The 54,810-nt window shown below is 60.3% G+C and carries 54 protein-coding genes and 1 tRNA gene (2 of these 55 only partly in view); 38 read left to right on the forward strand and 17 right to left on the reverse strand.

The annotated features are described in order from the left end of the window. From RSF91_RS02325 to RSF91_RS02420, 20 genes are all read left to right on the forward strand, one after another. Positions 1-1,365 carry the 3' portion of a glycerol-3-phosphate dehydrogenase/oxidase gene (locus tag RSF91_RS02325; protein WP_332566901.1) on the forward strand. The gene continues 231 nt to the left of window position 1, outside the view, so only the last 1,365 of its 1,596 coding nucleotides appear in the window; its start codon lies beyond the left edge, outside the window; it ends in the stop codon at positions 1,363-1,365. A 423-nt stretch (positions 1,366-1,788) separates the two neighbouring features. After that, on the forward strand, positions 1,789-2,157 hold the full coding sequence (gene rplN, locus RSF91_RS02330; RefSeq protein WP_099735453.1) for a 50S ribosomal protein L14: 369 nt from the start codon (positions 1,789-1,791) through the stop codon (positions 2,155-2,157). 11 nt (positions 2,158-2,168) lie between these two features. Then, positions 2,169-2,489 carry a 50S ribosomal protein L24 gene (gene rplX, locus RSF91_RS02335; protein ID WP_332566902.1) on the forward strand — a complete coding sequence of 107 codons (321 nt, stop codon included), beginning with the start codon at positions 2,169-2,171 and terminating at the stop codon, positions 2,487-2,489. A gap of 10 nt (positions 2,490-2,499) precedes the next feature. Beyond that, positions 2,500-3,039 (forward strand): 50S ribosomal protein L5, encoded by a 540-nt coding sequence (rplE, locus tag RSF91_RS02340; protein ID WP_191722409.1) that lies wholly within the window; start codon positions 2,500-2,502, stop codon positions 3,037-3,039. An 8-nt stretch (positions 3,040-3,047) separates the two neighbouring features. After that, a complete protein-coding gene (rpsN, locus tag RSF91_RS02345; protein WP_332566903.1) occupies positions 3,048-3,353 on the forward strand; it encodes a 30S ribosomal protein S14 in 306 nt (101 codons plus the stop codon). A 20-nt stretch (positions 3,354-3,373) separates the two neighbouring features. Next, positions 3,374-3,769, forward strand: coding sequence for a 30S ribosomal protein S8 (gene rpsH, locus RSF91_RS02350; RefSeq protein ID WP_332566904.1), 396 nt, complete (start codon positions 3,374-3,376; stop codon positions 3,767-3,769). Between the two features lie 24 nt (positions 3,770-3,793). Beyond that, positions 3,794-4,327 carry a 50S ribosomal protein L6 gene (rplF, locus tag RSF91_RS02355; RefSeq protein ID WP_332566905.1) on the forward strand — a complete coding sequence of 178 codons (534 nt, stop codon included), beginning with the start codon at positions 3,794-3,796 and terminating at the stop codon, positions 4,325-4,327. A gap of 11 nt (positions 4,328-4,338) precedes the next feature. Next, positions 4,339-4,704 carry a 50S ribosomal protein L18 gene (gene rplR / locus RSF91_RS02360; RefSeq protein ID WP_099735459.1) on the forward strand — a complete coding sequence of 122 codons (366 nt, stop codon included), beginning with the start codon at positions 4,339-4,341 and terminating at the stop codon, positions 4,702-4,704. Positions 4,705-4,720: 16 nt separating this feature from the next. Then, on the forward strand, positions 4,721-5,242 hold the full coding sequence (gene rpsE, locus RSF91_RS02365) for a 30S ribosomal protein S5 (RefSeq protein ID WP_099735460.1): 522 nt from the start codon (positions 4,721-4,723) through the stop codon (positions 5,240-5,242). A gap of 14 nt (positions 5,243-5,256) precedes the next feature. Continuing rightward, on the forward strand, positions 5,257-5,439 hold the full coding sequence (rpmD, locus tag RSF91_RS02370) for a 50S ribosomal protein L30 (RefSeq protein ID WP_218241411.1): 183 nt from the start codon (positions 5,257-5,259) through the stop codon (positions 5,437-5,439). An 11-nt stretch (positions 5,440-5,450) separates the two neighbouring features. Beyond that, the gene (rplO, locus tag RSF91_RS02375) at positions 5,451-5,882 is read left to right on the forward strand and encodes a 50S ribosomal protein L15 (protein ID WP_332566906.1); all 432 of its coding nucleotides are present in this window, start codon (positions 5,451-5,453) and stop codon (positions 5,880-5,882) included. 24 nt (positions 5,883-5,906) lie between these two features. Beyond that, a complete protein-coding gene (gene secY / locus RSF91_RS02380; RefSeq protein WP_099735462.1) occupies positions 5,907-7,220 on the forward strand; it encodes a preprotein translocase subunit SecY in 1,314 nt (437 codons plus the stop codon). A gap of 117 nt (positions 7,221-7,337) precedes the next feature. After that, positions 7,338-7,451, forward strand: a complete 114-nt coding sequence (gene rpmJ, locus RSF91_RS02385; RefSeq protein WP_003050535.1) for a 50S ribosomal protein L36 — start codon at positions 7,338-7,340, stop codon at positions 7,449-7,451. A 21-nt stretch (positions 7,452-7,472) separates the two neighbouring features. Further along, on the forward strand, positions 7,473-7,838 hold the full coding sequence (gene rpsM / locus RSF91_RS02390; RefSeq protein ID WP_099735463.1) for a 30S ribosomal protein S13: 366 nt from the start codon (positions 7,473-7,475) through the stop codon (positions 7,836-7,838). A 17-nt stretch (positions 7,839-7,855) separates the two neighbouring features. After that, on the forward strand, positions 7,856-8,260 hold the full coding sequence (gene rpsK, locus RSF91_RS02395) for a 30S ribosomal protein S11 (RefSeq protein WP_120971756.1): 405 nt from the start codon (positions 7,856-7,858) through the stop codon (positions 8,258-8,260). Between the two features lie 88 nt (positions 8,261-8,348). Continuing rightward, complete coding sequence (gene rpsD, locus RSF91_RS02400; RefSeq protein WP_332566907.1) at positions 8,349-8,972, forward strand: 30S ribosomal protein S4; 624 nt, start codon at positions 8,349-8,351, stop codon at positions 8,970-8,972. Between the two features lie 112 nt (positions 8,973-9,084). Next, the gene (locus tag RSF91_RS02405; RefSeq protein ID WP_003050542.1) at positions 9,085-10,083 is read left to right on the forward strand and encodes a DNA-directed RNA polymerase subunit alpha; all 999 of its coding nucleotides are present in this window, start codon (positions 9,085-9,087) and stop codon (positions 10,081-10,083) included. Positions 10,084-10,215: 132 nt separating this feature from the next. Then, entirely contained in the window at positions 10,216-10,599 is a 384-nt protein-coding gene (rplQ, locus tag RSF91_RS02410) for a 50S ribosomal protein L17 (RefSeq protein WP_099735465.1), read from the forward strand. Between the two features lie 41 nt (positions 10,600-10,640). Then, positions 10,641-10,717, forward strand: a tRNA-Met gene (locus tag RSF91_RS02415). A gap of 189 nt (positions 10,718-10,906) precedes the next feature. Further along, entirely contained in the window at positions 10,907-12,160 is a 1,254-nt protein-coding gene (locus tag RSF91_RS02420; protein ID WP_332566908.1) for an Hsp70 family protein, read from the forward strand. Between the two features lie 57 nt (positions 12,161-12,217). Here the strand turns inward: RSF91_RS02420 and rsmI are convergent, their stop codons facing one another. Beyond that, positions 12,218-13,150, reverse strand: coding sequence for a 16S rRNA (cytidine(1402)-2'-O)-methyltransferase (rsmI, locus tag RSF91_RS02425; RefSeq protein ID WP_332566909.1), 933 nt, complete (start codon positions 13,148-13,150; stop codon positions 12,218-12,220). On the opposite strand from rsmI, the gene RSF91_RS02430 reads away from it, so the two are divergent. From RSF91_RS02430 to RSF91_RS02440, 3 genes are all read left to right on the forward strand, one after another. Next, positions 13,150-13,566, forward strand: a complete 417-nt coding sequence (locus tag RSF91_RS02430) for a YraN family protein (protein WP_332566910.1) — start codon at positions 13,150-13,152, stop codon at positions 13,564-13,566. The genes rsmI and RSF91_RS02430 overlap by 1 nt on opposite strands. Positions 13,567-13,652: 86 nt before the next feature. Further along, complete coding sequence (locus RSF91_RS02435; RefSeq protein WP_099735469.1) at positions 13,653-14,261, forward strand: SIS domain-containing protein; 609 nt, start codon at positions 13,653-13,655, stop codon at positions 14,259-14,261. Then, positions 14,258-14,911, forward strand: a complete 654-nt coding sequence (locus RSF91_RS02440) for a BON domain-containing protein (protein WP_332566911.1) — start codon at positions 14,258-14,260, stop codon at positions 14,909-14,911. Before RSF91_RS02435 ends, RSF91_RS02440 begins: the two co-directional genes overlap by 4 nt. 64 nt (positions 14,912-14,975) lie before the next feature. Here RSF91_RS02440 and RSF91_RS02445 read toward each other — a convergent pair whose 3' ends face one another. From RSF91_RS02445 to RSF91_RS02455, 3 genes are all read right to left on the reverse strand, one after another. Further along, complete coding sequence (locus RSF91_RS02445; RefSeq protein ID WP_332566912.1) at positions 14,976-15,884, reverse strand: NAD(P)-dependent oxidoreductase; 909 nt, start codon at positions 15,882-15,884, stop codon at positions 14,976-14,978. 137 nt (positions 15,885-16,021) lie between these two features. Then, positions 16,022-17,158: a PilT/PilU family type 4a pilus ATPase gene (locus RSF91_RS02450; RefSeq protein WP_332566913.1), complete on the reverse strand. Its 1,137-nt coding sequence runs from the start codon at positions 17,156-17,158 to the stop codon at positions 16,022-16,024. Positions 17,159-17,283: 125 nt separating this feature from the next. Next, positions 17,284-18,327 carry a type IV pilus twitching motility protein PilT gene (locus tag RSF91_RS02455; protein ID WP_099735472.1) on the reverse strand — a complete coding sequence of 348 codons (1,044 nt, stop codon included), beginning with the start codon at positions 18,325-18,327 and terminating at the stop codon, positions 17,284-17,286. Between the two features lie 37 nt (positions 18,328-18,364). Between RSF91_RS02455 and RSF91_RS02460 the strand changes: the two genes are divergently transcribed. Beyond that, the gene (locus tag RSF91_RS02460; protein ID WP_332566914.1) at positions 18,365-19,087 is read left to right on the forward strand and encodes a YggS family pyridoxal phosphate-dependent enzyme; all 723 of its coding nucleotides are present in this window, start codon (positions 18,365-18,367) and stop codon (positions 19,085-19,087) included. Positions 19,088-19,241: 154 nt separating this feature from the next. Here the strand turns inward: RSF91_RS02460 and RSF91_RS02465 are convergent, their stop codons facing one another. Beyond that, positions 19,242-20,489, reverse strand: coding sequence for a branched-chain amino acid ABC transporter substrate-binding protein (locus RSF91_RS02465; RefSeq protein WP_332566915.1), 1,248 nt, complete (start codon positions 20,487-20,489; stop codon positions 19,242-19,244). A 43-nt stretch (positions 20,490-20,532) separates the two neighbouring features. Further along, positions 20,533-21,321 carry a TetR/AcrR family transcriptional regulator gene (locus RSF91_RS02470; RefSeq protein WP_332566916.1) on the reverse strand — a complete coding sequence of 263 codons (789 nt, stop codon included), beginning with the start codon at positions 21,319-21,321 and terminating at the stop codon, positions 20,533-20,535. Positions 21,322-21,486: 165 nt separating this feature from the next. Between RSF91_RS02470 and RSF91_RS02475 the strand changes: the two genes are divergently transcribed. The 4 genes from RSF91_RS02475 (at position 21,487) to RSF91_RS02490 (ending at position 28,314) form a co-directional block, all read left to right on the forward strand. After that, entirely contained in the window at positions 21,487-23,085 is a 1,599-nt protein-coding gene (locus RSF91_RS02475; RefSeq protein WP_332566917.1) for an AMP-binding protein, read from the forward strand. 68 nt (positions 23,086-23,153) lie between these two features. Beyond that, positions 23,154-26,453, forward strand: a complete 3,300-nt coding sequence (locus RSF91_RS02480) for an acetyl-CoA carboxylase family protein (RefSeq protein WP_332566918.1) — start codon at positions 23,154-23,156, stop codon at positions 26,451-26,453. Positions 26,454-26,676: 223 nt separating this feature from the next. Beyond that, positions 26,677-27,825, forward strand: a complete 1,149-nt coding sequence (locus RSF91_RS02485; RefSeq protein WP_332566919.1) for an aminotransferase class V-fold PLP-dependent enzyme — start codon at positions 26,677-26,679, stop codon at positions 27,823-27,825. A 78-nt stretch (positions 27,826-27,903) separates the two neighbouring features. Then, a complete protein-coding gene (locus RSF91_RS02490; RefSeq protein WP_099735479.1) occupies positions 27,904-28,314 on the forward strand; it encodes an FKBP-type peptidyl-prolyl cis-trans isomerase in 411 nt (136 codons plus the stop codon). A 15-nt stretch (positions 28,315-28,329) separates the two neighbouring features. Here RSF91_RS02490 and norR read toward each other — a convergent pair whose 3' ends face one another. Next, the gene (gene norR / locus RSF91_RS02495) at positions 28,330-29,913 is read right to left on the reverse strand and encodes a nitric oxide reductase transcriptional regulator NorR (RefSeq protein ID WP_332566920.1); all 1,584 of its coding nucleotides are present in this window, start codon (positions 29,911-29,913) and stop codon (positions 28,330-28,332) included. Positions 29,914-30,072: 159 nt separating this feature from the next. Between norR and hmpA the strand changes: the two genes are divergently transcribed. Beyond that, positions 30,073-31,251, forward strand: coding sequence for an NO-inducible flavohemoprotein (hmpA, locus tag RSF91_RS02500; protein ID WP_332566921.1), 1,179 nt, complete (start codon positions 30,073-30,075; stop codon positions 31,249-31,251). A gap of 246 nt (positions 31,252-31,497) precedes the next feature. Here hmpA and RSF91_RS02505 read toward each other — a convergent pair whose 3' ends face one another. Further along, positions 31,498-31,743, reverse strand: coding sequence for a DUF3297 family protein (locus tag RSF91_RS02505; RefSeq protein WP_332566922.1), 246 nt, complete (start codon positions 31,741-31,743; stop codon positions 31,498-31,500). 153 nt (positions 31,744-31,896) lie between these two features. Here RSF91_RS02505 and RSF91_RS02510 point away from each other — a divergent pair, with 153 nt between their 5' ends. Beyond that, positions 31,897-33,222, forward strand: a complete 1,326-nt coding sequence (locus RSF91_RS02510; RefSeq protein ID WP_332566923.1) for a DUF445 domain-containing protein — start codon at positions 31,897-31,899, stop codon at positions 33,220-33,222. Between the two features lie 104 nt (positions 33,223-33,326). Here the strand turns inward: RSF91_RS02510 and RSF91_RS02515 are convergent, their stop codons facing one another. Both RSF91_RS02515 and RSF91_RS02520 read right to left on the reverse strand, forming a co-directional pair. After that, positions 33,327-33,758, reverse strand: a complete 432-nt coding sequence (locus RSF91_RS02515; RefSeq protein ID WP_332566924.1) for a hypothetical protein — start codon at positions 33,756-33,758, stop codon at positions 33,327-33,329. 40 nt (positions 33,759-33,798) lie between these two features. Continuing rightward, on the reverse strand, positions 33,799-35,157 hold the full coding sequence (locus RSF91_RS02520; RefSeq protein ID WP_442878787.1) for a heavy metal sensor histidine kinase: 1,359 nt from the start codon (positions 35,155-35,157) through the stop codon (positions 33,799-33,801). Positions 35,158-35,235: 78 nt separating this feature from the next. On the opposite strand from RSF91_RS02520, the gene RSF91_RS02525 reads away from it, so the two are divergent. Then, positions 35,236-35,577, forward strand: coding sequence for a DUF5713 family protein (locus tag RSF91_RS02525; protein ID WP_332566926.1), 342 nt, complete (start codon positions 35,236-35,238; stop codon positions 35,575-35,577). An 8-nt stretch (positions 35,578-35,585) separates the two neighbouring features. Here RSF91_RS02525 and RSF91_RS02530 read toward each other — a convergent pair whose 3' ends face one another. Further along, positions 35,586-36,275, reverse strand: coding sequence for a heavy metal response regulator transcription factor (locus RSF91_RS02530; protein ID WP_332566927.1), 690 nt, complete (start codon positions 36,273-36,275; stop codon positions 35,586-35,588). Positions 36,276-36,423: 148 nt separating this feature from the next. Between RSF91_RS02530 and RSF91_RS02535 the strand changes: the two genes are divergently transcribed. From RSF91_RS02535 to RSF91_RS02555, 5 genes are read left to right on the forward strand one after another with little or no spacing between them, the layout of a single operon-like run. Beyond that, positions 36,424-37,695 (forward strand): TolC family protein, encoded by a 1,272-nt coding sequence (locus RSF91_RS02535; protein WP_332566928.1) that lies wholly within the window; start codon positions 36,424-36,426, stop codon positions 37,693-37,695. Between the two features lie 12 nt (positions 37,696-37,707). Then, positions 37,708-39,060 (forward strand): efflux RND transporter periplasmic adaptor subunit, encoded by a 1,353-nt coding sequence (locus RSF91_RS02540; protein WP_332566929.1) that lies wholly within the window; start codon positions 37,708-37,710, stop codon positions 39,058-39,060. A gap of 14 nt (positions 39,061-39,074) precedes the next feature. Continuing rightward, complete coding sequence (locus RSF91_RS02545) at positions 39,075-42,233, forward strand: efflux RND transporter permease subunit (RefSeq protein WP_332566930.1); 3,159 nt, start codon at positions 39,075-39,077, stop codon at positions 42,231-42,233. Between the two features lie 34 nt (positions 42,234-42,267). After that, positions 42,268-43,608 (forward strand): D-serine ammonia-lyase, encoded by a 1,341-nt coding sequence (locus tag RSF91_RS02550; RefSeq protein ID WP_332566931.1) that lies wholly within the window; start codon positions 42,268-42,270, stop codon positions 43,606-43,608. After that, positions 43,605-44,003, forward strand: coding sequence for a hypothetical protein (locus tag RSF91_RS02555; protein ID WP_332566932.1), 399 nt, complete (start codon positions 43,605-43,607; stop codon positions 44,001-44,003). Before RSF91_RS02550 ends, RSF91_RS02555 begins: the two co-directional genes overlap by 4 nt. Positions 44,004-44,007: 4 nt before the next feature. Here the strand turns inward: RSF91_RS02555 and RSF91_RS02560 are convergent, their stop codons facing one another. The 5 genes from RSF91_RS02560 to purU form a co-directional block, all read right to left on the reverse strand. Continuing rightward, on the reverse strand, positions 44,008-45,555 hold the full coding sequence (locus RSF91_RS02560) for an FAD-linked oxidase C-terminal domain-containing protein (RefSeq protein WP_332566933.1): 1,548 nt from the start codon (positions 45,553-45,555) through the stop codon (positions 44,008-44,010). A gap of 139 nt (positions 45,556-45,694) precedes the next feature. Next, a complete protein-coding gene (locus RSF91_RS02565; RefSeq protein WP_332566934.1) occupies positions 45,695-46,813 on the reverse strand; it encodes an ABC transporter substrate-binding protein in 1,119 nt (372 codons plus the stop codon). A 135-nt stretch (positions 46,814-46,948) separates the two neighbouring features. Then, complete coding sequence (locus RSF91_RS02570; protein WP_332566935.1) at positions 46,949-48,868, reverse strand: ATP-dependent helicase; 1,920 nt, start codon at positions 48,866-48,868, stop codon at positions 46,949-46,951. 68 nt (positions 48,869-48,936) lie between these two features. Continuing rightward, positions 48,937-49,839, reverse strand: coding sequence for a LysR substrate-binding domain-containing protein (locus RSF91_RS02575; RefSeq protein ID WP_332566936.1), 903 nt, complete (start codon positions 49,837-49,839; stop codon positions 48,937-48,939). A gap of 23 nt (positions 49,840-49,862) precedes the next feature. Beyond that, on the reverse strand, positions 49,863-50,711 hold the full coding sequence (purU, locus tag RSF91_RS02580; protein WP_332566937.1) for a formyltetrahydrofolate deformylase: 849 nt from the start codon (positions 50,709-50,711) through the stop codon (positions 49,863-49,865). A gap of 51 nt (positions 50,712-50,762) precedes the next feature. Here purU and RSF91_RS02585 point away from each other — a divergent pair, with 51 nt between their 5' ends. Continuing rightward, positions 50,763-53,480 carry a sensor domain-containing protein gene (locus RSF91_RS02585; protein WP_332566938.1) on the forward strand — a complete coding sequence of 906 codons (2,718 nt, stop codon included), beginning with the start codon at positions 50,763-50,765 and terminating at the stop codon, positions 53,478-53,480. 31 nt (positions 53,481-53,511) lie between these two features. On the opposite strand, the gene RSF91_RS02590 is transcribed toward RSF91_RS02585, so the two are convergent. Next, on the reverse strand, positions 53,512-54,405 hold the full coding sequence (locus RSF91_RS02590; RefSeq protein ID WP_332566939.1) for a ChaN family lipoprotein: 894 nt from the start codon (positions 54,403-54,405) through the stop codon (positions 53,512-53,514). Between the two features lie 197 nt (positions 54,406-54,602). Here RSF91_RS02590 and RSF91_RS02595 point away from each other — a divergent pair, with 197 nt between their 5' ends. Beyond that, a protein-coding gene (locus tag RSF91_RS02595) for a hypothetical protein (protein ID WP_332566940.1) crosses the window boundary here: on the forward strand, positions 54,603-54,810 show its 5' portion. Its footprint extends 14 nt past the window's final position; only the first 208 of its 222 coding nucleotides appear in the window; the start codon lies at positions 54,603-54,605; the stop codon falls past the right edge of the window.

The following is a 54,810-nucleotide window of genomic DNA, read 5'->3' on the forward strand; positions in this document are numbered from 1 at the left end:
GCGCAGGGCAATATCTCGCTGGTGCGCGAGGCGCTGCATGAGCGCACCACGCTGCTGCACAACGCGCCGCATCTGGCCCAGCCGCTGGCCTTTGTCATGCCTTCCTACAAGCTGCTGGATACGCCGTTCTACGGCATCGGCCTCAAGATGTATGACGCGCTGGCTGGCAAGGCCGGTCTGGGTTCCACGGAATTCCTCTCGGCTGCCAAGACGGTAAAGTACCTGCCAACGGTGCAGCAGAAAAGACTCAAGGGCGGCGTCAAGTACTGGGATGGTCAGTTTGACGATGCCCGGCTGGCGCTGGCGCTGGCCCGCACCGCTGCGGCCAAGGGCGCTTTGCTCGTCAATTACTGTGCTGCTGAAAAGCTGATCTACGAAGACAAGCAAATTGCCGGTCTGGTCTGTCGCGATACCGAGTCTGGTCAGAGTTACACCGTGCGCGCCAAGTGCGTGGTCAATGCCACAGGCCCTTGGGTAGACTTGTTCCGCCAGCAAGACGCCGAGGCGCAGGGCAAGCCCGTCAAACCTATGGTTGCGCCTAGCCAGGGTGTTCACGTGGTGGTTGATCGTGAGTTTTTGCCTACCGACCATGCACTGCTGGTGCCCAAGACCGCCGATGGTCGCGTGCTGTTCGCCGTGCCATGGCTGGGTAAAGTTATTCTGGGGACAACAGACACCCCGCGTCACGATCTGGCTCGTGAGCCCTTGCCCTTCCCTGAAGAGCTGGACTTCATCCTGAGCGAAGCCGGTAAGTATCTGAACCGTCAGCCCACGCTGGCCGATGTGCGCAGCATGTGGGTGGGCTTGCGTCCCCTGGTCAAGCCTCAGGACGATGACGGCGAAAACACCAAGAAGATCAGCCGCGAGCACACCGTCATGTCGAGCAAGACCGGTCTGGTCACGGTCACGGGCGGTAAGTGGACAACTTACCGAGCCATGTCCGAAGATGTGCTGGCCGAATGTTTCCAGATTGGTCGCCTGCCCAGTCGACCTGCTGGAGTGACGGTGAATCTGCCCTTGGTTGGTGCGCCAGCGGAGGCGGCGGTGAAGCACAGCATGAACCAGGCGCAAGGCCTGCACTCCTACGGCACGGATGCAGAAGCGGTTGCTTCGCTGCCCGGTGCGCAGAACTGGCTGATGGATGGTTTGTCCGAAGCCATGGTGCGCTTTGCGGCTCGCTTTGAATATGCGCGCACGGTTGAAGACATGCTGGCACGCCGCAGCCGCCTGCTGTTCCTCGATGCACGCAAGGCTGCCGAGATCGCTCCGCGCGTTGCCGCCATTTTGGTCGAAGAGCTGGGGCGTGATGCGAACCTGAACGATTTCATGGTGCTGGCCAAGCAATATTTGCCAGCACAGGCCTGAGCGGTCTTTTGCCGATAAGGGTGTGTGGCTGAGCTGCAACAGCGGCTCCGTCCACAGAGCCTTGAAAAATATGAGCTGAAAGCGCTTGATTTCTAAAGATTTCAAGCGTTTTCTTTCATGAAATCAAATCATTGCAGGCGCTGCCTGCTATGGTTTTGATGATGATTGATGCAGAGGCGGCTGCCTGCATCAATTGTCGATGTGGTTGTTGCGGGTATTGCAGGCTAAGCGCTTGACGTACAAAGGAATTACTGCGACAATCTTCTGCTTCACATGTAAAAACGTGAAGTGTTCTGCCCAGTGGAAGCACTACGAAATGGTTCGTGGTGTGGACGACGGGCCCAAGACTGACTGGCTGCTTGATCAGCCCTTGAGAAGACTCTGGGGCTGTCTGGTTTGCTGGAGCAAGTTGGGAATATTGAAATGATCCAAACAGAATCTCGGTTAGAGGTTGCCGACAACACCGGCGCGAAGTCTGTCCAGTGCATTAAGGTGCTGGGTGGTTCTCATCGCCGCTACGCTAGTGTTGGCGACATCATCAAGGTGAGCATCAAGGAAGCAGCTCCTCGTGGTCGCGTCAAAAAAGGCGAGATCTACAGTGCTGTGGTGGTACGCACCGCAAAGGGCATCCGTCGTGCAGACGGTTCGCTCGTGAAGTTCGACGGCAATGCCGCCGTTCTTCTGAACGCGAAGCTGGAGCCTATCGGCACCCGCATCTTTGGCCCCGTGACTCGTGAACTGCGTACCGAAAAGTTCATGAAGATCGTGTCGCTGGCCCCTGAAGTTCTCTAAAGGAAAGCACCATGAACAAGATTCGCAAGGGCGACGAAGTTATCGTGCTGACCGGCCGTGACAAGGGCAAGCGTGGCGTTGTTTCTCTGCGCAAGGATGACTCCCACGTTATCGTGGACGGTATCAACCTGGTCAAGAAGCACACCAAGCCAAACCCCATGAAGGGCACCACCGGCGGTATCGTTGAAAAGGCTATGCCTATTCACCAGTCCAACGTGGCTATCTTCAATGCAGCGACTGGCAAGGCTGATCGCGTGGGCATCAAGGTCAACGCCGACGGCGCACGTGTTCGCGTGTTCAAGTCCAGCGGCGCCGAAATCAAGGCCGCTTGAGGAGTAACACATGGCACGACTGCAAAAACTCTATCGCGAAAAGATCGCGGCTGAACTGAAAGAAAAGTTCGGCTACACCTCCGCTATGGAAGTGCCCCGTCTGAGCAAGATCACCCTGAACATGGGTGTGAGCGAAGCCGTGGCCGACAAGAAGGTGATGGACAACGCCGTGGCTGACCTGACCAAAATTGCTGGTCAGAAGCCTGTGGTGACCAAGGCCAAGAAGGCTATCGCTGGTTTCAAGATCCGTGAAGGCCAAGCAATTGGCTGCATGGTGACCCTGCGTGGCGTTCAGATGTACGAATTCCTGGACCGTTTCGTGACCGTGGCTCTGCCCCGCGTGCGTGACTTCCGTGGTATTTCTGGCCGTTCGTTCGATGGTCGCGGCAACTACAACGTTGGCGTCAAAGAACAGATCATCTTCCCTGAAATCGAATACGACAAAGTGGATGCTCTGCGTGGTCTGAACATCAGCATCACGACAACGGCCAAGAACGACGAAGAGTGCAAGGCACTGCTCGCAGCGTTCAAATTCCCCTTCAAGAACTGAGGTGGCGCATGGCTAAAGTAGCAATGATTCAGCGCGAAATCAAGCGCGAAAAGCTGGCAGCCAAGTTTGCTGCCAAGTATGCAGAACTGAAGGCAATCGCCGGCGACGCAAAGCGTTCCGACGAAGAGCGCGATGCCGCTCGCCTGGGTCTGCAGAAGCTGCCCCGTAACTCGAACCCCACTCGTCAGCGTAACCGTTGCGAGATCACTGGCCGTCCACGTGGCACATTCCGTCAATTCGGTCTGGGCCGCGCCAAGGTGCGTGAATTGGCCTTTGCTGGTGATATCCCCGGTATCACCAAGGCCAGCTGGTAAGCAAGCAGGAGAGATTAAACATGAGCATGAGTGATCCCATCGCTGACTTGCTGACACGCATCCGCAACGCACAAATGGTCTCCAAGACCACCGTGTCGGCTCCTTCCTCCAAAGTGAAGGTTGCTATTGCACAGGTGCTGAAGGAAGAAGGCTATATCGACGGCTTCGAAGTGAAGTCCGAAGGTGGCAAGTCCGAACTCGAAATTACCCTGAAATACTACGCCGGTCAGCCTGTGATCGAACGTATTGAACGTGTGAGCCGTCCTGGCCTGCGCGTTTACAAGGGTCGTCACGCAATCCCTCAGGTCCAAAACGGCCTGGGTGTAGCCATCGTCACTACGCCCCAAGGCGTGATGACCGATCGCAAAGCACGTGCAGCCGGTGTCGGCGGCGAAGTGCTGTGCTATGTGGCCTAACGGACATTAAGGAGAAATACTGAAATGTCTCGCGTAGCAAAAGCTATTGTGACCATCCCCGCTGGCGTGGATGTGTCTATCAACGCTGACTCCATCAAGGTCAAGGGCAAGGGCGGCGATCTGTCGCTGGCTCTGAACGCCTTGGTGAACATCGGCAACAACGACGGCAAGCTGTCTTTCGCTCCCTCGAACGATTCCCGTGAAGCTGACGCTCTGGCCGGTACATTCCGCCAGTTGGTCAACAACATGGTCAAGGGCGTGACTGAAGGCTTCGAGAAGAAGCTGACGCTGATTGGCGTGGGCTACAAGGCTGCTGCATCCGGTTCCAAGCTGAACCTGGCAGTGGGCTTCTCGCACCCCGTCAACTTCGAGATGCCTGCCGGCATCACTATTGCTACCCCCACTCCGACTGAAATCGTGATCAAGGGTGCTGACCGCCAAGTGGTCGGTCAGCTGGCTGCTGAGATCCGCGCCGTTCGTCCTCCCGAGCCTTACAAGGGCAAGGGCATTCGCTATGCGAATGAGAAGGTCGTGATCAAAGAGACCAAGAAGAAGTAAGGAGCTGCATTATGTTGACCAAGAAAGAGCAGCGTCTGCGTCGCTCGCGTCAAACACGTATCCGCATTGCACAGCAAGGCGTTGCGCGTTTGAGCGTGAATCGCACGAACCTCCACATCTACGCTTCCGTGGTTTCGGAAGACGGCACCAAGGTGCTGGCTTCGGCCTCCACTGCAGAAGCCGAAGTGCGCGCCCAAATCGGCGCCGCTGGCAAGGGTGGCAACGTGGCTGCAGCCACACTGATCGGCAAGCGTATTGCTGAAAAGGCAAAGGCTGCTGGCGTTGAGAAAGTCGCTTTCGACCGCGCCGGTTTTGCATACCACGGCCGCGTGAAGGCTTTGGCAGAGGCCGCTCGCGAAGCGGGCCTGCAGTTCTAAGCGGAGCGGATTGAAAATGGCAAAGTTTTCCCCCAAAGTGCAAGACCAAGGCAATGACGACGGTCTGCGCGAAAAAATGATCGCGGTTAACCGCGTCACCAAGGTTGTGAAGGGTGGTCGTATTCTCGGCTTCGCTGCACTGACCGTGGTTGGCGACGGTGATGGCCGCGTTGGCATGGGTAAGGGCAAGTCCAAGGAAGTGCCTGCTGCCGTGCAAAAAGCGATGGAAGAATGCCGTCGCAACCTGATGAAGGTTGCACTGAAGAGCGGCACCATTCACCACTCGGTGAAGGGCCATCACGGCGCAGCCAAGGTTGAACTGCACCCAGCTCCTAAGGGTACCGGCATTATCGCTGGCGGCCCAATGCGCGCTGTTTTTGAAGTGGTGGGTATCACCGACATCGTGGCCAAGAGCCACGGTTCGTCGAACCCCTACAACATGGTTCGCGCAACTTTCGACGCTTTGAAGAACTCCACGACCCCTGCGAACGTGGCAGCAAAGCGCGGCAAGTCGGTTGAAGACATCTTCACCGCCTGATCGGAGACCAGCACATGACAACACAACAAACTGTCAAGGTTCAGCTGGTTCGTAGCCCCATTGGCACCAAAGAGTCGCACCGTGCGACTGTGCGTGGCCTGGGTCTGCGTAAGCTGAACAGCATCAGCGAACTGCAGGACACTCCTGAAGTGCGCGGCATGATTAACAAGATCGCCTACTTGGTGAAAGTTCTCTGAAAGGATTGATGATGGAACTCAATAGCATCAAGCCTGCAGATGGCTCCAAGCATGCGAAGCGTCGCGTGGGTCGCGGTATCGGTTCTGGTCTGGGTAAGACTGCCGGTCGTGGCCACAAGGGTCAAAAGTCGCGTTCGGGTGGCTACCACAAGGTAGGCTTCGAAGGCGGTCAAATGCCTCTGCAGCGTCGCCTGCCCAAGCGTGGCTTCAAGTCGCATCTGCTGAAGTTCAATGCAGAAGTGAGCCTGGCTGAGCTGGATAAGCTCGGTCTGGCTGAAGTCGATCTGGCTGCTCTGAAGCAAGCCGGTCTGGTTGGTTCTATCGCTAAGGTCGTCAAGATCATCAAGCGTGGTGAACTGACTAAGGCTGTCAAGCTCAACGGCATCGGCGCTACTGCCGGCGCCAAAGTCGCCATCGAAGCTGCCGGTGGCAGCATCGCCTGATTAAAGTTCTGAAAGAAGACATCCGTGGCTACTAGCGCAGCTCAAATTGCAAAGACTGGAAAATTCGGCGACCTACGTCGTCGTCTGGTTTTTCTGTTGCTTGCGCTGGTCGTATACCGAATCGGGGCTCATATCCCCGTTCCGGGCATCGATCCAGCGCAGCTGCAGCAGCTGTTCTCTGGCCAGCAGGGCGGCATTCTCAATCTGTTCAATATGTTCTCGGGTGGAGCGCTTTCGCGCTTCACAGTGTTTGCACTGGGGATCATGCCGTACATCTCGGCATCGATCATCATGCAGCTCATGACCTATGTGGTCCCTACATTCGAGCAGATGAAAAAGGAAGGTGAAGCGGGTCGTCGCAAGATTACCCAGTACACCCGCTACGGCACATTGGGCCTGGCGCTGTTTCAGTCCTTGGGAATTGCTGTTGCTCTGGAAAGCTCTGCAGGCTTGGTTCTGAACCCTGGTTTTGGCTTCCGCATGACTGCGGTAGTCAGTCTCACGGCTGGTACCTTGTTTCTGATGTGGCTCGGTGAACAGATCACGGAACGTGGTCTGGGCAACGGTATCTCGATACTGATCTTCGGCGGTATCGCTGCAGGTCTGCCAAGCTCCATTGGCGGTCTGCTGGAACTGGTGCGCACCGGTGCCATGAGCATTCTGGCGGCTATCTTCATTGTCCTCGTTGTGGCAGCCGTGACGTACTTCGTCGTGTATGTCGAACGAGGTCAACGCAAGATCTTGGTGAATTACGCACGCCGACAAGTCGGCAACAAGGTGTACGGTGGTCAGTCTTCGCACTTGCCACTGAAGTTGAACATGGCAGGTGTGATTCCTCCCATCTTCGCTTCGTCGATCATCTTGCTGCCTGCAACGGTGGTGAATTGGTTCAGTGCAGGGGAATCCATGCGCTGGCTGAAGGATATTTCGAGCACGTTGACCCCCGGTCAGCCAATCTATGTCATCCTTTATGCTGCCGCGATCATTTTCTTCTGCTTCTTCTATACGGCCCTGGTTTTCAACAGCCGGGAAACTGCCGACAACCTGAAGAAGAGTGGCGCTTTCATCCCCGGGATTCGTCCTGGCGAACAGACAGCCCGCTACATTGACAAGATTCTGGTTCGCCTGACCCTGGCTGGCGCGATCTACATTACCTTCGTGTGCTTGTTGCCCGAATTCATGATCCTGAAGTACAACGTTCCGTTCTACTTTGGTGGTACATCGCTGCTGATCATTGTGGTCGTGACGATGGATTTCATGGCGCAAGTGCAGAACTACGTGATGTCGCAGCAATACGAGTCGCTTCTTAAAAAGGCGAACTTTAAGGCTGGTATTTGATGATAGGGCTGCCCCAAGGGGCAGCCTGCCAAAAGTTAGTAGACGCCCATCGAGCTATCGCGGGCATTGTCCCCGGTCGATAGGCCGATAGTGGATGGATAGTTTTAGGAGAATAAAATGAGAGTTTCGGCTTCGGTCAAGAAAATCTGCCGCAACTGCAAGATCATCCGCCGCAAAGGTGTCGTGCGCGTGATCTGCACTGACCAGCGCCATAAGCAGCGCCAAGGTTGATTGAAAGCATAGAGGACTAATATGGCACGTATTGCTGGCATTAACATCCCGCCGCACAAGCATGCTGAAATCGGCCTGACCGCCATCTTCGGCATCGGTCGCACAACAGCTCGTAAAATTTGCGAAGCATGCGGTATTGAATATTCCAAGAAGATCAAGGATCTGACGGACGCTGATCTGGAAAAGATCCGTGATCTGCTGAACCCCATGACTCTGGAAGGCGACCTGCGTCGCGAAACCACGATGAACATCAAGCGATTGATGGACATCGGCTGCTACCGCGGTTTCCGTCATCGTCGCGGACTGCCTATGCGCGGTCAACGTACCCGTACGAATGCTCGCACTCGTAAGGGTCCGCGCAAGGGTGCAGCGGCTCTGAAGAAATAAGAGATTGAAAGATCATTATGGCTAAGTCTCCCGCAAATAACGCAGCTGCTCGCGTTCGCAAAAAAGTCCGTAAGAATATTTCTGACGGCATTGCACACGTGCACGCTTCGTTCAACAACACGATCATCACTATCACCGACCGTCAAGGCAACGCTCTGTCGTGGGCTTCGTCGGGTGGCCAGGGTTTCAAGGGTTCGCGCAAGTCGACTCCTTTTGCAGCTCAGGTCGCTTCGGAAGTGGCTGGTCGTGCTGCTATCGAACAGGGCATCAAGAACCTGGACGTCGAAATCAAGGGTCCCGGTCCTGGCCGTGAATCTTCGGTTCGCGCCCTGGGTGCTCTGGGCATCCGTATCACTTCCATTGCGGACGTGACACCGGTTCCCCACAACGGCTGCCGCCCTCAAAAGCGTCGTCGTATCTAATACTTATCAAGCCCACCGCCGCCCAGATGCTTTAGCATCGCGGGCGGCTCCCGTGTTTGCGCACGGTAGATGACACAAAGGAAATCAAGTGGCACGCTATATTGGCCCTAAGGCTAAACTCTCCCGCCGCGAAGGCACGGATCTGTTCCTGAAGAGCGCACGTCGCTCCATCGCTGACAAGGCTAAGTTTGACACTAAGCCTGGTCAGCATGGCCGCACTTCCGGTCAACGCACTTCCGACTACGGTCTGCAACTGCGTGAAAAGCAGAAGGTCAAGCGCATGTACGGCGTGCTGGAAAAGCAATTCCGCCGTTACTTCGAAGCTGCTGACCGCAAGCGTGGCAACACTGGTGCCAACCTGCTGTCGCTGCTGGAATGCCGTCTGGACAACGTCGTGTACCGCATGGGCTTCGGCTCCACTCGCGCTGAAGCACGTCAGCTGGTTTCGCACAAGGCTATCACCGTGAACGGCCAGTCCGTGAACATTCCTTCTTTCTCCGTGAAGGAAGGCGACGTGGTTGCTCTGCGTGAACAGTCCAAGAAGCAAGCTCGCGTTGTCGAAGCTCTGCAACTGGCTGCTCAAGTGGGCTTCCCCGCATGGGTTGAAGTGTCTGCTGACAAGGCAGAAGGTACTTTCAAGAAGTCTCCTGACCGCGATGAATTCGCAGCTGACATCAACGAATCTCTGATCGTTGAGTTGTACTCGCGTTAATTCTTAGCAGCGACATTTCTGTTAAACGTTCCCACGGCGCGAGGCATCGCGCCGTGGGTGCTTCACCAGCCTTACCGGTGTAACGAGCCGAGGGTATTGAGAGGAAGTCTGCATGCAAACGAATTTGCTGAAGCCCAAGACAATTAATGTCGAACAACTTGGCCACAACCGTGCCAAGGTGGTTCTGGAGCCGTTTGAGCGTGGCTACGGTCATACGCTGGGCAACGCCCTGCGCCGTGTTCTGCTCTCCTCCATGGTGGGTTACGCAGCGACTGAAGTGACGATTGCTGGAGTGCTGCATGAGTACTCCTCTATCGATGGCGTCCAGGAAGATGTGACCAACATCCTGCTGAATCTCAAGGGTGTGGTGTTCAAGCTGCACAACCGTGACGAAGTCACCTTGAGCCTGCGCAAGGATGGTGAAGGTGTTGTTACTGCACGTGACATCCAGACACCCCACGACGTAGAAATCGTCAACCCTGATCACGTGATCGCTCACCTGTCGCAAGGCGGTAAGCTGGACATGCAGATCAAGGTTGAAAAGGGCCGTGGCTATGTGCCCGGCAACGTGCGCCGCTACGGTGACGAATCGACTAAGTCGATCGGCCGTATCGTGCTCGACGCTTCGTTCTCGCCCGTCAAGCGCGTGAGCTACGCTGTCGAATCCGCACGTGTGGAACAGCGTACCGATCTGGACAAGCTGGTTCTGGAAATCGAAACCAACGGTGCTATCACCGCTGAAGATGCAGTGCGCGCATCCGCCAAGATCTTGGTGGAACAACTGGCTGTGTTCGCACAGCTGGACGGTGGCGATATCGCCAGCGTGTTTGACGCTCCTGCCGGTGGTCGTGGCGCTGCTACGTCCTTCGATCCAATCCTGCTGCGTCCTGTGGATGAGCTCGAACTCACCGTTCGTTCTGCTAACTGCCTGAAGGCAGAGAACATCTACTACATCGGCGACCTGATTCAGCGTACCGAAAACGAGCTGCTGAAGACTCCTAACCTGGGTCGTAAGTCGCTCAACGAGATCAAGGAAGTCCTGGCTTCCCGTGGTCTGACTCTGGGCATGAAGCTTGAAAACTGGCCACCAGCTGGCTTGGAAAAGCGTTAATTGCTACAATCATGGGATTTGCTGGAATTGATTTCGGCAAAAGCCCAAGTGCATCGGGCAGTACCTGATACGGCTGCCTGATTTAATTTAGAAATGATCTCCGGATAAAAACGGAGTAAAAGGAAAAGCACCATGCGTCACGGCAACGGACTCCGCAAACTGAACCGCACTTCTGCTCACCGCAAGGCGATGCTGCAGAACATGATGAACTCGCTGATCGAGCACGAAGCAATCAAGACCACGGTCCCCAAGGCCAAGGAACTGCGTCGCGTGATCGAGCCCATGATCACTCTGGCCAAGGTTGACACCGTGGCTAACCGCCGTCTGGCTTTTGACCGTCTGCGCGACCGCGACAGCGTGACCAAGCTGTTCAACGTGCTGGGTCCCCGCAACGCAACGCGTCCCGGTGGCTACACACGTATCCTGAAGATGGGCTTCCGCGTGGGCGACAACGCTCCTATGGCCTATGTTGAGCTGGTTGAGCGCGCTGAAGAAGCCGTCGCAGCTGCTGAATAAGCAAATGGCAGGCTGAAAAGTCTGCTATAATTTGGAAATACCGCGCGATGGAGCAGTCTGGTAGCTCGTTGGGCTCATAACCCAAAGGTCGGAGGTTCAAATCCTTCTCGCGCAACCAAATTAAAAACGCCCGCTGACATCAGCGGGCGTTTTTGTTTTTGGCTTTTCATTTTTAATTGCCAGCCTTTCCGAGCAAGGTGCTGGTAAAAATATGAGCAACCAGCGCTTGATGCTGATGACTTTGAAGATCAAAGTGATTCAAGGTTAAGTAATAGCAAGCGGTTGCTGCTTCAATTTTTGTACTCCCATGGCAAATGCATTGACTGTTCCCGGCACGCTGGGTATCGACTTTGGCACCTCGAACTCGGCTGCGGCCTACCGTGTGATGGGCGAGACAGCCCGCCTGCTTCCTCTGGAGTCGGCTGCTACCGGCATGCCAACGGCTTTGTTCTTCAACATCGAAGAGCGCAGCACGCACTTTGGCCGCGATGCCATGCAGCAATATCTGGCGGGCGAAGAAGGCCGTTTGATGCGTTCGCTCAAAAGCCTGCTGGGCAGCAGCCTGCTGCTGGAGAAGACGGCAGTACATGAGCAGCTGATGAGTTATCAGGATGTGATTGCCATCTTCCTCAAGCGTGTGGCCGATCAGGCGCGCGTGGCCTTGAATGGCGCGCTGCCAGAGCGTGTGGTGCTGGGCCGCCCAGTGCATTTTGTCGATGCCCATCCAGAGCGTGACCGTCAGGCGCAAGATGCATTGGCTGCCGCTGCGCGCACAGCAGGCCTGGGGGAAGTGAGCTTTCAGCTGGAGCCGATTGCGGCAGCGCTGGACTATGAGCAGCGCTTGAGCGAAGAACAACTGGTGCTGGTGGTCGATATCGGCGGCGGCACCTCGGACTTCACCGTGGTGCGCCTTGGCCCGCAGCAGGCCAAGCATGAGGATCGCAATCAGGACATTCTGGCTACGACGGGTGTGCACATTGGCGGTACCGATTTTGACCACCGCCTGAATGTGGCGCAGGTCATGCCGCTGCTGGGCTACAAGCACATTGGACCCAGCGGGCGCGAAGTGCCGAGTGGTGTGTTTTTTGACCTCTCGACCTGGCACCTGATTCAGTGGCTTTACACGGCAAAGTCTCTTGCTTCGGCACGCAATCTCAAGACCGATTACAGCGATTTGCAGATGCACCAGCGCCTGATGAAGGTACTGGATTGGCGTGAGGGCCATCGTCTGGCCGATGCCGTGGAGCAGGCCAAGATTGGCGCTTCACAAAGCCATGCTGCGGCTGAGATTGCGCTGGGTTGGCTGGAAGATGGCTTGCCTGCAGCAATCTCGCCCGAGGTGCTGCAGGAGCAACTGCAAGCCTTGCTGCAGCAAGTGGTGGAGTGTGCGCAGGACTGCGTGAAGCAAGCGGGTGTGGCGGAACCTGACGCCATCTACCTGACGGGCGGTTCTTCGGCCTTGCGCACTTTGCGCGATGCGCTGCGCGAGGCATTTCCCGATGTTCCGCAGGTTGAAGGTGATTTGTTTGGCGGCGTCGCCACAGGGTTGGCCTACGCCTGATATCAAAAAGTGAGCTGATAGCGTTTGATACACAAGCGCTATCGGCGTTTTTGATACTTATTCTTCTTCGGCGGCGCGCTTGAGTTCCAGCGCACGGTCATACAGCGTGTTGCGGCTGGCTCCGGTAATTTCGGTGGCCAGCTTGACGGCAGCTTTGGTGGGCAGCTCTGCCAGCAGTAGCTTGAGTACACGCTCGGCTTCAGAGTCCAGACCTTCGCCCTGCTGCAGGGCAACAGGGTGCAGCACGATGGCGAATTCACCCTTTACGCGCTGAGGCGAGGCCTGCAGCCAGCTGACCAGCTCGCTCGCTGGCATGGTGGCAATGTCTTCAAACTGCTTGGTGATCTCGCGCGCCAGTGTGACGGGGCGATCGCCCAGCAGCGACAGAGCCTGTGCCATGTCGATGATGCGGTGTGGTGCCTCTAGCAGCACCGTGCAGCGCGGCTCGTCCGCCAGTTTTTGCACGGCAGACAGACGCTCTGCATTCTTGGTGGGCAGAAAACCGGCAAACAGAAAACCGTTTTCACCTTGTCCAGGCGTCACCGCGCCAGCCACGCTGATAGCAGACGTCACGCTGCTGGCACCAGGCAGCGGAATGCTGCGCAGGCCGACGACCTGCAACGCTGCGCACAGGCGTGCGCCGGGGTCGCTAACGCCGGGTGTGCCGGCATCGCTGACATAGGCAACGCGCTGGCCCTGCTGCAGGCGGCTGATAACCTGCTGCGCTGCCTCTGCCTCGTTGTGCTGGTGCACGGCCAGCAGCTGGCTGCCGGGGCGATCGATGCCATAGCTGCGCAGCATGCCTTGTGTGTGGCGGGTGTCTTCGCAGGCAATGCAGTCCACCATTTGCAGCACATGCAGAGCGCGCAGGCTGATGTCTGCCAGATTGCCGATGGGCGTCGCCACCACATACAGGGCTCCCTGCGGATAATGCTGGGAAGCGGCCGCTTCATGTGCGGCAGTCAGTGCAGAGGCGAAAGAGGTAGTCAATGGATTTCCTTGGAAAGCGGCCACAAAGGCCTGCCGTCAAACCTGTGAATAACACCACCGCGCGTGGCCAGTTGGCCGAAGATGTGGCGCTGGCCTATTTGCAGGCGCAGGGCTTGAAGCTCGTTGATCGCAATTATCGGACGCCGGGCCGTGGCGGCGGTGAAATCGATCTGATCGTGCGTGACCGTGACGGGTCTTTGGTGTTTGTAGAGGTCAGAAGTCGCAATACCGACCGCTTTGGTGGCGCTGGTGCCAGCATTGGTCATGCCAAGCAGCAGCGCATTGTGCTGGCCGCCCAGCATTACCTGATGAGGCTGGCGGCACCACCTCCGTGTCGTTTTGATGTGGTGCTGGTAGACAGTTCGGGCCGCCCTGCAGCGATTGAATGGCTTAAGGCAGCCTTCGATGCGATGTAGTTCGTCACAATTTGCGCGCAACACTGGTGCGTAAATAACGGTTTGCTAGCAAAGAGATAACAGCTGGCAGGTATCATCGGGCCTCCATGCTAGAGCAACGAATCCAACAGCATTTCATCGACAGTGCCGACCTGAAGTACCAGGCCGCCCAAGCGCTGAGCCAACCTATCGCTTTTGCCGTACAGGCCATGCTGGCCTGCGTGACCGGCGGCGGCAAGGTTCTGGCTTGTGGCGCAGGCGTTTCGGCCAGCGATGCCCAATTATTTGCCTCCCTGTGTGTCACAGGGTTTGAGCGCGACCGCCCCGAGCTGGCTGCGCTGGCTTTGACGTCAGACGGAGGCCTGCTGGGCTCCGTGGGCACGACAGGCTCGGGCGGCAATGCCACCCAGTATCTGGCGCGCCAGGTGCGTGCGCTGGGCCAGCCCGGCGACCTGCTGCTGGTCATGTCCGTGACGGGCAACGACGTGGCAGTGCAGGACGCACTGGAGGCTGCCCATGAGCGCGACATGATGGCCGTGGTGCTGACAGGTCGCACAGGCGGCAATCTGGCAACGGTGGTGCGCGAGACCGATGTACTGATCTGCGTGCCCCATGACCGTGGTGCCCGCGTGCGTGAAGCCCATACTTTGATATTGCACTGTCTGGCTGATGGTGTGGACTCTCAATTGCTTGGTGACCAGGAGATGCCTTTATGAAGTTGCAGTGGACCCGTGTGGCATGTGCCGCCTTGACCGTAGCCGCACTGGGCGGCGCTTTGAGTGGCTGCGTTGCCTTGGTGGGTGGCGGTGCTGCCGTGGCTGGCATGTCGGCAGTTGATCGCCGCACAACAGGCACGCAAGTGGAAGATCAGGGTATCGAGCTGCGCGCAGGCAACCGGGTGAGTGAGGTGATGGGCGATAAGGCCCGTGTCAGCGTCACCAGCTACAATCGCATGGTGCTGCTGACGGGGCAGGCTGGCAACGCCACGGACAAGGCCACGATTGAAAAACTGGTGCGCGAGCAAGCCACCGTGCGTCAGGTCTATAACGAGATCGAAGTCGCTCCCTTCACGGCCACGCTGGGCCAGCGCTCCAAGGACACCATGATTACCGGCCAGGTCAAGGCCAGTCTGGTCAATGCCAAGGACATCACCTCATCGGCCATCAAGGTCGTGACTGAGAACAATGTGGTCTACCTTATGGGCATCGTCACCCCACGTGAATCCAAGCGTGCGGCCGAGATCGCGCGTGGTGTCAATGACGTCACCAAGGTGGTGCGACTGTTTGAAGTCATCTCTGAAGATGAACTGGCATCCATGACGCCCAAGGCGGCTCCCGTGACCGAGGACAAGGCCAGCTTCAACTGATGCGCTTTGGCCTTCAATAAAAAAGCCGGATCTGAGTCCGGCTTTTTTCATGGAGAAGAATGGCTTATCGCAGACGCTGAATCAGGCTCGATGTATCCCAGCGGCTTCCGCCCATGGCCTGCACATCGGCATAAAACTGGTCCACCAGCGCTGTGACGGGCAGGCGGGCGCCGTTGCGCTGGGCTTCTTGCAGTACAAGGCCCAGATCCTTGCGCATCCAGTCCACGGCAAAACCAAAGTCAAACTTGCCAACGGCCATGGTCTTGCCGCGGTTGTCGAGTTGCCAGCTCTGAGCGGCCCCCTTGCCGATGACATCGAGCACCTTCTCCACATCCAGATCGGCGCGCAGACCAAAGGCAATGGCTTCAGACAGTGCCTGCACCAGACCGGCCACGCAGATCTGGTTGACCATCTTGGTGAGCTGGCCGCTGCCGCATTCACCCATATAGGTAAAGGCGCGCGAGAACGCATCGGCCACGGGTGCGACCTGATCAAACACCGCCTGATCGCCGCCGCACATGACGGTGAGCTGGCCGTTGACGGCTCCAGCCTGACCACCCGAGACGGGTGCATCAATAAAGTGCAGGCCGCGCTTTTGCGCTTCGGTATAGAGCTCGCGTGCGATCTGCGCTGAGGCTGTGGTGTGGTCTACAAAGATGGCTCCGGGCTCCATGCCCGCAAAAGCGCCATCGTCGCCCAGCACAATGGCGCGCAGGTCATCGTCATTGCCCACGCAGCAGAACACCATGCGCGCGCCTTTGACGGCTTCGCGCGGCGTGGCAGCCTGATGGCCGCTGGGAAATTCCTCGGCCCACGCCTGAGCCTTGGTGGCTGTGCGGTTGTAGGCTGTGACTTGATGGCCCGCCATGGCCAGATGCCCTGCCATGGAGTAGCCCATGACGCCCAGGCCCAGAAATGCGACCTTGGTGGAGGGCGCTGGGTTGTAGCTGCGGGAGGTGATGGAGGCGGTCATGAGAAGTCCTTGAATACTTGGCGGCTGGGAGAACCAGTCGCCCATCGTACTGCGCGCAGGCTTGAAGTCAGGCTCGGCCCGTAACAAGGGCCGCCCCGAAGTAAAGGCTGTCCTGAGGCGCGCAGTGCCTCAGGGGGTTACACAATCGTCAAGTGCTCCGTACCAGCGGCCAGATCCAGCGTACGGGCGCGCTGGCTGTTCAGCTTGATCTGCAGGCGCAAATCGTTGACCGAGTCAGCATTGCGCAGCGCATCTTCGTAGGTGACGAGATTAGCCTCAAACAGGTCAAACAGCGCCTGGTCAAAGGTCTGCATGCCGATGTTGCGGCTCTTCTTCATGATTTCTTTGATCTCGGCGACCTCGCCCTTGAAGATCAGATCGGCAATCAGCGGCGAGTTGAGCATCACTTCAATCGCTGCCACGCGGCCCTTGCTGTCCTGCTTGGGGAGCAGGCGCTGGGAGACCAGTGCGCGAAGGTTCAGCGACAAATCCATCAGCAGCTGCGGGCGGCGCTCTTCAGGGAAGAAGTTGACGATACGGTCCAGCGCCTGGTTGGCGCTGTTGGCGTGCAGCGTGGCAAGGCACAAGTGACCGGTTTCGGCAAAGGCCACGGCATGCTCCATGGTCTCGCGGTCACGAATCTCGCCCATCAGAATCACGTCGGGGGCCTGGCGCAGCGTGTTCTTCAGCGCGGCTTCCCAGCTCTCGGTATCCAGCCCCACTTCGCGCTGGGTGACTACGCAGTTCTTGTGCGGGTGCACAAATTCCACGGGGTCTTCGATCGTGATGATGTGGCCAAAGGAGTTCTCATTGCGCCAGTCCACCATGGCGGCCAGCGTGGTGGATTTACCCGAGCCCGTCGCGCCGACCATGATGCACAGGCCGCGCTTGGTCATGGTCACTTCCTTGAGCACCTGCGGCACGCCCAGTCCATCAATCGTTGGCAGGGTCGTGGGAATGGTACGCAGCACCATGCCAACCTTGCCCTGCTGCACAAAGGCGTTGACCCGGAAGCGGCCCACGCCAGCGGGCGAGATGGCGAAGTTGCACTCCTTGGTGTGCTCGAAGTCCGCCACCTGCTTGTCACTCATGATGGAGCGTGCCAGAGCCAAAGTGTGCAGCTGCGTCAGTGGCTGAGGCGAGACCTTGGTGACCTTGCCATCAATCTTGATGGCCGGCGGAAACTCTGCCGTGATGAACAGGTCACTGCCGTTGCGGCTGACCATGAGCTTGAGCAGATCGTTGATGAATTTACTGGCCTGATCGCGTTCCATGAACACTCCTTGATTCGGCGTCAAATTGGCATGAGCCAAGTGAGAGACGCCGAGCAAGAGCCGCCTCGCGGCGAGGGCGTCGTCCCCCTTGGGGGAAGCGGCAAAGCCGCTCAGGGGGTAATGGGTTATCCAGGGAAGTTCTCAGGAATCTTGGCCTTGCTGCGTGCCTCGGCCGGGCTGATCAGGTTGCGGCGCACCAGGTCGGTCAGGTTCTGGTCCAGCGTCTGCATGCCCACGTTCTGGCTGGTCTGGATGGTGGAGTACATCTGCGCCACCTTGGCCTCGCGGATCAAGTTACGGATCGCGGGCGTGCCCAGCATGATCTCGTGCGCGGCTACGCGGCCCTGGCCGTCCTTGGTCTTGCACAGCGTCTGCGAGATCACGGCTTGCAGTGATTCGGACAGCATGGCGCGAACCATTTCTTTTTCTTCGGCGGGGAAGACGTCGATGATACGGTCGATGGTCTTGGCGGCAGACGAGGTGTGCAGCGTGCCAAACACCAGGTGACCGGTTTCGGCCGCCGTCATGGCCAGACGAATGGTTTCCAGGTCACGCATTTCACCGACCAGAATCGCGTCCGGATCTTCACGCAGCGCAGACTTGAGCGCTGCCGCGAAGGACAGCGTCATCGGGCCGACTTCACGCTGGTTGATCAGGCATTTCTTGGACTCATGGACAAATTCGATGGGGTCTTCCACCGTCAGAATGTGGCCGTACTCGGTTTCATTCAGAAAGTTAACCATGGCCGCCAGCGTGGTGGACTTGCCCGAACCTGTAGGGCCGGTCACCAGCACCAAGCCACGTGGCTTCAAGGCCAGGTCGCCAAAAATCTTGGGGGCGTTCAGCTGCTCCAGCGTCAGAATCTTGCTGGGAATGGTACGAAAGACGGCTGCGGAGCCTCGGTTCTGGTTGAACGCGTTCACACGGAAACGTGCCAGCCCTTCAATCTCGAAGGAAAAGTCCACCTCCAGAAACTCTTCGTACTGCTTGCGCTGCGCATCGCTCATGATGTCGTAGACCATGGCGTGCACGGTCTTGTGATCCAGCGGGTCGATGTTGATGCGGCGCACATCGCCGTGCACGCGAATCATGGGCGGCAAGCCTGCCGACAAATGCAAGTCCGAAGCTTTGTTCTTGACACTGAATGCCAGCAATTGCGTGATATCCACGGAGATCCCTCTCTTGTTTGATACTCTGGCGCCAATTATGACGACGATTGAAAACAATCTGGGGCAGATTCATGCCCGTATGGCTGCAGCTTGCGCTCAGGCAAACCGACCCGTGACATCGGTGCAGCTGCTGGCCGTTTCCAAAACTTTTGGCGCAGATGCCGTACGCGAGGCGGTGCTGGCCGGTCAGCGCAGCTTTGGTGAGAACTATATACAGGAGGCGGTCGAAAAGATTGCCGCTGTGCGCGCCATGCAACTGTCTGGCGCAGAAGCCTTGCAATGGCACTGCATTGGCCCCATGCAAAGCAATAAGACACGGCTGGTGGCTGAGAACTTCGACTGGGCCCAGACCGTGGACCGGCTCAAGATTGCCGAGCGCCTGTCGGCCCAGCGCCCCGAGGGCATGGCACCGCTCAATATCTGCATTCAGGTCAATGTGGATGGCGGGCCCACCAAGTCGGGCGTGATGGCTGGGGATGCGCTGGCGCTGGCTGAAGCCATTGTGAAACTGCCCAATCTGGTGCTGCGCGGCATTATGAGCATTCCTGATAACACTCCTGATTTTGAAGCGCAACGCGCTCTCCATCAAAGGGCTACAGCCATTTTTGATGCTGTCAAGGTCAGTGGTTTGCCGGGGCTGGAGCGCTTTGACACCCTGTCCATGGGTATGACGGGTGATCTGGAGGCAGCTGTGGCAGCGGGCAGTACGATGGTGCGGGTGGGGAGCGGAGTGTTTGGTGCGCGGAGCTACACCCCCTGAGCCGCGTAGCGGCTTCCCCCTCGCTCTACGCGCTTCGCGCTAGGGTAGGGGGACGACACCCTCGGTGCGGGGCGGCCCTTCCTCGGTGTCTCTGATTTGGTCCGCGCCGGTATCAGACCGCTGAGACCATGCCATAGCGCACAGGAGATTGTGGTTAAGGCCGCTTCATCTGGCACTCGGTCGGTAGATCAAGCTGCTGGGCGGAATAGACGGCGTCGGTTCTGAAGCCGTAGTTGGTTCCTTCCCAGCCGGTTTTGACCAGTTTCCCATCCACGGGCGCGATGGTGTTGACCACCTGAGGCAGCAGCAACTGGTGATCTTTGCCGCGCATCTTGACTGGCCCGAAGACGGTGTCCATCTGCATGTCTTCCAGGGCCTTGGCGATTTTGACGGACTCGGTGGACTGGGCTTTGGCCATGGCAGCGGCCAGCATGCGCGGCACCAGGTCCATGCGCGGGGCCAGAAAGTCCTGATTCATCTTGGCCTTGTATTCCTTGGCGCGGGCATCGGCCTGCGCGCGGTCAGCCATGCCGGGGTGCCATTCGGCGACCCAGGTCACCTGGCCGATCTTGGCCTGAGAGATGGAAGTCACGGTGCCCGGAAAGCCACCCGCGCTATGGTTGAAATAGCGCAGGTTGTAGCCGGAGTCGCCTGCGGACTTGAGCAGCAGCGTCATGTCCTGCCCCCAGTTGCCAGTGATGACGGAGTCGGTGCTGACCTCCTTCATCTTGGCCACATAGGGTGCGAAGTCCTTGATGCGGCCCATGGGGTGCAGGGTTTCGCCCACGAACCGAATCTCTGGCCTTGCCTTGCCCACCATGCTGCGGCCAAAGCTGGCCCATTGCTTGCCGTGGGCATAGTCCTGATTGAGCAGAAAAACTTTCTTTATCTCTGGCTGGGTCTTGATGTAGTTGGCAATCGCCTGCATGCGCATGGCCGTGTTGGCGTCAAACATGAAATGCCAGAAGCTGCAGGACTTGCCCGTCAGCTCCGGGTCAATTGATGAGTGGTTGAGGATCAGCACCTCCTTGCCCGGATTGCGCTGGTTGTAGCGCGATGCGGCCTGCACCAGTGCTGTGACGACGGGCGAGCCAGAGCCACCCGTCACCACCACGCGCGCGCCCTGATCAATGGCGGCTTGCAGCGCGCTCTGGCTTTCCTGAGCGGAGAGCTTGCTGTCGAACTGCAGCAGCTGAAATTTAGAGCCGTTGTAGAGCCCACCCTTGGCGTTGACATCGTCCACCGCATACAGCACATGGTTTCGCATCACTTCGCCCACGTTGGCAAACGGGCCAGAGAGCGGGTCGATAAAGGCAATTTTGAACGGCTCTGCCGTCTGGGCAGAAACGGCGCCAGCGCAAAGGCTGGCAGCCAGTGCAATGGCTGAAAAACGAACTGACATGGTGGTTGTCTCCAGAGAGTGGAATTGCGCCGTAGCCGTTCACTTATGCGGCGGTGCTGCTGGGGGATGGGGCGCTCTTGCGGCGCTTGGACGGGGGCTCTTTGGCGGCTGGCGATGGCTTGCTTGTGCTGCGTTTATGGGAAGAGGTCGGGGCAAGTGCTGCGCTGCTGCGCAGCCCCAGCACGCGTGATGCGAGATCGGTCAGTTCCACCACCATTTCGGCGGGGCCGAGTTTGCCGTTTGGCTGGTACCAGTTGTAGAGAAAGCCAGGTAGGCTGCAGGCGGCCTGCGCCGTGATGCGGGCATCGCGAAAATCAAAATGTCCGCTGGCGCGGCCCTCTTCAAGCAAGGTGCAAAACTGTTGGTAAAACTGCTGCGCCACATCGCGAGAAGCCTTGAGGTAGGCGGGGCTGAAGGCCTGTGGTTCGCGGTACGGAAAAAAGCCCGCCGGGTAATGCGCAATGGTGGCCGCAATCAGGCGTTGCAGGCCGTCAATCGCTTTTTCATGCGCTGGGCGCGGGTCGTCTGCCGCAAAGTCCAACACCGTAAAACAGGCCTCGGTCGGTGCCCAGCACAGGGTCTCAAAAATCTCCTGCTTGTTGCGAAAGTAATAGTACACAAAAGGCTTGGTCACGCCCAGCGCCTGCACGATCTGCTCAATGGTGGTGCTGGCGTAGCCGTAGCGGTCAAACAGCGCTTCGGCGGCTTTCAGAATGCGCTCGCGCTTCTCGTCAGAACCGGCGGTTTGAAGCTTCTGGCGACCCCTCGGAGCCACAGGTGCAGCGACGGCTGGAGCGAGCGATTTCTTTGTTTTTCTGGGGGCGGTAGCCATGCGGGTTTCCGTGTGTCACGTTCGTTATACCGATGGGTAGTATTGTTCTACCGGCAGGTATACATTGGCAAGACATCGGGGCGGGAATCGGCCTAAGGCTATCCCTGAGATGACGCGAAAAGCGCACCACGCCTCGGTTTTCACGAGACACCCAGGAGACAAACCATGGCTGAATCCGAGACCCTCATCCCCTTGCATGAGGCCCTGCGCCGCAATGCGCGCAAGCACCCCGAACGCGTTGCCTATATCTGGTACGGCCAGCACATCAGCTGGCGGCAGGTGGATGAGGCCAGCGATGCCGTGGCAGCGCACCTGCAGCAGCTGGGCGTGCAAAAAGGTGAACCGGTGGCGCTGTTCATGAACAACTGCCCGCAGTACATCGTCGCGCACTACGCTGTGCAGAAAATCGGGGCCATCGTCTGCCCCTGCGGGCCGCTGAACAAAGAGCATGAGCTGGAATACCAGCTCAACGATTTGCGGGCGCGCATCATCATCGCCGCGGATGGCTTGCTGCCCGTGGTCGACAAGGTGCGCAGCACCACGGCGATTGAGCATGTGCTGGCCGTGCGCTATGGCGACTGGCTACCTGCGCAAACCACGCTGCCCCTGCCGCCAGAGTTGCAAGTGCCTGCGCAGGAATTGCCCGCCCATGTGGAATCGTTCTGGGCGGTCATGCACAGCGGCGCAAAGCCCCAGCCTGTCGCCGTCAGCATGGATGACGTGGCGTTAATGACCTATACCTCGGGCACTACCGGCCTGCCCAAGGGCGCAATGCTGAGCTTTGGCGCGGCGGCGTACAAGACCGCCGGTGCATCGACGGTGACGGGTGTGAGCGATCAGGATGTGTTGCTGGCCGTGGCGCCGCTCTATCACATTGCCGGTATGTCCATGGGCGTCAACATGCCCGTGCACTCAGGCGCGCCCTGCGTGCTGCTGCACCGCTTTGATCCACTGGCTGTGGCGCAGGCGCTTGAGCGTTACCGGGTGACCTGGTGGTACAGCATTGCACCCATGAACGTGGCGCTGATGCAGGTGCCCGGCGTCGAGCAGATGGACTTCAATGCGCTGCGCCGCAACACCGTCACCAGCTTTGGCATTACTTATACACAGGCTCTGGCCGAGCAATGGAAGCGCTTTACGCCCAACGCCATCTCAAGCGAAGCGGCTTACGGCCTATCTGAAACGCACACCATGGACACTTTCATGCCCGGCGATGCCATTCGCTGGGGCACCCACGGCAAGCCTGCACCGGGCAATGAAATTCGCGTCATCGACCCCGAAACCAGCGCGCAACTGCCGCCCGGTGAAGTGGGGGAAATCATCATTCGCGGACCGGGCAATTTCAAGGGCTACTGGAACAAGCCCGAAGCCACGGCCAAGACGCTCAAGGACGGCTGGGTCTACACCGGCGACATGGGCAAGTTTGATGAAGACGGCTACCTCACCTTCATCGGCCGCTTCAAGGAAATGATCAAGGTCTCGGGCTACAGCGTCTTTCCAGAAGAGGTGGAAACCATTTTGATCAAGCACCCCGCCATTGCGCAGGCCGCTGTGCTTGGCGTGGCCGATGCGCAGAAGGGCGAAGTGGTGCGTGCCTTCATCGTGCGCAAGCCTGGCCAGAGTCTGGAAGCCGATGCGCTTCTGGCCTGGGCCAAAGAAAATATGGCGACTTACAAGGCTCCGCGTGAGGTGCGTTTTATTGAGGCGCTACCCGCCACAGGCGCGGGAAAAGTGCTGCGCCGCTTGCTGCGCGATATTCCTTGATGTTTCGAGTGAAAAATGCCTCAAGCCCTTGATGGGCATGCGCTAAAAGCTATTAAAACGAGAGTTCTATGTTTGAAAAAGTCCTGATCGCCAACCGCGGTGAAATCGCCTTGCGCATCATCCGCACCTTGCAGGAACTGGGAATGCCCAGCCTCGCGGTCTATGCGCAAGATGATGCGCAGGCTCCCCATGTGCAGGCCGCTGACGCTGCCGTTGCATTGGGCGCCAGCGGCCCATCGGCCTATCTGGATGGCGCACATCTGCTGCAGATAGCGCAGGCGCAGGGCTGCGATGCGCTGCACCCTGGCTACGGTTTTTTGAGCGAAAACGCAGACTTCGCGCTGGCTTGTGCTGCCGCCGGTGTGCGCTTTATCGGCCCCACACCAGAGCAACTGGCATTGCTGGGCGACAAGGCCAGAGCCCGCGCTCTGGCGCAGCAATGCGGCGTGCCTTTGATGCCGGGCAGCACCGAGGCGGTGACGCTTGCACAGGCCCAGCAGTTCTTTGCCCAGCAGCAGGCCGATGGGGCCAGCGGCATCATGATCAAAGCCATTGGCGGTGGCGGCGGGCGCGGTATGCGGGCGGTGAATCAGGCTGCTGATGTGGCCGCCGCCTATGAGCGCTGCCGCAGCGAGGCAAAAGCGGCGTTTGGTGTGGACGGTGTGTATGTAGAACGCCTGATGACGGGCGCACGCCATATCGAGATTCAGCTGCTGGGCGACGGCAGCGAATGGCCTATGGCGCTGGGCGAGCGAGAATGCACGCTGCAGCGCCGCTTTCAAAAGCTGGTGGAGATTGCGCCCAGCCCCAGCCTGCCGCAGCCGCTGCGTGAACGCATCACGCAAGATGCGCTGCGCATGGCGGCGCAGCTGCGCTACGAGAGCCTCGGAACCTTCGAATTTCTGGTCGATCTGCAGTCGCAGACCTTGCCCTATGTGTTCATCGAGGCCAACCCGCGCCTGCAGGTGGAGCACACCATTACCGAAGAGGTCTTTGGTGTCGACTTGGTTCAGGCGCAGATTCGAATTGCTGCGGATGATCACTTTGCTGATCTGGGTCTGAACGTGAATCAGCCACCGCAGCCACGCGGCTACGCCATGCAGTGGCGCATTAATGCCGAAACGCTGGACGCGCAAGGCAACGCCCACCCCGGCAGCGGCCGCATTGCTGAGCTGCACTGGCCGCAAGGGCCGGGCATTCGCATCGACAGCCATGCGCAGCAGGGCGCCAGCCCATCGCCGCATTACGACACCTTGCTGGCCAAGCTCATCGTGCACAGCAATGCCCCGCGCTTTGCGGATGTGCTGCGTCGCTCGCAGCGTGCGCTTGCCGAGTGCCGCATTGCCGGTTTTGACACCAACCTGCCGCTGTTGCAGGCGCTGGCAGAGCGGCCCGAAATGCACAGCCAGTCCGTGCATACGCGCTGGCTGGAAGAAGTCTTGCCGCAGCTGGTAGATGCTTCTGAAAAAATAGCTGCTAGTGTCAATCCTCAAAAGAATTCAGTGCTGAAAGCGGCTGAAGCCCAATCAAATCAAGCGCAAGAAGCTCCTGAAAATGCAGTGCTGGCACCCATGCCTGCCAGAGTCGTGCAATGGGCTGTAGCCGCTGGTGATGTGGTGGCCAAGGGCGCAGAGCTAGGCATTCTGGAAGCCATGAAGATGCAGCATGTGCTGTTTGCACAGACTGCAGGTGTGGTGAAGGAATTGCTGGCAGAGCCCGGCAGCTATGTGGTGCAGGGTCAGGCGCTGCTGGTGCAGGGCGATGCGCAGGGCGATGCCGCCCACGCTGAGGTGCAGCAGCAGGTGCTGGACCCTGATGACATTCGTGCCGACCTGCAGCGCGTGAAAGATCGCCATGCCTTCACGCTGGATGCCGCGCGGCCCGATGCCATGGCCAAGCGCCACGCACAGGGCAGCCGCAGCGCCCGCGAGAATATTGCAGACCTGTGTGATGAAGGCAGTTTTATCGAATACGGCGCGCTGGCCATTGCTGCGCAAACACGCCGCCGCAGCATTGACGATCTGGTCGCCAACACGCCCGCAGACGGCATGGTGACAGGCATTGGTTCCATCAATGGCCAGCAGTTTGGCGAAGAGAAATCGCTAGCCGTTGTCATGTCGTATGACGCTACGGTGCTGGCCGGCACGCAGGGTGCGCGCAATCACGCCAAGACCGATCGCATGCTGGGCATTGCCCTGCAGCAAAAATTGCCCGTAGTGCTGTTTGCCGAAGGCGGCGGTGGCCGCCCTGGCGATACCGATACGCCCGTGGTGGCGGGCCTGCATGTCCACACGTTTGCGGCCTATGCAGCCCTCTCGGGGCAGGTGCCGGTGATTGGCATTACGCATGGCCGCTGCTTTGCGGGTAACGCGGCGCTGCTGGGTTGCAGCGATGTGATTATTGCCACGCGTTCCAGCACCATCGGCATGGGCGGGCCAGCCATGATCGAGGGTGGAGGGCTGGGCGTTTTCAAGCCCGAAGAAGTCGGCCCCAGCAGCGTGCAGCATGCCAATGGCGTGATCGATATTCTGGTGGAAGACGAAGTGCAGGCCGTGGCCGCAGCGCGCCACTATCTGTCATTTTTTCAGGGCCGCAGCAGCGCGCAATGGTCAGCGCCTGATCAGCGCCATTTACGCCATGTGGTGCCCGAAAATCGCTTGCGCGCTTACGACACACGCGCCGCCATGGTTGGGCTGGTGGATGAGGGCAGTCTGCTCATGCTGCGCACCGGCTTTGGCCTGGGCATTCACACCGCCTTGGCGCGTATTGAAGGGCGGCCCGTTGCGTTGATGGCCAACAACCCCGGCCACCTGGGCGGCGCGATTGATGCCGATGCCGCAGACAAGGCCGCGCGCTTTATGCAGCTGTGCAATGCGCATGGCCTTCCCATCATCAGTCTGGTGGATACGCCCGGCTTCATGGTGGGGCCTGAGATTGAAAAGACGGCCCAGGTGCGCCATGTCAGCCGCTTGTTCGTGACGGCTGCCAAGCTGCGCGTGCCCTACTTCAGCGTGGTGCTGCGCAAGGGTTATGGGCTGGGAGCTATGGGCATGACAGCGGGCAGCTTTCATGCGCCTGTCTTCAACGTGGCCTGGCCTACCGGAGAGTTTGGTGCCATGGGGCTGGAAGGTGCGGTGCGACTGGGTTTTCGCAAGGAGCTGGAAGCCATGCCCGAGGGGGCGCAGCGCGATGCACTGTTTCAGAAACTGCTGGCCCAGCAATACGCACACGGCGAGGCCATGCACATGGCTGCCACGCTGGAGATTGATGCCGTCATCGACCCCGCGGACACCCGTCACTGGCTGGTGCGCGCTCTGGCCGGTGCACAGCTGCGTGAGAGCCAAGGGGCGTTTGTGGACACATGGTAAACGCTGAGATTTTCGCTGGCTCAGCGTTTGAGATTGAATATGAAATCAGCTTCTAGCGCTTATGTATAAGGCGCTTGTAGCTCCTGTTTTTGATATTTTCTCTATACAGAAAACCATATTCAGCCTCATGCTAAGCTGAAAGTCTTGCCGAAATTGCCTGACCGCCAAGGTGGCTGTGACGGGCACTTTTGACTGCTACCGCTCTTGCGACTGGAGATATTTCATGCCTGGACTTTTGACCGATGTTGATCCCGATGGCCTGCTCGAGTTTTCGGTGGTCTATACCGACAGAGCGCTCAACCACATGTCCAAGAAATTTGTGGGTGTGATGCGGGATGTGCTGGCCACGCTCAAAGAGGTTTATCACGCCAATACGGCCGTGCTGATCCCCGGCAGCGGCACCTTCGGCATGGAAGCCGTGGCGCGCCAGTTTGCCAATCGTGAGAAGGTGCTCATCGTGCGCAACGGCTGGTTCAGCTATCGCTGGACGCAGATTTTCGACGCCGATGCGGGCCTGGGCGGCGGCTCCGTGGTCTGCAAGGCACGTAAGCAGGGCGAGGGCAGTCAGGATCCCTGGGCACCTTGCCCCGCCGCCGATGTGGCGGAAACTATTCGCGTCGAGCGCCCCAAGGTGGTGTTCGCTCCGCATGTGGAAACCGCCAGCGGCATCATGCTGCCCGATGACTATCTGCGTACCGTGGCGGATGCTGCTCACGAGGTGGGCGCGCTGTTTGTGCTGGACTGTGTGGCCTCGGGTGCCATGTGGGTGGACATGGAAAAGACCGGTGTGGACGTGCTGATCTCGGCACCGCAAAAAGGCTGGAGCAGCTCGCCCTGCTGCGCCATGGTGATGCTGTCCGCGCGTGCCCGCGAAGCGATTGAGCACACGCAAAGCTCCAGCTTCTCTTGCGATCTGAAGAAGTGGATGCTGATTGCCGAGGGCTATGAAAAAGGCCAGCACGCCTATCACACCACCATGCCCACCGATGCCTTGCTGCGCCTGCGCGATGTGATGCTGGAGACGCGTGAATACGGCTTTGCCAAGGTGCGTGAAGAGCAAATCGAGCTGGGCCGCAAGGTGCGCGCGCTGCTGGAATCACGCGGCTTCCCCAGCGTGGCGATGGATGGGTACAAAGCCCCCGGCGTGGTGGTCAGCTACACCACCGACCCCGAAATTCAAAGCAGCCGAGCCTTTCTGACGGTGGGCTTGCAGACGGCTTCTGGCGTGCCGCTGCAGTGCGATGAAGGGCCAGATTTCAAGAGCTTCCGCATCGGCTTGTTCGGGCTGGAAAAGTGGCATGACCCCGATCGCACGGTGGGCCACCTCTCCAAGGCGCTCGATGATATTGGCATTCCCGCCGCCCCGAATTAAGCGCCGCACTGCGGCAATGAAATCTGCAAAGCCCCGCTTCGTACTACAGTCGGGGCTTTGTTGTTACAGCCCATACCTATGAAAAAAGCAGCATCCGCTCTCTGTGTCTTGTTTGCCATGGTTGCTGGCGCAGCCGCTCAGGCTACGCCGGTCACCACCGCCAGCGGCCTGATTTATGACAGCAAGGTCGAGGGCAGCGGCCCCAGCCCCAAGGCAACGGACACCGTCAAGGTGCATTACCGTGGTTACTTTCCCGATACCGGCAAAGAGTTCGACAGCTCCTACGCGCGCCAGCAGCCGATTGAGTTTCCGCTCAGCGGCGTGATCCCCTGCTGGACGGAGGGCGTGCAGAAAATGAAGGTCGGCGGCAAGGCCAAGCTCACCTGCCCACCAGGGATTGCCTACGGTGCCCGAGGCGCAGGCCGCGCCGTGCCGCCCAATGCCACGCTGAACTTTGATGTGGAATTGCTGGGCATTCAGGGCCGCTGATCTGCGGCTTTGAATTCACGGTCTGGCGATGTCCAGCCGTTTGGCCAGCCGCTGCAGATTGGCGCGGTCGATTTGAAGCTCGCGCGCCGCTGCAGCCCAGCTGCCATGATGGCGCGCCAGACTGGCATTGACCAGCTCGCGCTCGTAGGTGGTGACTGCATCGCGCAGACCCACTTCTGGTGCGGGTAGCAATTGAGTGACTGGGGCCTGTGGCGCAGTTGTAGCCACCGTGGCTTCTGGTTGGTCCCAGAGGTCGGCCACCCCCAGGGTCACAATGCGCAGCCTGCTACTGGCGCGGCCAGCGCTGCCATCGTTGCGGCTTAATGCCTTGAGCACGGCGCGGCTGATCAAATGCTCCAGCTCGCGCACATTGCCTGCCCAGCGGTGGTTCAGCAGAGCCGCTTGCGCAGTGGCTTCCAGCCGCAGGCCGCCCAGCTTGAGTCGCGAGCGGTTCTCTTCGAGAAAGTATCCGGCCAGTTGCAGCACATCGCTGTCACGCTCGCGCAGCGGCGGCACGTTGAGCGGGTAGACGTTGAGTCGGTGATAGAAGTCCGCGCGCATGCGCCCGGCGCTGACTTCCGACGCCAGATCGCGGTTGGTGGCCGCAATCACGCGCACATCGACATGGTGCTCCCGGTCCGAGCCCAGGCGCTGCAGCTGCCCGCTTTGCAGCACGCGCAGCAGCTTGGCCTGCACGGGCAGCGAAAGCTCACCCACTTCATCGAGAAACAGCGTGCCCTGATGTGCCTGCTCGAACTTGCCGCTGCGCTCGGTCAGTGCGCCGGTAAAGGCCCCGCGCACATGGCCGAACAGCTCGCTTTCCACCAAGTTGTCGGGCAGGGCCGCGCAGTTGATGCTAATCATGGGCTTGCCCGCGCGCCCTGACTGGGCGTGTACGGCCTGTGCCACCAGTTCTTTGCCGGTGCCGGTTTCCCCGGTGATGAGCACGCTGAGATCGCTGGCTGCGACCAGTGCTATGTCTTTTTGCAGCTGGCGCATGGCAGGGCTTGAGCCCTGCAAGCCGCGTTCAGGCGCTGCAGAGGTGCTTGCGGTATTGCTGGCACCGCGTGCCAGCTGAGACAGCTGGTGCACGCGTTCGGCCGTGGCCACGGTGGCCGCTGCCAGATTGCTGAAGGCCTGCAGCATGGCCAGCGCCGCCGGGTCGGCAAAGCGGCCGGGCTCCAGCGCATCCAGCGTCAGCAGGCCCCAGGGCATGCCGCCTAGCTGCAACACGCAGCCCATGCAGTCGTGTACATGCAGCTCGGTAATCGTCTGGCCTTTGTGGGCGATCAGACCGTCGTAGGGGTCGGGCAGGGGGCTGTCCGGCTCAAAGCGCGTGGCCTGACCGGCGGCCAGCAACTGGGCAAAGCGCGGGTGCTCGGCCAGACGAAAGCGGCGGCCCAGCGTATCGGGCATCAGGCCATCAATCGCCATGGGGTGCAGCCATTCGCCCTCAAGTTTGAGCAGGGCGACGGCATCGGCGGGCAGCAGATTGCGCAGCGCGGCCAGCAGGCGGCGCAGGCGTTCGCGTTCGCTCAGGTCCTGGGCCAGATCGGCAATCAGCGGGCTGACGGCATTGAGGATGTGGGATGTTGTCATAACGACATCAATTGGTGTCAATAAGACTTCTTTTATTTGATGTCATATTGACTCATATTTTTGTAAGCCATTGTTTTGTAATGGTCTTTAAACTGGCATGCAGCTTGCATTGATTCAGTCAAACCTTGCAGCTGGCAAGGACCTCATCAGGAGATTTGCATGCTTACCGAACGTCAACGCGAGATTGTCAAAGCCACCGTACCACTGCTGGAAACCGGCGGCGAGGCGCTGACCACCCATTTCTACCAAATCATGCTGGCCGAGCACCCAGAAGTGCGCCCGCTGTTCAATCAGGCGCACCAGCAAAGCGGTGCCCAGCCGCGCGCGCTGGCGAACAGCGTGCTGATGTACGCCAAGAACATTGACCGTCTGGAAAACCTGGGCAGCCTGCCCGCGCAAATCATCAACAAGCATGTGGCGCTGCAGGTGCAGGCTGAGCATTACCCGGTGGTGGGCGCCTGCCTGCTGCGTGCCATTCGCGAGGTGCTGGGCGCCGAGATTGCGACGGATGAGGTGATTGCCGCCTGGGCTGCCGCCTATCAGCAGCTGGCCGATATTTTGATTGGCGCAGAGCGCGCGGTGTACGAGCAGACTGCAGCGGCCGAAGGTGGCTGGCGCGGTGCGCGCGCCTTCAAGCTGGTGCAAAAACAAGCCGAATCGGCCGAGATTACCTCGTTTTATCTGGAGCCCGTGGATGGCGGTGCGGTCATCACCCACCAGCCCGGCCAGTACATCGGCCTGCACGCGGTGGTGGACGGCGTGGAGCAGCGCCGCAACTACTCGCTGTCGGCGGCCAGCAATGGCAAGAGCTACCGCATCAGCGTCAAGCGCGAGGCGGGCGGCAAGGTCTCCAGCTATCTGCATGACAGCGTTCACGTGGGCGATACGCTGGAGCTGTTCCCTCCCGCAGGCCACTTTACGCTGCAAAGCAATGCCAAGCCGCTGGTGCTGATCAGCGGCGGAGTGGGCATCACGCCCACCCTGCCCATGCTGCAGGCCGCGCTGCCCACGGGCCGCGAAATCACCTTTATCCACTGCGCACGCGATCGCGGTGTGCACGCCTTCCGCGAGAAGATTGATGCGCTGGCAGCGTCCCACAGCCAGCTCACGCGCCGCTATTGCTACGATGCCGCAGTGGCTGGCGACGAGGTGGATGCGCAAGGCCTGCTGAGCACCGAGCAGTTGGGCGAGTGGCTGCCAGAGTCGCGTGATGCAGACGTCTACTTCCTGGGCCCGCGTGGCTTTATGCGCAGCGTCAAGCAATCGCTGAGCACTTTAGGCGTGCCTGATGCGCAGGTGCATTACGAGTTCTTTGGCCCCGCCGAAGCACTGGTCTGATCGGCTGATTGCTCATTAAAAAAGAGCTGCTAGCGCATGGTATTGATGGTTTTCAGTGCATAAAGCATCTGAAACCCATATCAATCGAGCGCAAGCAGCTCTTTTTATTGAGGCGGCGACTTGGCTCATTGCGCTTTGAATTGGGCGATTACCCAATCAGAGACATTGAGCAAGGGCCGCCCCGCAGCGAGGATGTTGCCCCCTCCCGAAGAGAGAGGGGAAAGGCGCGAAAGCGCCTCAGGGGGCTTAGCGGTAGTACGCCTCGACCGTGCCCTTGATCTTGATCAGCAGAGGCTTGCCCTTGCGGTCGATGGCCTTGGCGTGAGGGATCTTGACCCAGCCTTCGCTGACGCAGTATTCCTCCACGTCAAAGCGGTCCTTGCCGTTGAAGCGGATGCCGATGTCGTGCTCGAACACGGCGGCCACATGGTGGGGGCTGCGGGGGTCGATGGACAGGTGGTCAGGCAGTTCTGGGCGGATGGCGTCGGTCATGATTTTTCGAAATTCAGGAAATACAAGGGGGCCATTTTCGGTGTATTTGCAAAAGCCTGCCTTGGACTGACGCAATTGTGTAAGACAGGCGACGACCGCTGATCGGGGCCGCCGGCATAGGCGAGAGCGCCTGACTCGCCTATGCTGGCGTTCATGCTGACCCAAGAACAACGCCTGTCATTGCAACACGCCAAGCGGTTGCCGCTGATTTTGCTGCTGCTGGTGACCGCTGGATTCGTCGCTACGGCGCTGGCTGGCGCACGCTGGGGCATTGCCGGGCAGGCCGTGCCGCTGTGGCTGGTGTGCCTGCGCGCCATCTGCGAGGCCGCCATGGTGGGCGCGCTGGCCGACTGGTTTGCCGTCTCGGCCCTGTTTCGGCGCATACCGCTGCCGCTGGTGGGGCGGCACACGGCCATCATTCCGCGCAACAAAGATCGCATTGGCGAGAACCTGGCCGTGTTTGTGCGCGACAAGTTTTTGGATGCGCCATCGCTGGTAGCGCTGATCGAGCGCCATAACCCTGCACAGGCGCTGGCCGACTGGCTGACGGCACCCGCGAACAATCAGCTATTGGGCAAGCAGGTGGCGCGGCTGGCGCTGGCTGCGCTGGAGCTGGTGCAGGACAAGCAGGTCGAGAAGTTTCTGACCCAGTCGCTCAAGGCCGTGATGGCGCATGTCGATCTGTCGCGCACTGCGGCTTCGCTGCTGTCGGGGCTGACGGCGGGCGGCCGCCATCAGGAGGTACTGGACGATGTGCTGGCCCGCATTAGCCGCGTGCTGCAAAAAGAGCAGACCCATGTGCTGATTGCGCAGACTATCGTGGTCTGGCTCAAGCGCGAGCACCCGATCAAGGAAAAAATGCTGCCCACGGACTGGCTCAGCGACAAGGGCGCGGCCCTGATCGCCAGCGCGCTGGATAGCCTGCTGCAAGATGTGGCGCACAACCCTGACCACCGCCTGCGCGAGGCGTTTGATGGCTCGGTGCAACGGCTGATTGAGGGGCTGCAAAATGATCCGGCCTATGCCGAGCGCGTGGAAAAGCTGCGTAACTATCTGCTGCACGACGAGAAGCTCGCCGCCTACCTGCGCGAGCTGTGGGCGGGCTGGCGCGCCCGTCTTGAGCGTGATCTGGCCGACGAAAACTCAGCCCTTGCGCGGCGTGCCGCCGTGATGGGGCGCTGGCTGGGGCAGGCGCTGGCGCATGACGAGGCGCTGAGAGTCTCGATGAACGAGCGCCTGAAACGCTGGGCGACGACGCTGGCCCCCGATGTGTCGAAGTTCATCGGCCAGCATATTGCAGACACCGTCAAACGCTGGGATGCGGAGCAGCTCTCAGAGCTGATCGAGGCGCATATTGGCAAGGATTTGCAGTACATACGCATCAACGGCACGCTGGTGGGCGGGGCGATTGGACTGCTGCTGTTCCTTTTTTCGCACGCCGGGATTTTGTGGCGCAGCGCGATGCAGTCTTTTGAGTGACTCAGTTTTTGATAGCTGTCAGCGCCTGTTAATTAAGGGTTTAGTGCATTAATGCGCCTGAAACCCAATGAATAAAAGCGCTGAAAGCTATCCATAAAGTATTTTTACTTCTGCTCTTCAGCAGGCTCTGGCGGCAGCAGCTGTTTGCCGATTTGCTGCCAGGCCTTGGCGGCGTCGTTTTGGCCTGCAAACAGGTGGCAGCTGGCGGCGGTCATGGCCAGGCGGCCGTTTTCGGGCTCCAGGTCAAAAGCCAGTTCGCACTGCGCGGCGGCGTTGGCCCACATGACCTGGGCGTTGTTCGAGCCTTCTTTTTGCAGCGCATGGGCTTCGGCCATCCAGGCCTGAGCGAGGCGGAAAGCGGCTTCTGGCTCGTCCATATCGGCCTTGTGCGCCAGATAGAACTCTTTGCCAGCGGCTTGCCACAGGCCGCGGGCCTGCTCGAAGTCTTGCGTGGCAACCTTCTGGGCTTGCTGCACCAGTGCGTTGCCGGCCTGTAGGTGGGCCTGATAGTTGGATGCGTCTTGATCTTGGGACATGGCCGGTATTGTCCCCGGCAATGAATTCCCGCAGGCTGGCTCAGCTTGTCGTGGGCAGGTGCAGGCCTATGCGGGTGAGGCCATCGCCAGACTCTGCAAACGCCTGCCCCCCGTGCATGCGCGCAATGGCAGACACAATCGCCAGCCCCAGCCCATGGTTGCGGTCGGCCTGGCTTCGGGCGCTGTCTGAGCGGTAGAAGCGGTCAAACAACCGGGGCAGGTGCTCGGCGGCAATGGCCTGCCCTTGGTTCTGCACGGCCAGAGTCACCGTGGCTGCATCGGGGCTGGTGATCTGTACGTCGATACAGCTGCCAGGCGTGGCGTAGCGGGTGGCATTGCCCAGCAGGTTCGATAGCGCGCGGCGCAGCAGGCGGGCATCGACCTGGGCCTGCGCATCGCCTAGAACGCGCACTTGCAGGCCAGCCTCCTGCAAGGCAGCCTCGTGGTATTCCACCACCTCGGCGGCCAGACTGGCGAGGCTGGCGACTTGAATGCGGTGCGCGCTTTCGCCTCTATCGGCATGGGAGAGAAACAGCATGTCCGCCACGATGCCTGCCATGCGCTGCAGGTCTTCGAGGTTGGAGGCCAGAATGTCGCGCAGCTCCTCGGCATCGCGCGGCTTGCGCAGAGCCAGCTCGCAGCTGCTGATCAGTGTGGTCAGCGGGGTGTTGAGTTCATGGGCCACATCGGCGTTAAAGGCCTCCATCTGCCGGTAGGCTACGGCCAGTCGCTCCAGCAGGGCGTTGAACTGGGCAATCAGTGGGCGCAGCTCCTGCGGCTGATTGCTGTCGTCCAGCCGTTTTTGCCAGTCGCGGCTCAGGTCTTGTGCGCCCAGCTGCCGGGTTTGCTCGACCAGCGAATGCAGCGGTGCCAACCCGCGCCGCACCAGCCAGGCGCTGGTGAGGGACACCAGTAGCGAGCTGCTCACGGCGGCCAGACCCAGAATCCAGGCCAGCTGGCGCAGCAAAGCATCGTCGGGGCGGCGGTCCAGCAGCAGCAAGACCTGCAGGGTTTGAGGCGTCTGATTGGCAGCGCTGGCTGGCAGCTCAACGCTAAAGCTGCGTCGTGTGCTGTGGCGATCGTCCAGTGGTCGATTCAGCTTTTCAAAAAACAGCTGGTTGTCCTGCTGGGTGACGCGTATGGACATGTCCTCATGTCCGGTCAGAAAGTCGGACAGCATGTGCTGCATGGCGCTGGCGGAGTGGCTGTCCCGGCCTTGCTGGAGCAGATGCGTCACTGTCGCCTGTTTCTGTTCCAGACTTTCCTGCTGGCGCAGCGTCAATGCCAGCAGACTGCCCCAGTACACGGCGACGCAGACCAGACCCAGGCCCAGCATGGTTTGCAGAGCCAGAGAGCGGGACAGGCGTTTTCCAAGGTGAGGAATGGTGTGGGATGTCACGGTGTGATCTTTGTCCAATGGCTGAAATCTGGCGCTGCTATGCTCTGGCCCAATTTTTCTGATCTGCCAGGAGCTTTCATGAGTCTGCATAACCCGAAGATGGCCGCTTATCGTTTTCTTGCCGAAATGTATGGCGACCCCTATTTCCCGAATGAATTGGTGAAAAAGGGCGAAGACATTCTGATGGAGTTGTGCCAGCAGATTGAGCAGCAAAACCCTGCCAGCCTGGAGCAGCTCTATGCGCTGACCCATGCCGCGACCGAGCGTTTCAACGATCTGCAGGAGGAATTTGGCGAGCAAGGCAGTGAAATCGAAACCGCTGCGCGCGATTGCATAGGCACGGATTTCAAAGCCATTGCCCATGCTTATGGCTTTGACGGCGCCGATGTCGAAGAGCTGATTGCACCGCGCGACTGGTAAGTGCTGGCTCAGGGCGTCAGGCGTAGCTCCAGCACATAGCCCATGCCGCGCACTGTGTGCAGCAGGGGTAGTGCAAACGGTGCATCAAGCTTGAGGCGCAGGCGGCGTACGGCGACTTCGACCACATTGGTTTCGCTGTCAAAGTTCATGTCCCAGACCTGCGATGCCAGCTCGGTGCGCGACAGCACCTCGCCCTGTCTGCGCAGCAGCAGGCTCAGCAGGTTGAATTCTTTGGCCGTCAGCTCCAGCCGCTGACCAGCGCGGGTGGCGCGGTGGCGCAGCAGGTCTAGCTCCAGATCGGCCATGCGCAGCACCGTGGCTTCTGGCGTGGCTTGCGTCTGCAGACCCCGGCGCAGCAGCACATGGATGCGGGCCACCAATTCAGAGAAGGCAAAGGGCTTGACCAGATAGTCGTCGGCGCCGCCCTGCAGGCCTTTGACGCGATCTTCCACCTGTGCGCGGGCCGTGAGCATGAGCACGGGCGTCTGCCGTGACTGGCGCAGTGCAGCCAGCACGGCTAGGCCGTCGATGCCGGGCAGCATGCCATCCAGAATGATGAGGTCATAGGGCTGCTCGGTCGCCAGGTGCAGGCCGTCAATGCCGTTGTGGACGGTATCGACCACAAAGCCTTCCTCGCTCAGCCCTTTTTGCAGGTACTCGGCGAGCTTGGTTTCGTCCTCGATGACTAGAAGCTTCATGACGCAGATTGTCGAGCAAGTCGGCAAGTTATGAAGATGACAAATTTGTCATCTTCAGGTCAGAGCCCTGTCGGGACTGAGCGGCTAGATTCGCTCAGCCTGCAAAGGTCTGCCAACGGGAGGGCAGGCTTGCAGGCGGAGCATCACCATGACATTCATTACCAAGGCAGCCGCAGTGCTGCTGGGCGGCGGGCTGAGCCTGCTGGCGACCTGTGGCTGGGCGCAGCAGGCCGCAGCCACGGCACCAGCCATTGCGGCCACGCCGGCCCCCATGAGCTTGCAGGCCGCACTGGCGCTGGCCATGGAGCACAACCCCAGTCTGCGCGCCGCCGCGCAGGCCGTGGCGGCCAGCGAAGGCGCGGTCATTCAAAGCCGGGCGCGGCCAAACCCAGAGCTGGCCTACTCGCAGGAAGACACGCGGCGCGAAACCCGCTCCATGACGCTGCAGTGGAACCAGCCTATAGAAATCGGCGGAAAGCGTGCCGCCCGCATGAAGGCTGCCGAGCATGGCCGCGAGCTGGTGCAGGCTGAACTGGATGCCGCCCGCGCCGGTCTGCGTGCCGATGTGCGCGCCGCCTTTGCCAAGGTGCTGGCCGGGCAGCAGCGCGTGCAGCTGCATGAAAAAACGCTGGAGATTGCCAGCAACGCCCGCGATGCTGCCGCCAAGCGTGTGCAGGCCGGCAAGATTGCGCCGCTGGAAGAAACCAAGGCCCGTGTGGCCGAGAGCAGCGCCCAGCTGGCGCTGGCGCAAGCCCAGTCCGGCCTGCGTGTGGCACGCCAGCAACTGGCACTGCTGTGGGGAGCGCAGCCCGCATCTATGGGCCGCGCCGTGGGCGAGCTGGGTGATTTGCCTGCCTTGCCAGATAGCAGTGCCATGCTAGAAAAACTGGAGCATTCACCGCAGATGCTGCGCGCGCAGCAAGCCGTTTTGCAGGCGAAGTCTGTGGCCGAGCTGGAGCGCGCCAAGCGGCTGCCTGATCCCAGTGTGAGTCTGGGCATGAAGCGTGCCCAGGAAGTGGGGCGCAATCAGCTGGTGGTCGGTATCTCGGTGCCGCTGCCGATTCTGGACAGCAACCGCGGCAACCAGCTGCAGGCGCTGCGCCTTGCGGACAAGACTGAAGACGAGTTGCTGGCCACGCGCCAGCAGCTGAACGCGCAGCTGCAACAGCAACTGGAGCTGCTGCAAACCAGCCGTGCACAGGCGCTTCAACTGGCGCAGCAGGTGTTGCCAGCGGCAGAGTCTGCCTACGAGGTCTCTGCCAAGGGCTTTGCGCTGGGCAAATTCAGCTATCTGGAAGTGCTGGATGCGCAGCGCACGCTGGCCGATGCGCGCAGCCTGTATCTGGAGCAATTGGTTGCCACCCATCAGGCGGCTGCCGACATCACCCGTCAGCTGGGCGATGTGCCCGGTCTTGAATAAATAGTCATCCCCATGAACGCACAACCCACCACATCGCGCCGCACGGCGATTGCCATTGCCGCCATTCTGGCGCTGGGCGCGGCAGCCGCTTTTTTCATTGTTCGCGGCACAGAACCTGCCGCAGCAGGCACCGACAGCCACTCTCATGCAGGCGAAAAAAAGTCGTCAGATGCGCACTCGCATGGCAAAGAAGAGGCACATGCTCACGGCAAAGAAGAAGCGCATGGCGAGCAGGATGAAAAGCATGACCATAGTCATGAAAAGCCCGCAGCAAAAGCTGAGCACGACCACGATCATGACCACGCCAAAGAAGGTGGAGAAGAGCATGAAGAAGGTGTGCTTAAGCTCGATGCCGCTCGTGCCAAGGTGGCTGGTGTAACGCTGGCCCAAGCAGGTGCTGCCAGCATCGGCAGCACGCTGCAATTGCCCGGTGAAATTCGCTTCAACGAAGACAAGACAGCTCACGTTGTGCCGCGCGTGGCGGGTGTGGCCGAGAGCGTGGCCGCCAATCTAGGGCAGGTGGTGAAAAAGGGGCAGTTGCTGGCCATCTTGACCAGCCCTGCCGTTTCTGAGCAGCGCAGCGAGTTGATGGCTTCGCAAAAACGGCTGGGTCTGGCACGCACCACCTATCAGCGTGAAAAGCAGCTGTGGCAGGAAAAAATATCGGCCGAGCAAGACTATCTGCAGGCCCAGCAGGCACTGCGTGAAGCCGAAATTGCCGCGGCCAACGCCCAGCAAAAACTGGCTGCGATTGGCGCTGGTGTGGCATCTGGCGGTGCGCTGAACCGCTTTGAGCTGCGTGCGCCGTTTGATGGCGTGGTGGTGGAAAAGCATTTGTCCGTGGGCGAAGCCGTGCAGGACAGTACGGCGGTGTTCACCATCTCTGACTTGCGCTCCGTCTGGGCCGAGATGAAGGTGGCTGCATCTGACTTGCCGTTTGTGCGCGTGGGCGAAAAGGCCACGGTGCATGCCACGGCCTTTGAATCCAAGGGCACGGGTACGGTGGCCTATGTGGGTGCGTTGATTGGGCAGGAAACACGCACGGCCCCCGCGCGCATCACGCTGGATAACCCAGACGGCATCTGGCGTCCGGGTCTGTTTGTGAATGTGGACTTGACAGCATCCAGCCAGAAGGCGGCGGTGACGGTGAACAGCGCGGCCATTCAGAAAATTGAGGGCGAAAAAACCGTGGTGTTCGTGCCGGTGCAAGGCGGCTTCAAGGCGCAAAGCGTGAAGCTGGGCAAGGCCGACAGCCAGAACACCGAGGTGCTGCAGGGCCTGAGCACAGGCCAGAGCTATGTGGTGGGTGGCAGCTTTGTGCTGAAGTCTGAACTGGGCAAAGCCAGTGCTGAACACGTTCATTGATAGGGTGATTCTTCATGTTTGAACGCATCATCCGTTTCGCTATTGCCCAGCGCTGGCTGGTCATGCTGGCCACCATCTCACTGATCGGCCTTGGCATCTACAACTACCAGCGCCTGCCCATTGATGCCGTGCCTGACATCACCAATGTGCAGGTGCAGATCAATACCTCGTCGCCCGGCTATTCGCCGCTGGAGACCGAGCAGCGTGTCACCTTCCCTATCGAGACCGCCATGGCGGGCCTGCCGCACTTGGAGCAGACGCGATCGCTGTCGCGCTATGGCTTGTCGCAGATCACCGTGGTCTTCAAGGATGGCACCGACATCTATTTTGCGCGCCAGCTGGTCAACGAGCGTTTGCAGCAGGCGCGTGATGCCTTGCCTGCGGGAGTGGCCCCGGCGCTGGGACCAATTTCTACCGGTCTGGGTGAGATTTATCTGTGGACGGTGGAGGCCGATGACGGCGCCAAAAAGCCCGATGGATCGCCCTACACCCCCATGGATTTGCGCGAGATTCAGGACTGGGTCATCAAGCCCCAGCTGCGCAATGTGGCGGGGGTGACCGAGATCAACTCCATTGGCGGTTTTGCCAAGGAGTATCTGGTCGCACCGCAGCCGCAAAAGCTGGCGGCCTATGGCTTTACGCTGGCCGATATCGTCACGGCGCTGGAGCGCAACAACGCCAACGTGGGTGCAGGCTATATCGAGCGCCAGGGCGAGCAGTACCTGATTCGCGCACCGGGCCAGGTGCGTGGCATGGCCGATATTCGCGAGGTGATTGTGGGCACGGCTCAGGGCCAGCCCATTCGCGTGCGCGACCTGGCGGATGTGGAACTGGGGCGCGAGCTGCGCACCGGCGCTGCGACGGATAACGGGCGCGAGGTGGTGCTGGGCACCGTCTTCATGCTGATTGGCGAGAACAGTCGTGCCGTGTCGCAGGCCGTGGATGCGCGCATGCAGGAGATCAATAAAAGCCTGCCACCCGGCGTGAAGGCGGTGACGGTGTACGACCGTACGCATCTGGTGGACAAAGCCATTGCCACGGTGAAAAAGAACCTGATCGAAGGTGCCGCGCTGGTGGTGGTCGTGCTGTTCTTGTTCCTCGGGAATTTGCGTGCGGCGCTGATTACGGCGCTGATTATTCCGCTGTCCATGCTGTTCACCTTCACGGGCATGGTGCAGATGCGCGTCAGCGCCAATCTGATGAGCCTGGGCGCGCTGGACTTCGGCATCATCATTGATGGTGCGGTGGTGATTGTGGAGAGCTGCGTGCGGCGTCTGGCGCACGCGCAGCAGGCGGCGGGCCGCTCGCTCACGCGCAGCGAGCGCTTTGAAGAAGTGTTTGCCGCCGCCAAAGAATCGCGTCGCCCATTGTTGTTTGGGCAACTCATCATCATGGTGGTGTACCTGCCTATTTTTGCGTTAACGGGCGTCGAAGGAAAGATGTTCCACCCGATGGCGCTGACGGTGGTGATTGCGCTGCTGGGTGCCATGCTGCTGTCCATCACCTTTATCCCCGCAGCGATTGCACTGTTCATGGGCGACAAGGTTGCAGAGAAAGAAAATCGCCTTATGGTCTGGGCACGCAGTGCTTATGCGCCGGTGCTGGACAAGGTCATGCACGCACCTGCCGTGGTGCTGACGGCGGCAGCTGTGGTTGTCGCATTGAGCTTGTTGCTGGCGACGCGCATGGGGAGCGAATTTGCGCCCAATCTGAACGAGGGCGACTTTGCCGTGCAGGCGCTGCGCATACCGGGCACCAGCCTCACGCAGTCGGTAGAGATGCAGATGCAACTGGAGCGCACGCTGAAAAAAGAGTTCCCCGAGATTGAGCGTGTGTTTGCGCGCACCGGCACGGCCGAGATTGCGTCTGACCCCATGCCGCCCAATATCTCGGATGGCTACATCATGCTCAAGCCCCGCGATCAATGGCCCGACCCGGCGCGCACGCGTGATGATCTGCTGGCTGCTGTGCAAGAAACGGTGGAGCAGATTCCGGGCAGCAACTACGAGTTTTCTCAGCCGATTCAGCTGCGCTTCAATGAGCTGATTTCGGGTGTGCGCAGCGATGTGGCCGTCAAGATTTTTGGCGACGACATGCAGCAGCTGGAAAAGTCCGCGCAAAGCGTGGCCGCCATGCTGCAGAAGATTCCTGGCGCATCTGAAGTGAAGGTGGAGCAGACCACGGGCCTGCCCATGCTCACGGTACAGATCGACCGCGAAAAAGCATCGCGCTACGGCCTGAATATGGGCGATGTGCAGGACGCCATCAGCACCGGCCTGGGTGGGCGTGAGGCGGGGACTGTGTTTGAGGGCGACCGCCGCTTTGCCATTCAGGTGCGCCTGCCCGAGGCGGTGCGCAGCGATATGGACGGCATTGGCCGCCTGCCGATTGCGCTGCCGCGCGGTGGCGATGGGCGACTGGGCTTTGTGCCGCTGTCTTCCATTGCCACGGTAGAGCTGGCCCCCGGCCCCAATCAGGTCAGTCGCGAGGATGGCAAGCGCCGCATCGTCGTCAGTGCCAATGTGCGCGGGCGTGATATCGGCTCGTTTGTGGCACAGGCCCAGCAAGAGCTGCAAGGCATTGTGCTGCCCGCCGGTTACTGGACACGCTGGGGCGGCACCTTCGAGAACCTCGAATCTGCCCGCCAGCGCCTGCTGATCGTGGTGCCCGTGGCGCTGGCGCTGGTTTTCACGCTGCTGTTCGCCATGTTCGGCAATGTGCGCGATGGTCTTATCGTCTTTACCGGCATTCCGTTTGCATTGACGGGCGGTATCGCCGCGCTGTGGCTGCGGGGCATTCCGCTGTCGATTTCGGCTGCCATTGGCTTTATCGCGCTGTGCGGTGTGGCCGTTCTCAACGGGCTGGTGATGATCTCGTACATCCGCTCTCTGCGTGAGCAGGGCATGGGTGTGGAGCAGGCCGTGACCGAAGGCGCTTTGACCCGACTGCGCCCGGTGCTGATGACGGCGCTGGTCGCATCGCTGGGCTTTGTGCCAATGGCAATTGCCACAGGTACTGGGGCCGAGGTGCAAAGGCCGTTGGCCACGGTGGTGATTGGGGGCATTATTTCGTCCACCATTCTGACGCTGCTGGTGCTGCCGCTGCTGTATCGACTGGTTTATGGCGACAAGTTGCCAAAAGCCGGTGCATCAACAATTTTGAGAGAAGAGTGAGCACTTAACATACGGGTTTTGAGAGAGCCTCGTCATGCATCCATCCTCCGCCCCCACCGATCTGCAAGCCAGCATCATTGAATCCTTGCAGAGCGCCAAGCCCACGCTGTGGGCCGGGCGGGGCGCGAAGGAGCAATCCACCCACGACATCAGCCCGCAGCAAGTGCAGCAGGCCGTGCAGCGCTTTGAGCGTTTTGCACCCCTGTTGATGAAGCTGTTCCCTGAGTTGACCGCCTCCGCTGGCCGTATCGAGTCGCCCTTGCTGCAAGTGCCGCAGATGCAGCAGGCGCTGCAATTGCCGCAAGAGGTGGGTCAGCTCTGGCTCAAGGCCGATCACAGCTTGCCGGTGGCGGGTTCTGTCAAGGCGCGTGGCGGTGTGCATGAGGTGCTGGAATACGCCGAAAACATCGCCCTGCAGCATGGCCTGCTGGCCGATGGCGACTACCTGCAACTCGCCTCTGATGCCGCGCGCTCCGTGTTTGCCCAATACCAGGTGGCGGTGGGTTCTACCGGCAATCTGGGTTTGTCGATTGGTGTCATGGCTTCGGCGCTGGGCTTCAAGGCAGCGGTACATATGTCTGCTGACGCCAAGGAGTGGAAAAAGCAGCGCCTGCGCGCCCGTGGCGTGCAGGTGGTGGAGCACACGGGTGACTACGCCATGGCCGTGGCCGCTGGCCGCGCGCTGGCCGAGCAAGACCCGCATTGCCACTTTGTAGATGATGAACATTCGCTGTCGCTACTGCTGGGCTATGCCGCCGCTGCTCCGCATCTGGTAGCGCAGATCGCAGAAAGCAAGCGCGTTGTAGACGAAGAACACCCTTTGTTTGTCTATATCCCCTGCGGTGTTGGCGGTGCGCCAGGCGGCGTGGCGCTGGGTCTGCAGCAAGCCTTTGGTCCGCATGTGCACTGCTTTTTTGCCGAACCCGTGCAGTCGCCTTGCTTCATCGTCGAGATGCTGGCTGGCGCGGCAGCGCTGCCGCAGTTAGAGGCACATCCCTCGGTGTATGAACTGGGCCTGAACAACCAGACAGAGGCCGATGGTCTGGCTGTGCCGCGCGCATCTGAGCTGGCGGCGGATGTGGTGCGCGGCTTTCTGGGCGGCGTATTGACGGTGGAAGATGAAACCCTGTTTCGTCACCTCTACCTGCTGAAGAACAGCGAAGGCCTGAACATCGAACCATCGGCTGCCGCAGGCTTCAGCGGCCCGCGTGAGCTGCTGGAAAGCGCTGCCGGGCAGGACTATCTGCAGCGCCAGAACCTGCTGGCGTATCTGCCCAATGCCACGCATATCGTCTGGACCACAGGCGGTCTGTTTGTGCCCGATGAGGAATACGCCAAATTTTTGCAGCGCGGCGCAGCGCTGATGTCTGCATGAGCGTTAACAACCACGGCCTGCCGTCTCGCGTACCGGCGATTGCAGAAATTGGTCGCCTGCTGGGCGACCCTGCCGTGGCCGATGCCGACAAGTACGCAGCCCTGCAATTGCTGGTGCAAGACCACGCCGATCTGGATGAGGTGGAAGCGCAGTCTGCGCTCTGGGCTATTGCACAAATGGGGGGGCACGAACAGGCCGAACAAGCCCGAGAGGCTTTGCTGATCTGCGCGCCGCAGTGGCTGCAAATGCGTGATGCAGCTCTGCCGTTCATGGACTGCTATCAGGCTTTGTTTGGCCTGCAAAAGGCCGATGAAGCCAGTGCCGTTTTTGCACAGCTGGAAATACTGGCCTTGCAGGATGCCGAGCTGTCAGAGCGACTGGCGCAGTTGCGTTGAAGGCTTAGAACCTCGGTAGATCGGGGTGGGCAATCTGCCCGCCGCGCACCAGCATTTTTCCGTATTCGGCGCAGCGGTTGAGCGTGGGAATCACCTTGCCGGGGTTGAGCAGGGCTTGCGGGTCAAACGCGGCCTTGAGGGCGAACATCTGGGCGTTTTCAGCCGTGGTGAACTGGGTGCACATGCTGTTGAGCTTTTCCACGCCCACGCCATGCTCGCCCGTCACCGTGCCGCCCATGGCCACGCTGGTTTCCAGAATATCGGCACCAAACAGCTCGCAGCGGTGCAGCTCGTCGGGGTTGTTGGCATCGAACAGAATCAGCGGGTGCAGATTGCCGTCTCCTGCGTGAAAGACGTTGGCGCAGCGCAGCTGGTATTTCTTTTCCATCTCCTGAATGGCCAGCAGAATGTCGGCCAGACGCTTGCGCGGAATGGTCGAATCCATGCACATGTAATCAGGGCTGATGCGGCCGCTGGCGGGGAAGGCGTTCTTGCGCCCGCTCCAGAAGCGCAGGCGCTCTTCTTCGCTTTCGCTCACGGTGATGGCCGTGGCACCGGCGCTGCGCAGCACCTCGCTCATGCGGGCGATCTCTTCTTCTACTTCTTCGGGCGTGCCGTCGGATTCGCACAAGAGAATCGCCTCCGCCGTCAGGTCGTAACCGGCGCGCACAAAGTCCTCCACGGCGGCAGTCATAGGCTTGTCCATCATCTCCAGCCCTGCGGGGATGATGCCGGCGGCAATCACGGCGGCCACGGCCGCGCCGGCTTTGCGCACATCGTCAAAGCTGGCCATGATGCAGCGCGCCAGCTGGGGCTTGGGGATGAGCTTGACGGTGACTTCGGTGACCACGGCCAGCATGCCTTCGCTGCCGATCATGATGGCCAGCAAGTCCATGCCCGGCGTATCCAGCGCGTCTGAGCCGAACTCGACCGGCTCGCCTTCAATGGTGAAGCCTTTGACTTTGAGTACGTTGTGCACCGTCAGCCCGTATTTCAGGCAGTGCACGCCGCCGGAGTTTTCAGCCACGTTGCCGCCAATCGTGCAGGCAATCTGGCTGCTGGGATCGGGTGCGTAATACAGGCCGTAGGGCGCTGCGGCTTCGCTGATGGCGAGGTTGCGCACGCCGCATTGCACCAGCGCCTTACGGCTATAGGCATCGACGCTCAGAATTTTGTTGAACTTGGCCAGCGACAGCGTCACGCCCATGGGGTGGGGCATGGCACCGCCCGACAGACCCGTGCCCGCACCGCGCGCAATGACGGGCGCACCAACGGCGTGGCAGGCCTTGAGCACGGCCTGCACCTGTGCATAAGTCTCGGGCAGGCAGACCAGCAGTGGGCGCTGGCGGTAGGCGGTCAGGCCATCGCACTCATAGGGCGTGGTGTCTTCGCTCTGGTAGAGCAGGGAATGTGCTGGCACATGCGGGCGCAGAGCGGCCAGCACCTCGGCCTGGCGTCTGGCGCGCTCAGACAGTTCTGGCTGGCGGTGCGCGGCGTTGGCGGCATCGCTGGAGGTGGCGACAAGATCGGTGAAGGTGCTGGCGGGCGTCATGCCTGCAAATGTAGGGGATGAGCCCGCACAGCGGTGTGAGCTTTATTGCAAAGCTGATTGAAATGCGCTGTGCATAAGGCTGATGGTTACTATTGAAATGATAGCTATCAGCGCTTGATCGATAAGCGCTGAAGGCCTTTTATTCTCTGAATTGACCGCCGGAGTCAATCATGGTCAGTCCCACATAGCTGGAGCCTGTGCGTGGTGCGGCAAAGCGCAGGCTCATGGCACCGTAGCGAATTTCACCCATGGCATCGAGTGCGGCAGTCAGCGCTGCTCGATTGGCGGTAGGGCTGGCTTTGCGCAGACCATCAAGCAGGGTTCGGGTGTTGAGAAAAACCTCCAGCCCCAGATAAGACGCAGGCGGCATGCCGCTGTGGCTGACGAGTTGCTGGTAATCCTTGACGGCAGGCACCGCGCCCTTCCACGGGCTGGGCACCAGCGTGGTGAAGGCAATGCCCCGTGTGTACGGCCCCAGCCCTTGCACCACGGCGCGGTTGGCCTGTGCAGCCAGGTTGTAGAACGGGGCGGTGATGTGGGCCTGCCTTGCCATTGTGATGAGGCCGATGGTGGCGGGGGTGCCAGCCAGCACGATGACGCCTTGCAGATCGGGCTGGGTGGCCAGTTGCTTGGCCAGGTCTGGGGTATTGGCGCCTGATGGCTCCACAGCCAGGGTGGTGATTGGTTTCAAGCCCTTGGCGGTGAAGGCGGTCATTGCGATCTGCAGGCCGTCTTTGCCAAAGCCATCATTTTGATAAACGATGACAACACGTTGCAGACCAAGGGTCTGCATTTGCTGCAGCATGGCGGAGATTTCAGCCTGCGTGGTAGCACGCAACGGGTAGGCGTGGCGGCCCGGTTGCTGGCGCATAGTGCCTGCACCGGCAATCACGCCGACCAGCGGGGTCTGGCCCTGCTGCACTTCGGGCTGCATGGCGGCGCAGCTGGCTGTGCCCCAGCAGTTGAGCAGGGCGGTTGCGCCCTCCTGAATCAGTTGGCGCGCATTGCTGGCGGCGCGCTGCGGTTCATAGCCATCGTCCAGCACCTTGAGGGTTAGTTGCCGCCCGCTCAGGCCACCTTGTTTGTTGAGTGCATCGACCTGGGCTTGCATGATAGCCAGCCCTTCCTTGCCGGCCTCAGCCTGTGCTCCGGAGAGAGGCAGGCTGGCGCCGATGGTGATGCTGCTTTCCTGTGCGTGCAGCGACAGGGTGGTTGTGGCGGCGGCCAGAAGCCAGGCGCTGCGAAATAGGGATTGCATATCTCTCCTCCTCGTTGTTATCAGCCCATGGTGGTTGGGTGGCAACAGGTGAGGGAGAGGGCAACTGTGGCTATGTCGGCTGGGGGCGACGTTATGCTGTTTTGACCCGCGTATGGCTTGGTCATTTGACCGGGGTCAGCGTCTTTCCAGCATCCACAAGCGCTTGCTGGCGCGGGTCATGGCAACGTAGAGCATGTTGCGCTCTGGGTCGCTCGTATTGGGCGAGAGGTGCCTGATATCGACAAAAGGCACAGCGACGAATTCATATTCATGGCCTTTGCTGCGTTCCACCGTGAGCAGTTGCAGGCTTGGCTTTTCCTGGCGCTGATGCTGCGCGATGCTCGACTGGACCATGAGGCTGAGACGGCCCAGGAATTCATCGACGGAAAGACCGGCGCAGATGCGCGACAGCGCTTTCAGGCTGGCCAGGCACTGGCGCAGTTCGCCCTGACTGATGGGGGCCTGAGCGAAGAATTGCTGCATCAGAGGGTGCTGGCACAGCAGCCCTGCATCGGCGCATTGGTCAGCGGGCAGAGCCAGCAGCCGGGCAGCAGGCGAGTCTGGTGTGATGTGAGCGGCGAAGAAACGGCGCATGGCGGCTTGCTGCCCCATGAGCTCGGCGGCAATGCGCAGCGTGTCGGACTCAGGAGGAGCATCGCCCAGTGCGCCCATGTCGAACAGGCCGTTGGCCAGCAGGTCCCGGTCGGGCGAGGTGGCATGGCGCACGTAGCGCATCAGGCCTTCGGCTGCGCTGTTCAAAATACCTTGTGAGAGCAGCGCGCTGCCATTGCAGCCTTTCATGGCCCACAGCATGGCAAGCACCAGGGCGATTTCGCGGCGCTGGTAGAAGCGCTGCATGCCCTTGCAGGCATAGTGCACGCCTTCATGGGCGAACAGCCATTCGAGCAGTACCGAATCTTCGGGCGAGCGCAGGATGACTCGCAGCACGGCGGGCGACTCTTGTGGCTTGCGGGGCAGGCGTGCCACAGTGGCATGAATATCCAGCAACTGCCGCGCGCAGTCCTCATCATCGCCGTGGCGATGCTCGAACCATGCCGCAGCGTTGCGGTAATGGGCCTTGAACCCCACGCTGAAGAACCGGTTCAGCTGCTGGCAGATGGCGGGGCCGAAGCGATAGGTCGTATTGAGCGTGGTCTGGGCCGTGCCGGCGGGTAGCTCTTGCAGGATGCGCTGGGCACCGTCTCCAAAGACGGAGGATGCACCCGGCAGGATGTGCTGGTTGAAGTCTCCCACACCGATGAAGCCGCCGTTGCCACGCGCCAGGTGGCGCAGCACCAGCAGTGCGGCCTCGTCCAGGTCTTGCAGCTCGTCGAATAGCACTGCGTCGAAGCGGCCCTGCAGTGGCGCGAAGCAGGCATTGAAGTCCAGTGTGGCCAGCTGGCTGGCCAGCGCATAGGTGCAGTCGCCGGGTGCGTAGAACAGTGGCTCCTGGGTGGGGCCCGCACGCAGCCGCTCATAGCTGCGCAACAGCCGGTACAGGCCGTAGTCCAGTGCGTTGTCGCGGCAATAGGCCAGCGCGCCAAGGCCGCTGTCCTCAATGCTGAGCTCCAGCATGCGCTGTTTGGCCTGGGCCTCGAAGGCGAGAAAGGCGCTGATGTCCAAGGGGCGGGCGAAGTAGTCCGCCAGCTCGGGTATGTCGATCTCCGCGTGCCGCTCGACCTCTTGAAACAGTGCTCCCTGCGCCTGCGCGATGAGCAGGTTCTTCTCCAGGTCGGAGGAAAGAATGGGGACAGGGTCGCCTTGCTCTGTGAGCATCTGGGCGCAAAGCTGCTCCAGTGTGAGCAGATGCAGGTCTTCGAGTCGCACGGCAGTGAACCGGGCCAGACGCGCTTGAATGGCCTTGATGCCGGCCTCCGAGTAGGCCAGCATCAGCACGTTGCGCGCGCCCTTGGTGCGGATCAGATCGGCGGCCTTGATGGCCAGCGTGGTTGTTTTGCCTGTGCCGGCCAGGGCGCGGATGAGCAAAGAGGGCGCTTCGCTGTTGAGTGCCTGGTTCTGGTCAATGCCGGGGTAATGCCTGGGCTGAAGGTTCATGCAGTGGGTACTCCATCTTCGTTATCCATGGTGCAGCCCATGCCGTGGGGCGCTTCTCGGCGCAGTCCTCAGCTCATGGCCTTGCGAAGCCACTCGGCAAAGGCCGCACATTCCCAGCGGTCCATGATGCCGGTCTTCCAGCACAGGTAGTGGGCGTGCGGGCTGTGGGCATCGGTGTCGAACAGGCGAACCAGCGTGCCGTTCTCCAGCCAGGGTGCGCCCAGTTTGTGGCGCACCAGTGCAATGCCCATGCTGGCGGATGCGGCGTCGCACATCAGGCCAATGTCGTTGAACTGCGAGCCTTCATTGGGTTCGGCCATGTCGAGGCCAGTGGCCGCAAACCAGGTGCGCCAGGGCTCCAACGGGCTGCGCAGCAGCGGCATGCCTTCCAAGTCTTCGGGTCGCTCGAACGGGCCATGCTCCCGGATGAAACTGGGGGATGCCAGGGGCGTGATGGTGTCGCGGGCCAGCTCGATATGCTCCACATCGGCATAGTGACCGGCGCCAAAACGTACCATCAGGTCGGCATCTTCACCAATGACGTCCAGCAGCGGAATCGAGACTTGCAGCGCAATGTCGATTTCCGGGTAGGCCTCGGTGAACTGGCGCAGGCGCGGGATCAGAATCACGCGCGCAAAGGTGGGGGTGACGGCCAGTTTCAGGCGTCTGCGTCCCGGGGATGCGGCTGCGCCGGGAAAGCGCTGCAGTGCGCCCAGACCTTCGCGGACATGGGCCAGATAGGCAATGCCGTCTGTGGTTAGCGAAAAATCCGCCCGACCAAACAGGCGTGCGCCCAGCATCTGCTCCAACTGCTTGACGCGGTGGCTGACGGCGCTGGGCGTCACGCACAGCTCCTCTGCCGTTTGCGTGACAGAACGCAGCCGCGCCAGGGCCTCAAAAGTAAGCAGGCACTGAATCGGCGGGATGCGCCGGGCGGTGATGCTGTTCAAGGCGCTGGGGCTGCGGGTCATGCAAAAAGTCCCAAGCCTGAGGGTTAGCGGAAGACCACGGTCTTGTGACCGTTCAAGATCACGCGGCGCTCGCTGTGCCACTTCACGGCGCGGGCCAGCACCTGGCTTTCGGTGTCGCGGCCGCGGGCGGTCAGGTCTTCCACCGTGTCGGTGTGGTCGGCACGGGCGACGTCCTGCTCAATGATCGGACCTTCGTCCAGGTCAGCCGTCACATAGTGGGCGGTAGCGCCGATCAGCTTCACGCCGCGGTCATGCGCCTGGTAGTAAGGCTTGGCACCCTTGAAGCTGGGCAAAAAGCTGTGGTGGATGTTGATGGCACGGCCAGACAACTTCTTGCACAGGTCGTTGGACAGCACCTGCATGTAGCGGGCCAGCACGACCAGCTCTGCGCCTTCTTCCTGAATGATCTCGTACTGGCGCTCTTCGGCCTGGGCCTTGGTCGCTGCCGTCACAGGGATGTGGTGGAAGGGGATGTTATAGCTGGCCGCCAGTTGATAGAACTCGCGGTGATTGCTGACGATGGCCTTGATCTCGATAGGCAGCAGACCTGATTTCCAGCGGAACAGCAGGTCGTTGAGGCAATGGCCTTCCTTGCTGACCATGATCACGGTCTTCATCCGCTCAGTTTTGGAGTGCAAACTCCACTGCATTTGATATTGATCAGCTAATTCAGCGACAGATGCTTTAAGAGCGGCGGGGTCCTTGCTGTCACAGGCAAACTGCACGCGCATGAAAAACAGGCCAGTCACCGTGTCGTTGTACTGGGCTGCTTCTTCAATATTGCCGCCTTGTTCGAGCAAAAAGCCCGAAACGGCATGCACCAGGCCCAGTCGATCTGGGCAAGATAAAGTCAAAATATAGGCTTGGGTCATAGCTCGGCGATTGTCGCAGCAAGGCGAGGACCCTGCGGACAAAGGAAATTCATGAAAAGCGAGGGAGGCCATTCTCGCCTCACACCCTGGGTGATCGTCACCCTCTATGTGTGTGCGGGAATGATGTGGTTGGGCGCTCAGGCAAGCGTGCTTGACTATTTTGCGGTATCGCTCAATCGCCAGTCGCTGCGTTGGCAGATAGGCCTGTTCATAGTTTGGTTGCTGGTGACTGCGCTGGTGGCGCTGTGGTTCATGCAGCGCAAGCGGCAAGCGGACCAGCGCAGCCGGGAAACGGCGCAGGAGCTGGAGCTGATCGTGCGTTACGCACCGGCCGGTATGGCCCGCGTGCACCTGGGCGGCGGCAAAATTGCCTGGGCCAATGCCAAGCTGGCAGGCTGGCTGGGCTGCAGCGTGGAATCTCTGCGCGGTCAGGACTTTCGCGCGCTGGTGCTCGCTGACGACAAGGAAGAAATCGCCCTGCAGCTTGAACGCCTGCTCGACGGCAGTACCAACTATTACCAGGCTTTGCGCACCTGCGTCAATGCCACTACCGGCAAGGTCACGCCTGTGCTATGTACCACCAGTCGCGTGGCGTCCTCTGGCGTGGACGGGCCGGTGGCCTTGGTCTGTGTGCTGCAAGATTTGAGCGAGATGGTGAACGCGCGCAATGCCATGGTGCGCAGTGAAACCATGCTGCGCATGGCGCTGGAAGGCAGCGGTAATGGCGTCTGGGAATGGGATGCGCTGGCGTTGCGCCTGAACTTCTCTTCAGGCATGGGCGCCTTGCTGAAGTATCAAGGTCAGGACCTGGCTGCGGACTTTGACTTCTATCAGCGCCTGCACCCCGAAGATGCGGCTGCGGCACGGCTGCAGGTGGATCAGGCTCTGGAGCAGGGCAGCATGCTGGTGCTGACGGCGCGGCTGCTGTGTTTTGATGGCATGTACCGCTGGTTTCGCGCCCGTGGTCAGGCCCATAAAGATGCGGATGGCCGATTGCTGCGCATTTCCGGCCTGCTGTCTGACCAAACCGCCAGCCGCGAGGCCGATGAGCGCCGCCGACTTGCATCCACCGTGGTGGAAAACACCATCGAGGGCGTGGTGGTGACCGATGCGTACAGCCGCATTCTCTCGGTCAACCACTCATTCACGCGTCTGCTGGGCTTTTCTGAAGAAGAAATGCTGGGCCAGACCCCGCGCATGTTCAAGTCCGGCCGTCACGACAAGGCGTTCTACGACACCATGTGGGCAAGAATGCGCTCCCATGGCCACTGGCAGGGGGAGATCTGGAACCGCCGCAAGAACGGGGAAGTCTTCCCCGAGCGCATGTCGCTGAGCGCGGTCAAGGATGCCAATGATCATGTCACCCATTACGTCTGTATGTTCACCGACATCTCGGCCGAGAAGGCGCGTGAGCAGCAGCTGGAGTTTCTCGCGCACCGTGATGTGCTGACCGGTCTGCCCAATCGCTCGCAGTTCAGCCTGATGCTGGGCAATGCGCTGGCGGACAGCCAGCTCACAGGCGCTGGCATGGGGGTGATTCTCTTCAATATTGACCGCTTCAAGGACGTGAACGACAGCTACGGTCACTCCATTGGCGACGAGGTGCTCAGGCATGTATCGCATCAGATGCAGGCCGCCTTGCGCAGCGGCGACATCATTGGCCGACTGGCTGGGGATGAGCTGTGTGTGGTGGCGAACTCCCTCTCTGGCCGTCAAGCCGCCATAGAAGTGACCGAGCGTTTGATGGCTGCTGCGGGCAAACCGTGGACGACGCCAGATGGCCTGTCTGTGGTGGTCAGCGTGAGCGCTGGTATTTGCCTGTACCCCGAGCATGCGAAGACTGCCGAGGAATTGCTGCAAGGCGCCCATGCCGCGGTGTATGGGGCCAAGAGCCGAGGCTCCAATGCATGGTGCTTCTTCCATGAAGACATGACGCAGGCCGCGCGCGAGCGCCTTGAGCTGGAGGCGCGCCTGCGCCGTGCGCTGGATCTGGGTCATATGCGCCTGTACTACCAGCCGCAGATTGATCTGCAGACCGGCCGCCTGATGGGAGCAGAGGCACTGCTGCGCTGGCTGGACCCTGAAGAAGGCCTGATTTCCCCGGCGCGCTTTATTCCGGTGGCTGAAAGCTCGGGCGTCATCGGCCCGCTGGGCTTGTGGGTGCTGGGCGAGGCTTGCCGGCAGGGCCAGCAATGGCGCACTGCGGGCCTGCCCGACCTGACGATTGCCGTGAATGTCTCGTTGCACCAGTTTCTGCTCACCGATCTGGTGGGCGCGACGAACCAGGTGCTGGCGGAGTCATGCTTTCCGGCGGAGTTTCTGGAGCTTGAAATCACCGAAAGTGCGCTGGCCGAAAAGCCTGAAGACGCGCTGACCGTGCTCACCCGCCTGCGTGATCTGGGCCTGCGTCTGGCCATTGATGACTTTGGCACTGGCTATTCGTCGCTGGCTCACCTCAAGCGTTTTCCGCTCGATCTTCTCAAGATCGACCAAGGCTTTATCCGCGACATTCCCAACAGCGCGGACGACATGACCATCAGCAGCTCAGTCATCGCACTGGGCCACGCCATGGGCCTGAAAGTGCTGGCTGAGGGGGTTGAAACGCGCGAGCAGCTGGCGTTTTTGCAGGAAAAAGGCTGCGACTACTTTCAGGGCTACTTCTACAGCCGCCCCGTTCCGGCGGAAGACTTCACGCGTCTGCTGGAGAAGGCGCGTGACGGCCTGCCGCTGGTAGAGATCGCTGCGGCTGAGGACTCTGTGGTGATTTGAACGTCAGCCGCCGATGCGCTAATTCGTGGAATCAGGGCTTGGGTGCAGCCCTGTTCTTCCACTGCTCGCCTAACTCTGCGCAGTGATCTTTAGAGGCCGTACCCGGCAGCGTCAGCAGCTTGTCTGCTTTCATATTAATAGCTACTTGCGATTTATCTGATTGCGCTATGGCCACTTTGGGCTTGAAGTCAGAAGCCAACCAGGTAGGCACGCCAATATCGCTGCGTACATGGCCACGGCCTGCCACCAGCAGCACGGTCTGGCCGGGCTTGGCCAGTTTGTGCGCAGCAGTGCTTACCTTGGCCATGGATTCATCGCGCGCCAGCTGAATGCGCGCCATGGGGGCGAATTGAGACTCGGGTAGCAGGCCGCAATGGCCTTCCTTGATGGCGTCCAGCTGCAGCTGCCAGCCTGCGGCGGGCAGGTGGCTGTCATAGCGGGCATCGCCCATGGCCTGCTTCATCTGGGCGCGGGGCAGGTTGCCGCCCATCACGGGCACGCCAGCCTGCACGGCGGCCATCACCATGGTGCCATAGTCCTTCCAAGGCCAGCCACCGGGGCCGCCGCCCTGCGCCCACAGCAGCGCGGTTTTCACCTCTTCATCGCTGGCGCCGGGCTGCAGGGCGCGGGTATCGCCGCCGGCTGGGGCCATCTCAATCACCAAAGCGGCCAGTTGCCCCTGCGCTGCCAGGTGGCGCACAGTGGCAGCCTCCCACTGGTGGTGCGATGTCTGGTCATGCTGCTCGCCCAGCAAGATGGCGGGCGCACCTGACCATTGCACCAGCGTTTGCTGCCATTGGGCATCGCTAGTCAGAGATGGGCTCTGATGGGCGCAGCCGCCCAGCAGCAAGGCGGTGGCAAGAATGAGAGGCTTAGCCAGCGGTTTGAAAAAAGGGCGTTGAAGTGCCTGCGAAGAAGTCCACATATTGACCTGTCCTGTTTTGAAAGACGGGGCATGGCTTCGTACCTCAGAAAATCGCACCGGCTTTGCCCACCGAAATTTGACGCGAGGCAGCGGTGTTGGCCGCTGCCTCCTAGCTATTGTCAGGCCTTGGCGGGCTGCTGTTCTGCGTAAGCGCCACTTTATCGAGGACTTCAGCGCGCAAAACACATAATGTGCTGATGAAAAAGCACTGGCGAACCTGCAGCTTCATCAGCCTGAGCCTTGGCGGCTTGCTGGGCGGCGCACTGATGTGGATGGCCTGGCAGCACAACGCGCAATGTGAGATTCATTGTCCTGAACTGGGTGTCGACTGGGGCTACTGGCTGGTGCTGGGTTTTGCAGTGAGTATGGCGCTGGGTGGGCTTCTGCTCTGGGCGCTGCAGGAGC

Origin of the sequence: Comamonas sp. (assembly GCF_036643215.1) — a bacterium.
Classification (GTDB): domain Bacteria; phylum Pseudomonadota; class Gammaproteobacteria; order Burkholderiales; family Burkholderiaceae_C; genus Comamonas.

Bases quoted from the DNA above. Each gene is read 5' to 3' on its own strand.
- RSF91_RS02585 (WP_332566938.1), top strand. From the start codon at position 50,763: ATGAAAAGCGAGGGAGGCCATTCTCGCCTCACACCCTGGGTGATCGTC.
- RSF91_RS02405 (WP_003050542.1), top strand. From the start codon at position 9,085: ATGCAAACGAATTTGCTGAAGCCCAAGACAATTAATGTCGAACAACTT.
- RSF91_RS02450 (WP_332566913.1), bottom strand. From the start codon at position 17,158: ATGGAACGCGATCAGGCCAGTAAATTCATCAACGATCTGCTCAAGCTC.
- RSF91_RS02510 (WP_332566923.1), top strand. From the start codon at position 31,897: ATGCTGACCCAAGAACAACGCCTGTCATTGCAACACGCCAAGCGGTTG.
- RSF91_RS02475 (WP_332566917.1), top strand. From the start codon at position 21,487: ATGGCTGAATCCGAGACCCTCATCCCCTTGCATGAGGCCCTGCGCCGC.
- purU (WP_332566937.1), bottom strand. From the start codon at position 50,711: ATGACCCAAGCCTATATTTTGACTTTATCTTGCCCAGATCGACTGGGC.
- RSF91_RS02525 (WP_332566926.1), top strand. From the start codon at position 35,236: ATGAGTCTGCATAACCCGAAGATGGCCGCTTATCGTTTTCTTGCCGAA.
- rplQ (WP_099735465.1), top strand. From the start codon at position 10,216: ATGCGTCACGGCAACGGACTCCGCAAACTGAACCGCACTTCTGCTCAC.
- RSF91_RS02445 (WP_332566912.1), bottom strand. From the start codon at position 15,884: ATGACCGCCTCCATCACCTCCCGCAGCTACAACCCAGCGCCCTCCACC.
- RSF91_RS02440 (WP_332566911.1), top strand. From the start codon at position 14,258: ATGAAGTTGCAGTGGACCCGTGTGGCATGTGCCGCCTTGACCGTAGCC.
- RSF91_RS02505 (WP_332566922.1), bottom strand. From the start codon at position 31,743: ATGACCGACGCCATCCGCCCAGAACTGCCTGACCACCTGTCCATCGAC.
- RSF91_RS02420 (WP_332566908.1), top strand. From the start codon at position 10,907: ATGGCAAATGCATTGACTGTTCCCGGCACGCTGGGTATCGACTTTGGC.
- rpsN (WP_332566903.1), top strand. From the start codon at position 3,048: ATGGCTAAAGTAGCAATGATTCAGCGCGAAATCAAGCGCGAAAAGCTG.
- rplX (WP_332566902.1), top strand. From the start codon at position 2,169: ATGAACAAGATTCGCAAGGGCGACGAAGTTATCGTGCTGACCGGCCGT.
- hmpA (WP_332566921.1), top strand. From the start codon at position 30,073: ATGCTTACCGAACGTCAACGCGAGATTGTCAAAGCCACCGTACCACTG.
- RSF91_RS02555 (WP_332566932.1), top strand. From the start codon at position 43,605: ATGAGCGTTAACAACCACGGCCTGCCGTCTCGCGTACCGGCGATTGCA.
- norR (WP_332566920.1), bottom strand. From the start codon at position 29,913: ATGACAACATCCCACATCCTCAATGCCGTCAGCCCGCTGATTGCCGAT.
- rplO (WP_332566906.1), top strand. From the start codon at position 5,451: ATGGAACTCAATAGCATCAAGCCTGCAGATGGCTCCAAGCATGCGAAG.
- RSF91_RS02565 (WP_332566934.1), bottom strand. From the start codon at position 46,813: ATGCAATCCCTATTTCGCAGCGCCTGGCTTCTGGCCGCCGCCACAACC.
- rpsK (WP_120971756.1), top strand. From the start codon at position 7,856: ATGGCTAAGTCTCCCGCAAATAACGCAGCTGCTCGCGTTCGCAAAAAA.
- RSF91_RS02485 (WP_332566919.1), top strand. From the start codon at position 26,677: ATGCCTGGACTTTTGACCGATGTTGATCCCGATGGCCTGCTCGAGTTT.
- RSF91_RS02470 (WP_332566916.1), bottom strand. From the start codon at position 21,321: ATGGCTACCGCCCCCAGAAAAACAAAGAAATCGCTCGCTCCAGCCGTC.
- rplN (WP_099735453.1), top strand. From the start codon at position 1,789: ATGATCCAAACAGAATCTCGGTTAGAGGTTGCCGACAACACCGGCGCG.
- RSF91_RS02545 (WP_332566930.1), top strand. From the start codon at position 39,075: ATGTTTGAACGCATCATCCGTTTCGCTATTGCCCAGCGCTGGCTGGTC.
- RSF91_RS02460 (WP_332566914.1), top strand. From the start codon at position 18,365: ATGACGACGATTGAAAACAATCTGGGGCAGATTCATGCCCGTATGGCT.
- RSF91_RS02530 (WP_332566927.1), bottom strand. From the start codon at position 36,275: ATGAAGCTTCTAGTCATCGAGGACGAAACCAAGCTCGCCGAGTACCTG.
- RSF91_RS02490 (WP_099735479.1), top strand. From the start codon at position 27,904: ATGAAAAAAGCAGCATCCGCTCTCTGTGTCTTGTTTGCCATGGTTGCT.
- RSF91_RS02570 (WP_332566935.1), bottom strand. From the start codon at position 48,868: ATGAACCTTCAGCCCAGGCATTACCCCGGCATTGACCAGAACCAGGCA.
- RSF91_RS02480 (WP_332566918.1), top strand. From the start codon at position 23,154: ATGTTTGAAAAAGTCCTGATCGCCAACCGCGGTGAAATCGCCTTGCGC.
- RSF91_RS02535 (WP_332566928.1), top strand. From the start codon at position 36,424: ATGACATTCATTACCAAGGCAGCCGCAGTGCTGCTGGGCGGCGGGCTG.
- RSF91_RS02560 (WP_332566933.1), bottom strand. From the start codon at position 45,555: ATGACGCCCGCCAGCACCTTCACCGATCTTGTCGCCACCTCCAGCGAT.
- RSF91_RS02590 (WP_332566939.1), bottom strand. From the start codon at position 54,405: ATGTGGACTTCTTCGCAGGCACTTCAACGCCCTTTTTTCAAACCGCTG.
- RSF91_RS02465 (WP_332566915.1), bottom strand. From the start codon at position 20,489: ATGTCAGTTCGTTTTTCAGCCATTGCACTGGCTGCCAGCCTTTGCGCT.
- rpmJ (WP_003050535.1), top strand. From the start codon at position 7,338: ATGAGAGTTTCGGCTTCGGTCAAGAAAATCTGCCGCAACTGCAAGATC.
- RSF91_RS02575 (WP_332566936.1), bottom strand. From the start codon at position 49,839: ATGACCCGCAGCCCCAGCGCCTTGAACAGCATCACCGCCCGGCGCATC.
- rpsH (WP_332566904.1), top strand. From the start codon at position 3,374: ATGAGCATGAGTGATCCCATCGCTGACTTGCTGACACGCATCCGCAAC.
- RSF91_RS02435 (WP_099735469.1), top strand. From the start codon at position 13,653: ATGCTAGAGCAACGAATCCAACAGCATTTCATCGACAGTGCCGACCTG.
- rpmD (WP_218241411.1), top strand. From the start codon at position 5,257: ATGACAACACAACAAACTGTCAAGGTTCAGCTGGTTCGTAGCCCCATT.
- rplR (WP_099735459.1), top strand. From the start codon at position 4,339: ATGTTGACCAAGAAAGAGCAGCGTCTGCGTCGCTCGCGTCAAACACGT.
- rpsM (WP_099735463.1), top strand. From the start codon at position 7,473: ATGGCACGTATTGCTGGCATTAACATCCCGCCGCACAAGCATGCTGAA.
- rplE (WP_191722409.1), top strand. From the start codon at position 2,500: ATGGCACGACTGCAAAAACTCTATCGCGAAAAGATCGCGGCTGAACTG.
- rpsE (WP_099735460.1), top strand. From the start codon at position 4,721: ATGGCAAAGTTTTCCCCCAAAGTGCAAGACCAAGGCAATGACGACGGT.
- RSF91_RS02515 (WP_332566924.1), bottom strand. From the start codon at position 33,758: ATGTCCCAAGATCAAGACGCATCCAACTATCAGGCCCACCTACAGGCC.
- RSF91_RS02550 (WP_332566931.1), top strand. From the start codon at position 42,268: ATGCATCCATCCTCCGCCCCCACCGATCTGCAAGCCAGCATCATTGAA.
- RSF91_RS02430 (WP_332566910.1), top strand. From the start codon at position 13,150: ATGGATTTCCTTGGAAAGCGGCCACAAAGGCCTGCCGTCAAACCTGTG.
- rplF (WP_332566905.1), top strand. From the start codon at position 3,794: ATGTCTCGCGTAGCAAAAGCTATTGTGACCATCCCCGCTGGCGTGGAT.
- RSF91_RS02540 (WP_332566929.1), top strand. From the start codon at position 37,708: ATGAACGCACAACCCACCACATCGCGCCGCACGGCGATTGCCATTGCC.